The organism is Streptomyces sp. NPDC102274 (assembly GCF_044766385.1).
Classification (GTDB): domain Bacteria; phylum Actinomycetota; class Actinomycetes; order Streptomycetales; family Streptomycetaceae; genus Streptomyces.
Genome location: NZ_JBIWLW010000021.1, coordinates 1 through 56,768, shown reverse-complemented (window position 1 = coordinate 56,768; position 56,768 = coordinate 1). Strand labels below are relative to the sequence as shown.

Sequence of the window (56,768 nt, the reverse complement as noted above, 5' to 3'; positions counted from 1 at the left end):
CGCCCACGAGGAGTCGGGGTTCGACCGGGTCCTGGTCGCGCATTCGTCCGCGAGCCCCGACGGGTTCACCGTCGCCGACCAGATCCTGACCCACACCGACCGGCTCGGGGTGCTCCTCGCGCACCGCCCCGGCTTTGTCTCCCCGACCGTGGCCGCGCGGAAGTTCGCCACGCTGGACGCCTTCCACCCCGGCCGGATCGCCCTGCATGTCATCACCGGCGGCGATGACGCGGACCAGGCGCGCGACGGCGACTTCAGCGACAAGCCCACCCGCTACCGTCGTACCGACGAATTCCTCGACGTGGTCGGCAAGGAGTGGAACTCCACCGCGCCCTTCGACCACGAGGGCGAGTTCTACCGGGTCCGGGGCGGCTTCTCCGCCGTACGGCCGGCCGCCCCCATCCCCGTCTACTTCGGCGGCGCCTCCGAGGACGCCGTACGCGTCGGCGGCAGGCATGCCGACGTCTACGCCTTCTGGGGCGAGCCCCTCGCCGGCATCGCCGAACGCATCCGTGAGGTACGGGCGGCGGCAGCGCCGTACGGCCGCGCCCCCCGGTTCAGCGTCAGCCTGCGCCCGATCCCGGCCGCCACCGAGGCCGAGGCCTGGGAGCGAGCCAGGGAGATCCTGCGGCTGACCAAGGAGCGCGCGGGCGCGGTGCGCGCGTCCTTCAACCTGGACCACACCGAACAGCGCGGCTCCCAGCGGCTGTTGGAGTACGCGGCCCAGGGCGAGGTCCACGACAAGCGGCTGTGGACCGAGATCGCCAAGACCACCGGAGCAGCGGGCAACTCCACCGCTCTGGTGGGCAGTTACGAACAGGTCGCGGAGTCCCTGCTCGACTATGTCTCTCTCGGCGTGAGCACCCTCCTGATCCGCGGCTTCTCCCCGCTGGCCGATGCCCGTGACTACCGCGCCCTCATCGACCTGGTCCGCGCCGAGGCGAAGGGCGTCCCCCACGTGGCCGGGGAAACGGCGGCGGACGCCGTGGTCCCCGTATGAGCGCCCCGCCCGCACCCGGCCCCGGCGTCGCCCGAGCCCCGGGAGTCCCCGGTGCCCGCGCGCTGCCGCCTCCGGACCTCGGCCGGCTCCCCGCCCTCACCACCGCACTCGCCGCCCGCGCGGCCGAGCACGACCGCGACGCCACCTTCCCTGCCGAGGGGTTCGACCTCGCGCGGGAGGCCGGGCTGCTCACCGCCACTGTCGCGGCACGCCACGGCGGCCCCGGCGCCGGACTCGCCGACACCGTCCGGATCCTGCGCGCGCTCGGCGCCGGGGATCCGGCCGTCGCGCTGATCACCGCCATGACGCTGTTCACCCATGCGGCGGAGGCCCGTACCCCGGGCTGGCCGCCCGCCGCGTACGCCGCGCTTCTCGACGAGGCGGCCACCGGACCGGCCCTGGTCAATTCGCTGCGCGTGGAACCGGAGTTGGGCAGCCCGGTACGCGGCGGACTGCCCGCGACCACTGCCCGGCGCGATGGCGACCACTGGCTGCTGACCGGACGGAAGATCTACTCCACCGGCGCCGTCGGCCTCAGCCGGATGCTGGTCTTCGCGCGGACGGACGAGGATCCCGTACGCGTCGGTACCTTCATCGTCCGCGCCGGCAGCCCGGGGCTGACCGTCGAACCGACCTGGGACCATGTCGGGCTGCGCGCCAGCCGCAGCGACGATGTCGTCCTCGACTCCGTTCCCGTACCGGCCGACGACGTCATCGCGCTCGACGAGCCCGGCGACACCCCCGGCGCCCGGCCCGACGCGGTGACCGGCGCCTGGAACGCCCTCGGGCTGACCGCCCTCTATCTGGGCGTCGCGGGCGCGGCCCGGGACTGGCTCACCGGCTTTCTCCACGACCGCGTCCCGACCGCGCTCGGCGCGCCGCTGGCCACACTGCCCCGGTTCCAGAGCGCCGTCGGCGAGATCGAGGCCGCGCTTCTGGGCGCGAACACACTGGTCGACGCGGTGGCCGGACGGATTGACGGTGGCGACCCGCAGGCCGCGGAACAGGCGGGCGCCATCAAGGTGCTCGGCACTCGCGCCGCCATCACGGCTGTCGAACAGGCCGTCGCCCTCACCGGCAATCACGGCCTCACCCGCGCCAACCCGCTGCAGCGGCACTACCGCGACGTGCTGTGCGCGCGGGTGCACACGCCGCAGGACGACTCCGTACTCCTCACCACCGGCCGTGCGGCGCTCGCCCGCGCGCTCGACCGCCGGTCCGCACCGAAAGGCGACTGAACCCATGCCGAATCCGACCGTACCGTCCGGTCCTGAGAACTCCGCTGCTTCGACGGGCCCGACCGCCCCGACCGCCCCGACCGCCTCGGGTGTCGAGTTCATCGGCATGATCGGGACCCAGGACGCCTCCGAGACAAGGCCGCCCAGCGGGCCTGTCATCGACTCTGATTACACGTCCCGGTTCGCCCGCGCCCACGAGGACGCCGGCTTCGACCGGATCCTCATCGGCTACAGCTCCAGCAGGCCCGACGGCGCGCAGGTCGCCGCGTATGTCGCCGCCAGGACCGAACGGATCGGGCTGCTCGTCGCCCACCGCCCCGGATTCATCGCGCCGACGCTCGCGGCCCGTTCCTTCGCCACGCTCGACCGGTTCAGCGGCGGGCGCGTGGCCGTACACACCATCACCGGCGGCAACGACACCGAGCAGCGCAGGGACGGCGACTACCTGGACAAGGAAGAGCGTTACGACCGCACCGACGAGTATCTGTCCATCCTGCGCCGGGTCTGGTCGTCCGCCGAACCCTTCAGCCACCAGGGGCGCCACTACCGCTTCGAGGAGTACGGCTCCGAGGTCCTGCCCTTCCACCCCTCGGGCATCCCGCTCTACTTCGGCGGCTCCTCCGAGGCCGCCTATCGGGTGGGCGGCAGGCACGCCGACACCTTCGCGCTGTGGGGCGAGCCGCTCGCCGAGACCGGCGAGCAGATCGCGTCCGTACGCGCGGCGGCCGTCGCCGCCGGGCGCACCACACCACCCGGTATCAGTGTGTCCTTCCGTCCGATCCTCGGCGCCACCGAGGAACTGGCCTGGGAGCGGGCGCACCGCATCCTGGACACCATCAAGTCCGGTGCCGGACGGCCCTTCTTCGACCAGGCGCGCCACCACCGGGGGCAGGGCGGCGCGACGAACGCCGGCCCGGCCAACGTCGGTTCGCAGCGGCTGCTCGCCGCCGCGGCCAAGGGCGACCTCCACGACCGCGCGCTGTGGACCCCGACGGCCACCGCCACCGGAGCGGGCGGCAACACCACCGCCCTCGTCGGTACCCCGGAGACCGTCGCCCGTGCGCTGCTCGACTATGTCGACATCGGTGCGACCACGCTGCTCATCCGTGGTTACGACCCGCTGGACGACGCCGTCGAGTACGGGCGTGAGCTGATCCCGCTCGTCCATCAGGAACTCGCCCACCGCAGGACCACCGCGGCGGCCGCACCCGCCGTGTCGTCAGCTCCCGCCGTCTCGTCCGCACCGGCCGTCGCATCCGCCGTGTCCGCCCTCGACCCGCTCGGAAGCCACCGATGACCGATCTGTTCGGCCCCGCCGTCGCCGCCCGGTCCACCGCGGTCGGCTGGCAGCCACCCGCAGGTATCGCGCCGCGCGGTACTCTCCTCATCCTGCCGGGCCGTGGTGAACACCCGCTCGTCTACGAGCGATTCGGCCGTCGGCTGTCCGCCGACGGATATGTCGTCCACGCGCTCGGCACGACCCCGGAGGACGGCACGGACGAAGTACTGGCGCACGCGGCCGGGGTGGCGGGTCCCGGTCCCGTCGCGCCCGTGGTGCTGGTCGGCAGTGATACGGGGGCGCTCCAGGCCCTCCACGCGGCGGCGGCCACCGACCCGAGGCTTCCGGTCGGGGGGATCGTCGTCGCCGGGGCGGCCCCGACCGGGGACGTGGCCCGGCCGGCGACCGGGGACGTGGCTCGGCCACAGAGCGGTCGAGTGGCTGAGCCACCGGCCGGGGGAGCGGCTGAGCCACCGGCCGGAGCCGTGGCCGGGCCACCGGCCGGTACAGCCGGTACAGCCGGTACGGCCGGGGCGAGCGCCTGGGAGACCGAGCTGGCGGCACGTACCGCGTGCCCGACCCACCGCAAGCGCCTCAGCGAGGACCAGGGCTTCGTACGGGGGCAGCTCACCGCTCCGGTCCCCGCCCATCTGCTCGCCGAGGCGCGGCCGGACATCCCCGCCCTGATCCTGCACGGCGGGGCCGACCCGGTCACCCCACCGGAGCACGCCCGTGACCGGGCCGCCGGGCTGCCGCGCGCCATCCTCAGCGTGCTGCGCGAAGGGCTGCACGACGTCCTCAACGACGCCTCGCACCGGACCACCGCGGCGGCCGTCGTGCTGTGGCTCGAGCGGCTGCGCGCCGACCCGGGGCTGCGCCCGATCCTCACCGTCGAGACGGGTGACCTGTGACCATACGGATGAAGGGAAGCGGCATGACCGTGTCCGCAGAAGGCACCGCAGCCACCGGGCCCCTCGCCTCCGCCTCCTCGGCGAATTCAACTCCCGCCGCCGTCAACCCTGTTGGCGGTGACGAGATACTGCGCCGCACTCTGCGGCGGCACGCGGCGGGGGTCACCGTGATCACCGTGCCGGGACCGGCCGGCTTCACCGCCACCTCGTTCACCTCGGTCTCGCTGGAACCCGCGCTGGTCTCCTTCTGCCTCGGCGTCACGGCGTCGACGCTCGCCGCCGTGCAGAACGCCGAACGCTTCGCCGTCCATGTGCTGGGCACCGGGAACACCACGCTCGCCCGGCAGTTCGCGCGCAGTGGTATCGACCGGTTCGCCGGGGTCCCCTGGACGGGGGACCACGACGGACTGCCGCTCCTGGAGGCCGTACCGGCCTGGCTCAGCGCACGGGTGACGCTGCGTCAGCGCGTCGGGGACCATGTGCTCGTCGTCGGGGAGGTCGAGTCGGGCGGCGGCCATGGTGAGGGGCCCGCGCTGGTGCACCACAACGGCGCCTTCGCCACCCCCGTACCTCTTCCGCCCCACTCGGGGACCTGACGCCGTCCGGCCGCTCACGGCGCTGCTCCTTCCCAGGGCATTCCCGTGGGTGGCCGGGTAGCGGGGTGGCGGGGTAGCGGGGTGGCCGGGCGGGCGAGGCTCCGCCGGCCGCCGCGGGGCCGCGCACGCCGGCCGGCGGCCCCATGAGCGTGCTCTCCTCACCTGGCGCCCCGGTCCGCTTCGGACGACCCGCGCCCACTCGTGCCCTGATGGTCTGATTGATCCCGTTCTGACCCCGATGCTCTCGGGGTGTCATCCTGTTGACGTTCACTATTCAGCTCTCCGACACCCAGCCTGCCCGAGAACGACCGTATGCCCATGTGGCGTAGGTCGTGGTAACTCAGGACCGACGTCGGACAGAGACAGATGTGAACCCTTCGCCCCGCGCCCGCATACGAGTCGGAGACACAGCCGCATTCGGGCAGCTATTCGAGGAATATGCCGGAATCGTGTACCGCTATGCCGTACGCGTCACCGGTAATTGGGCCACCGCCGAAGACGTCGTGTCGCTGACCTTTCTGGAGGCGTGGCGGCTGCGCGACAAGGTGCACGCGGAGGGGGAAAGCCTCTGTCCCTGGCTGCTCGGAATCGCCACGAACGTCATGCGCAATACCGTGCGATCGGCCAGACGCCATGACCTCGCGCTCGCCCGGCTCCCGGAACCGGAAGCCGAACCGGACTTCGCGGACGGTGTGGCCGCCCGGCTGGCCGACACCGAGGAACTGGCCGCCGCCCAGGTGGCGTTGGGCGGGCTCCGGCGTGCGGAGCGGGAGGTTTTCACACTCTGTGTCTGGGAAGGGCTCGACCACGCTGCCGCCGCCGAGGCCCTCGGTGTGGCCGTCGGCACAGTACGTTCCCGGCTGTCCCGGGCCCGCGGGCGGCTCCGGAAGCTCACTGAAGCGGAATTGCGCAGCAGAGGAAAGAACGGCAGAGTCGGAAGCGGCGGCGGTGGCAGCGGCAACGACGTAGAGAGGAATTGCGCAGAGAGAAACGGCGCAGAGAGAAACGGCGCAGAGAGAAACGGCGCAGAGAGAAACGGCGCAGAGAGAAACGGCGCAGAGAGAAACGGCGCAGAGAGAAACGGCGTAGAGAGAGACGGCCGAGGCGAAAGCGGCAGAGAAAATACGCAACGCTCCTCCTCCCGCGGACAGCTCGTTGGTAGCCGCTCTTCCGCGGCCACGTCGGTACTGGAAGGAAACCGATGAGCTTCTTCTCGCGACGGCAGTCCCGCGCCGGCCATGAGGAATCGGATCCGGTACCCCCGGCGCCGCGATGCCAGGACCTCCCCTCCGCGCGGCAGAGTTTCCTCAAGGAGCGCTTTATGCAAAGGATCAGCCGGGAATCCGCGCCCGCGCCGGTACGGCTGCTGCGTCCCGGCTTGAAGCGGCGGACCGCTCTCGTCGCCGCTCCGGTACTGCTCGTGGCCGCGGTGGCCACGGCGACGAGCCTCACGGGCGCGTTCGGAGACTCCGCGCCCACCGAGGTGAACGCGGCCGACCACCACGAGGCGGTGCGGCTGCTGGACCGTATCGCCCTGGTGGCCGCAGAGCGCCCGGCCAGGACGGTACGTGACGAGCAGTACGTCTACACGAAGATCAAGGGCTCGTGGGCGGCGCCGAACGGGGGCACGGACGTCTTCGTCCGTGAGGACTGGATCGCGGTGGACGGCGAACGGAACGGCCTCTCCCGGCATGTGCTCGCAGAGGGAAGTCCTTCGCTGGACCTCCGGAGAGCGGACAGGGAGATGTTGGTCTACAGGGACCCCAACATGACCACGTACCGTGAGCTGGAGGCCCTTCCCACCGATCCCGATGCCCTGCTGAGGAAGATCGAGAAGGACACCGAGGGGCAGGGCCCGACCCATGACGAGGCGGTCTTCGAGGCCATCGCCGAGATGCTCCCGCAGTCGACCCTCCGGCCCGAGCTCAACGCGGCCCTGTACCGGGCGACCGCCAAGATCCCCGGGGTCGTCGTCAGGCAGGACGCCGTCGACGCCGCAGGACGGCCCGGCGTCGGCCTCGCCGTCCACACGGACGGCGACAACGTCGTCTGGGTCTTCGACAAGGACGGGCTGACCTACCTCGGTACGAACAAGACCGCGCTCCTCGATGTGGGCATCGCCGACGCGACGGACCAACGGCCCCTGTCCCGCTGAGGGGCGGGTCCACGCCGCCGTCGGCCCCTCCCCGGGGCCCGGCGGCTCGGCTCTCAGGACGCGGCGCCCTTACTGCGGCCGACGGCGCCGACGGCTGTGCCCAGCGTCTCCGGCCTGCTGGCGTACGGCAGTTCGTCCAGCGAGCGGTCGGTACAGAACCGCGCCATCAGATCGGCGAAGTCCGCGATGCGCTCCACCGGGGCCAGATGGTCGGTCTCGTCGATGGTCAGGAACCGTGCCTCGGGGAGGTGTGCGGCCACCTCACGTCCCATGGCGGGCGTGCACAGTGTGTCGTGCTCACCGGTCACCACCAGGGTCGGCACGGCGGGTACCGGTTCCGGCCGGTACCACTCGTGCCGCATCAGCCGGGTGTTGTGCTCGGCGGACTTCTTCAGCTGCTCGGGGTCCTGCCCGGCGATCTGCTGGTACACCAGCCGGGACACGGCGGCGTGCTTGCGCACCCGGCCCGTGCCGGGCGGCGACATGAAGCGGTCGGCCAGCTCACGGGCGATGGTCTCCGTCTCACCGCGGTCGATCATGACGGACCAGCGCTCCATCGCCGCCGCGTAGTCCGCCGGGATCCGGGTGGTCATACCGACCAGCAGCAGCCGGGCGAGCATCCCCGGGTAGTGCTGGGCGAAGCGCAGGCCGACCGCGCCGCCGTAGCACGCGGCGACCAGATTGACGCGCGGTACGTCGAGTTCGGTGAGCAGATGCCGGACGGTCGCGGCGAGGAAGTCGACGCCGTAGTGCGCGGGCAGGAAGTCGGCCGTACCGTACCCCGGCAGATCCACGGTGATCACCTGCCCCAGCGGGGCCAGCCACTTCTCGTGCCGCACCCAGGAGTTGCGGTCCTGGGAGGAGCCGCCCAGCACGAGAACGGGCTCGGTCAGCGCGGTGCCGTGGTCGACGATGCGGCAGGTGTAGCGGAAGCCGTCGAACGTCACATCGCGTTCCTCGACGGGGCCGTCCGGCCCGCGCTCCTCGGCGGGCTGCTCCGGGATCAGCGAAGGGCCCGTGGGCGAGTCAAGCTCCTGGGTGAGAACGGCGTCGATGGGCATGGGTGACTCCAGAGCTACGGAACGGACACGAACGTCCCTGCCTAGCAGTTGACCCGGCCCGACCGCGCATCGCTGACCCGATCGTGGGCGGTTCGCGCCCCGCGGCCCGCTGGTGGATTCGACTGTCGCTCAGCAGCACGACGGATCGGTGTCCCACGGCGTGCTCGTACGGTCCGACGCGGCCTCCCGGCATCGCCGACTTCCCGGACAAACCCGTCACCGGGGTGAACCTTACGAGGCCCGGCCGGCGCGCTTGACTTCGAGTGCGCTCCAATTCGTAGCCTTTCAGCCATGACAACCCCACAGCGCAGGATCGGATCCGGTTTCGGAGCCCACAGCACCGCACAGGATGTGCTGCGCGGCATCGACCTCAGCGGCGAACTCGCCGTCGTCACCGGGGGGTACTCGGGCCTCGGCCTGGAGACCACACGCGCCCTCACCGGCGCCGGCGCTCATGTCGTGGTGCCCGCCCGGCGGCGCGAGACCGCCGAGAAGGCGCTCGACGGCATCGACGGCGTCGAGGTCGACGAACTCGACCTCGCCGATCTCGACAGCGTCCGCCGGTTCGCCGAGCGTTTCCTCGCCTCGGACCGCACCATCGACATCGTGATCAACAACGCGGCGGTCATGGCCTGCCCGGAGACCCGGGTCGGCCCCGGCTGGGAGGCGCAGTTCGCGACCAACCACCTCGGCCACTTCGCGCTCGTGAACAGACTCTGGCCGGCGATCGTGCCTGGCGGCGCCCGGGTCATCTCGCTCTCCTCGTCCGCCCACCGCATCTCGCCCGTCCGCTGGGACGACATGTGGTTCGCGCACGACTACGACAAGTGGCAGGCCTACGGCCAGGCGAAGACCGCCAACGCGCTCTTCGCCCTGGAGCTCGACGCGCTCGGCCGCGACTCCGGCGTACGGGCGTTCTCGGTGCACCCGGGTGGCATCCTCACCCCGTTGCAGCGCCACCTCCCCAAGGAGGAAATGGTCGCCGCCGGCTGGATCGACGAGGCGGGAAACGCGGTGAACCCCGTGTTCAAGACGGTGGAGCAGGGCGCGGCCACCCAGGTGTGGGCGGCGACGTCGCCCCAGCTGGCGGGCGCGGGCGGGGTGTACTGCGAGGACTGCGACATCGCCGAGCCCGCCTTGGAGGACGCCTCGGTGCCCGGTGGCGTACGCGCCTACGCGACCGACCCCGAGCAGGCGAAGCGCCTGTGGCGGCTCTCGGCCGAGCTGACCGGGGTCAACGCGTTCGCGGCGACCGCGTGAGCGGACTCCTCCGTCGCAGGGACCCGCTCCGCCTCACCGGCCGGCCCCGCCGGCCGCTGCGCCCGGTCAGTCCGCCCGGACCCGGGACGGTTCCGCCGGACAGCGTGCCGGGCATGACCTACACGGATCTGGTCCAGGGCGCGGCCCGCGCGCCGTTCGAGGGCTGGGACTTCGGGGTGTTCGCCGGACGCTTCACAGAAGAGAACCCCTCCTGGGACTTCGCGGAGCTCGTGCGGTCGCGGCTGACCGACGGTGACGCACTGCTCGATCTGGGCACCGGCGGCGGTGAGTTCCTCTCCGGGCTCACCCCGCTCCCGCCGGGCACCACCGCGACGGAGTCCTACCCGCCCAATGTCCCCGTCGCCCGCCGCCGACTCGCACCGCTGGGGGTGCGGGTCATCGACACCGGCGACGAGGACGACGATCTGCTCCCGCTGCCCGACGCGGCGTTCGGACTGGTCACCAGCAGGCACGAGAGCTACGCGCCGGCCGAGGTGGCGCGGGTGCTGCGGGGCGGCGGGGTGTTCCTCACCCAACAGGTCGGCGGGCGTGATCTGGCCGAGCTGAACGAGGCGCTCGGCGCGCCCCGACACGGCTACGCCCACTGGGATCCGGCCGCCGCGCGCGCCGGGCTGACCGGCGCCGGCTTCGAGATCCTGGACGAGCGCGAGGAACTGGTGCCCGCGGCCTTCCACGACATCGGAGCCGTGCTGCTCTTCCTGCGCATCACGCCCTGGCAGATCCCCGGTTTCGATGCCGACCGCTATGACGCCCGGCTCCGCGCACTGCACGCGCGGCTGAGCTCCGGCGGCCCGCTGACCGTACGCTGCCACCGCTTCGTGATCACGGCCCGCAGGCCGCTCGCGCCGTGAGCCGGTGGCCGCTCATGCCGTGAGCCGGTGGACAAGGGTGGTCGGCAGCGTGAGCTGGCGGCGCGGCCGGGACGGGTCGTTGATCTCATCGAGGAGCAGCCGGGTAATGGCCCGTCCGATGTCCTCGCTCGGCTGATTGACACTGGTCAGGGGCGGGACGGTGTGGCGCGCGACGATCGAGTCGTCGAAGCCGATGACCGCGACGTCCGCCGGGACACGCCGTCCCCGCTCCCGCAGCTCCGTCAGCGCGCCCGCCGCCATGACATCGGACGCGGCGAAGACGGCGTCCAGGTCCGGGCGCCGTACGAGAAGTTCACGCATGGCGGCCCGGCCGCCCTCCTCGGTGAAGTCTCCGGACACGGCCAGTGATTCGTACGGCTGCCGCCCGCACGCTTCGATATGCGCGTCCCGCCATCCCTGAAGGCGGCTCTGGCCGACGTCCATGTCGAGCGGTCCGGTGATCGTGGCGACGGTCCGGCGCCCCTGGCCGAGCAGATGACGTACCGCCTGCGACGCCCCGCCGATGTTGTCGGAGTGGACATGGCTGAGCGGCTCGCCAGCTGAGCGCCGGCCCGCGAGGACCGTCGGTATCTGCATTTTCTCCAGGAACGCGGGCAGCGGATCGTCCCGGTGCACCGAGACCAGCAGTACCCCGTCCACCCGCTGCGCCTCCACGAACCGGGTGAGCCGGTCCAGCTCGCGCTGATTCCGTACCAGGATCAGCAGGAGCTGCATCTCGGTGTCGGCGAGTTCGGTGCTCACCCCGCGGATGACCGCCGAGAAGTACGGCTCCGCCGCCAGCCGGCTCTCCGACTCGGGGATCACCAGCGCGATGCTGTCGGTGCGGCTGGTGACCAGGCTGCGAGCGGCGGGGTTCGGTACGTATTTCAGCTCAGCGATGGCCGCCTCGACGGCGGCGCGCGCCTTCGCGCTCACGCCCGGGGAGCCGTTGACCACACGCGAGACCGTCCCGCGGCCCACGCCCGCCAACTGGGCGACGGCTTCAAGAGTTGGCCTCTGGCCTGGCCGTTTACGGCTGCTCATCACGTCTCCTCAACTGTGCTCCCGGTGCGGCGCCACGGCGCTCACCAGGAGATTGTGCGGGGCCGCCGGTCCGCCAAGGGCGCGGGGTCCGGAACGGGACACATTCCGGCAACGGAACCGACTTCGACTCTTGACAGAGCCGGGTCTCTACGGAGAGTCTTCCACAACCCGTTGGGAGCGCTCCCAGTTTTCTCCCGGGACGGGTTTTCGATCCCACTCGACCGTGAGCCGCAGCAGGCGCGCGCCTGGGCGCCGCTGCTAGGAGGAAGCACATGGGCACTGCCCGTAAGCGCTTCGGTTCCACCCTCGCCACCGTTACGGCGGCTGCCGTGTCCCTCGTTCTCGTCGCCGGCTGCGGAGGCGGCGGCGACTCGGGCGAGGCACGCACCAAGGACGGCAAGACTGTCATCAGCATGGGCCTGTTCGGGGTCATGGGGATCAAGGAGACCGATCTCCTGGACCGCTACATGAAGGAGAACCCGGACATTCTCATCGAGGCCGATGTGACCGGTGATGAGCAGACCTACTACACCGCCCTCCAGACGCACTTCGCCGCCGGCAGCGGACTGAAGGACATCCAGGGCATAGAGATCGGCCGGGCCAAGGAACTGGTCGACACCCAGGCGGACACGTTCGCCGATCTGTCCGGGACGGCCGGACTCGATCACTTCCTGCCGTGGAAGTCGAATCAGGTCACCACCAAGGACGGCAAACTGCTCGGCCTGGGTACGGACATCGGCCCGATGGCGGTGTGCTACCGCAAGGACCTGTTCGAGCAGGCCGGGCTGCCCACCGACCGCGCGGAGGTGGCGAAGCTGTGGGAGGGGGACTGGTCGAAGTACGTCCAGACCGGTCGCGACTTCAAGCAGCACTCCAAGGACCGCGACGTCTCCTTCATGGACAGCTCGAGCGGTCTGTTCAACGCGATGATCTACGGCGATGAGAAGCAGTTCTACGACAAGGACGGCACACTCATCTATCAGGACAACCCCGTTATCAAGAACGCCTGGACCGTCGCGTCGGACGCGGCGAAGTCCGGACTCACCGCCAAGCTGCGCCAGTTCCAGCCGGGCTGGGACCCGGGGCTGGCCAACAGCACCTTCGCCACCGCGGTCTGTCCCGCCTGGATGCTGGCCCACATCAGCGAGAAGGCCGGTCCCGCGAACAAGGGCAAGTGGGATGTCGCCAAGGCACCCAAGGGCGCCAACTGGGGCGGCTCGTTCCTCGGTGTGATGGACAAGAGCCCCGTCAAGGAGGAGGCCAAGAAGCTGGTCGCCTGGCTGACCGCGCCCGAACAGCAGGCGTACATCTTCGAGAAGCTCGGCAACTTCCCGTCCTCGAAGACGGCGATCGACCTGCCGCAGGTCGCGGGCGGCACGTCCGCGTACTTCAGCGACGCGCCGATCGGCCAGATCTTCGGAGACGCGGCGAAGGAGATCCCCGACGAGCAGATTCTCGGGCGCAAGGACGGCACGATCAAGGACACCTTCTCGGCGGGCCTCCAACTGATCGAGTCGCAGGGCAAGAGCCCGGACGAGGCGTGGAAGACCACGGACGAGCGCATTCAGAAGCTGGCGCGCTGACCGTCGTGGACCGACCGTGCGGCCGGCGGCCCGACGCCCCGGCCGCGCGGTCCCCCCGGCGCCGCCGCCCCCCGGTGTGCCGCCCCCGGCCCCGCCGCCCTACCGCCCCCTCGGTCCTGTGTCTCCTCCGCCCTGCGCCCCCGCCTCGCCGTCCCACCGAATCACTCCACGGAAGGAAGCCCGCGTGGCCACCTCCACCCCGGCTGCCCCCACGGGCGGGCAGCCGCACCCCGCGCCGGCCCGACCGCCCGGCAAGGGCGCCGGGTCGAAGCCGTCCGATCAGGCGCGACGCACTCTCCTGCACCGCCTGGACCTCGGTACGGTGCCGTACGCCTTCATCGCCCCGTTCTTCCTGATCTTCGCGGCCTTCGGTCTCTATCCGCTGCTCTACACCTTCTGGATCTCGCTGCACCGCGTCGAGCTGTCCTCGATGGACAGCCGCGAATGGCGGGGCCTCGCCAACTTCACGGAGCTCTTCGAGGACGACCGGTTCTGGAACGCGCTCACCAACACCTTCACCCTCGGCGTCATCTCCACCGTCCCGCAGCTTCTGATGGCCCTCGGCCTGGCCCATCTGCTCAACTACCGGCTCCGCGGCTCGACGTTCTTCCGGGTCGCCGTCCTGACCCCGTACGCGACCTCCATCGGCGCCGCCGCGCTCGTCTTCACCATGCTGTTCGAGCGCGACTTCGGCGTGATCAACTGGGGGCTGGGCCTCTTCGGTATCGACAACGTCGACTGGGAGAGCCAGAAGTGGCCCGCCCAGCTCGCCATCTCCACCATCGTGATCTGGCGCTGGACCGGCTACAACGCCCTGCTCTATCTGGCCGCCATGCAGGCGATACCCAGAGATCTCTACGAGGCCGCGGCCATCGACGGGGCTTCCCGCTGGCAGCAGTTCCGCACCGTGACCGTCCCGGGCATCAGCGCCACGATCATCTTCACGATCGTGCTCTCCACCATCGGCGCGACCCAGCTCTTCGGCGAACCGCTGATCTTCGGACAGGGCCCCAACGGCATCAGCGGCGGCGCCGACAACCAGTACCAGACGCTCGGTCTGCTGCTCTACGAAGAGGGCTGGAAGAACTACCAGATGGGGCGGGCCTCGGCGATCGCCTGGGCCATGTTCCTCATCCTCCTCCTCGTCTTCGTCCTCCAGCGCGTCCTCGCGCGCGTCACGTCCCGTACACCACGTACGCCCCGTACATCCCGTACTTCCTGACCAGGGAGCAGCAGGCCCATGACCACCGATATCGCACAGGTACGGGCGGACACCCGCGACCGGACGCCCCATCCGCCGCCCGTACGGAGCCGGTTCGGCCGCGTACTGCGTCCGGGCGCCGGCCGTCAGCATCACGCGGGCCCCCTCGCGTATCTCCTCCTCGGCTTCGCCGCGCTGGTCTCCCTCTTCCCCCTCTACTGGACGATGGTGGCCGCCTCCACCGACAACACCCGTGTCTCCCAGACCCCGCCGCCGTTCCTGCCCGGCCCGAACCTGTTCACGAACCTCGCCAAGGCGTGGCAGGACGCGGCGATGGGCCGGGCGATGGCCAACAGCCTGATCGTGGCGGGGGTGATCGCCCTCTCGACCGTCTTCTTCGCGACCCTCGCCGGCTTCGCCTTCGCCAAGCTGCGGTTCAGGGGCCGCAACCTCCTGCTGATGCTGGTCATCGGCACGATGCTGGTGCCGCCGCAGCTCGGAGTCGTCCCGCTGTTCATGATGATGGCCGACCTCGGATGGGGGCAGTCACTGCCCTCCGTCATCTTCCCGACGCTGGTCAGCGCGGTCGGGGTGTTCTTCATGCGGCAGTATCTGAAGGAAGCCCTGCCGGACGAACTCATCGAGGCGGGACGGCTGGACGGGGCGCACTCCCTGCGGATCTTCTGGAGCATCGTCCTGCCGATCGCCCGGCCCCCGATGGCCGTGCTGTTCATGATCACGTTCGTCCACGCCTGGAACGACTTCTTCTGGCCCTTCATCGCGCTGGACATGACGAACCCCACGGTCCCGGTCGCCCTCACCCAGCTCAGCGCCGGCTATGTCCGCGACCAGTCGGTGATCATGGCGGGCGCGCTGCTCGGCACGCTCCCGCTGCTGGCGATGTTCCTCGTCTTCGGCCGCCAGATCGTCGGCGGCATCATGCAGGGCGCCGTCAAGGGCTAGGCCGTGTCTGACACATCCCGCCTGGCTCGCGGCGTCCGGCACGCGCGCTCGCCGCGTTGTCGGGCTCGTCCACGTAGCTCCGCTACGAAAACGACCCTCCGCCTTGCGATCGCACGCACCAGACGCCGTGAGCCCCGCCTTCCGGGCGGACGGCGCTATTTATCAGACACGGCCTAGGGCCCCGTCCGCCACCGCTCACCGCTGTACGCACGCTCCACGCACACACGCTCCACGCACACCGTTCGATCTCTGTGGAAGGACCCTTCGTGGCCACCTCAGCACTTGACCCCGGGCGCGCCCTGGACCCCGCGGCCCCCCTGGCCTTCCCGCCCGGCTTCCTCTGGGGCACCGCGACCGCCGCGTACCAGATCGAGGGCGCCGTCGCGGAGGACGGCCGTACGCCGTCCATCTGGGACGTGTACTCCCACACCCCGGGCAGGGTACGCAACGGCGACACCGGCGATATCGCCACCGACCACTACCACCGCTGGCGCGAGGACATCGAGATCATGTCCGGCCTGGGCGTCGGCGCGTACCGCTTCTCGGTGTCCTGGCCGCGTGTCCGGCCGACCGGCGCCGGGCCCGCGTCGCAGAAGGGCCTCGACTTCTACCGGCGGCTGGCCGACGGCCTGCTGGAGAACGGGATCCAGCCGGTCGTCACGCTCTACCACTGGGATCTGCCGCAGGAACTGGAGGACGCCGGCGGCTGGCCCGAGCGCGACACCGCTTACCGCTTCGCCGAGTACGCGGGGATCGTCGCCGACGCCCTGGGCGACCGGGTGTTGACCTGGACCACCCTCAACGAGCCGTGGTGCAGCGCCTTCCTCGGGTACGGATCGGGCGTCCACGCCCCCGGCCGTACCGACCCCGCCGACTCCCTGCGGGCCGCGCACCATCTCAACCTCGGTCACGGCCTCGCCGTCCAGGCGCTGCGCGAGCGGCTGCCCGCCACCGCGCAGGTGTCCGTCACGCTCAATCTGCACCACGTACGGCCGTTGACGCAGAGCGCGGCCGACGCGGACGCCGTCCGCCGTATCGACGGCACCGCCAACCGGATCTTCACCGGCCCCATGCTGTCCGGGGCCTATCCGGCCGATGTCATGGAGGACACCGCCGGAATCACGGACTGGTCGTTCGTCCGGGACGGTGACACCGCACTCATCCACCAGCCGCTCGACTTCCTCGGCGTCAACTACTACTCACCGACCCTGGTCTCCCACCACTCCGGCCCGGCCGTCCACGGGGCGGACGGACACGGCGCGAGCGACCACAGTCCCTGGCCGGGCGCGGACCACGTCGCCTTCCACCGGACGCCGGGCGGCAGGACCGCCATGGGCTGGACGATCGACCCGGACGGCCTCTACGAACTGCTGATGCGGGTGCGCCGTGACCACCCGGACCTGCCGGTGATGATCACTGAGAACGGCGCGGCCTTCGACGACTACGCGCGCCCCGAGGGCGACGTATGCGACCCGGAACGCATCGCCTATCTGCGCGAGCATCTGGCGGCCGTGCACCGGGCCATCGAAGCGGGGGCGGACATCCGCGGCTACTTCCTGTGGTCGCTGCTCGACAACTTCGAGTGGGGGTACGGCTACAGCAAGCGCTTCGGCATGGTGTACGTGGACTACGCGACCCAGCGCCGCGTGCTCAAGTCCAGCGCGCGCTGGTACGCGGAGCTGACGCGCACCGGCACCCTCCCCCCGGGGGAGTAGCCCCACCCGCACACGGGCCGCGGCCGTCGCCATCGGCGGCCGGCCGCGTTCCGTCGGGCCCGGCCGCCGGTCCCGTTCTACGCTGGGCGGACCGGTACGCGCCGAGGAAAGCGAGAGATCCGTGACCAGTACCCCGGTCCACACGCTCAATGACGGCACCTTCCTGCCCGCCGTCGGTCTGGGCACCTATCCGCTCGACGACGACGAGTCCGAGAAGGCCGTCGCCGGCGCGCTGGCACTCGGCTACCGGCTGATCGACACCGCGCTCAACTACCGCAACGAGACCGGCACCGGACGGGGTGTCGCGTGCGCCGGGGTGCCGCGCGAGGACATCGTCGTCACCACCAAGCTGCCGGGCCGGCACCACGGTTACGAGGAGACCCTCGCGTCCTTCGAGGAGTCCCGCGCCAAGCTCGGCCTCGACTACGTGGATCTCTATCTCATCCACTGGCCGCTGCCACGCGTGGACAAGTACGTCGATTCCTGGAAGGCAATGATCAAGCTCCGGGAGGACGGGCTCGTCGGGTCCATCGGGGTATCCAACTTCACTCCCGCGCACATCTGGCGACTTGAGTCGGAGACCGGTGTCCTGCCCTCGGTCAATCAGATCGAGATGCATCCGGCCTTCCCGCAGGAGGAACTGCGCGCCGTGCACGCAGCCAAGGGGATCCGTACCGAGAGCTGGAGTCCGCTCGGCCGGGGCAGCCGGCTGCTGAAGGACCCGGAGACCGTGGCGATCGCCGAGGAGCATGGCGTCACCCCGGGGCAGGTGGTGCTGCGCTGGCACACTCAGCTCGGCGCCGTACCCATCCCCAAGTCGGCCGACCCCGGCCGTCAGCGGGAGAATCTGGACATCTTCTCCTTCGAGCTGACGGCCGGTGAACTGGCCAGGATCTCGGCCGGTCCGCACCGCAGGCTCGGCGGAGACCCGGAGCACCACGAGGAGTTCTGACCGGCGGCGCGTGTGCGGTGACCGGTTCCGCCGTGTCCGGGCCGTGGCGCGCGTCAGCAGATACGGGGCAGCTGCTCGCCCAGTGGCATGTCCACCACCCGGGTGCCGCCCAGACCGGTGTTCGCCACGACCATGCCGGGGTGGTCCGTCGTGCACGTGCCGATCGCCACCGCCCCACGGCCCCGCGGATGGGCCCGCATGGCCGCCAGCACCTCGTCGGCGTGGGCCGGCGGTACGAACGCCACGAGCTTGCCCTCATTGGCGACATACAGCGGATCGAGGCCCAGGAAGGCACACGCGTTGGCGACGGAGTCCGGTACCGGAAGCGCCTGTTCCCGCAGGGTGATCCCCACCCCGGCCGCCGACGCGATCTCGTTGAGCGAGGTCGCGAGCCCGCCGCGGGTGGGATCCCGCAGCACATGCAGATCGCGGCAGACGGTCAGCATGGCCTGGACGAGCGAGGCGAGCGGCGCCGTGTCGCTCACGATCTCCACCCCGAACTCCAGGCCCTCCCGGACGCTCATGATCGCCACGCCGTGCTCACCGATCGGACCGCTGACGATGACCACATCGCCGGGAGCGGCGCGCCGCGGACGGATGTCGATCCCGTCCGGGATCAGCCCGATGCCCGCCGTGTTGATGAAGATGCCGTCGCCGTGTCCGGCGTCCACGACCTTGGTGTCGCCCGTGGCGATGACCACCCCCGCGGCCCTGGCGGCGGCTCCGAGCGCCTCGGCCACCCGGCCGACCGTGGCGAGTTCGACGCCCTCCTCCAGGATGAACCCGCAGGACAGATAGGCGGGCGTGGCGCCCATCATGGCCAGGTCGTTGACCGTTCCGTTGACCGCGAGATCCCCGATGCTGCCGCCCGGGAAGAACAGCGGGCGTACGACATAGGAGTCGGTGGAGAAGGCGAGCCGCGCCCCGCCGAGGGTGACGGTCGCGGAATCGCCCAGCTCCGCGAGGACGTCGCCGCCGAACGCCGGCGCGAAGAGATGCTCGACCAGTTCGGCGGAGAGCTGTCCGCCGCCGCCATGTCCCATCACGACCTTCGCGTGGTCGCGGAGCGGGGCGGGACAGGTCCACCCGGAGAAGTCGGCGTTGGCGGGCGGCGCTTCGGGCAGGACGGTGTCCGCCTCGCTCACCCGGAGCCCGGTCGTCTCAGCCAAGGGAAGTCACCTCTTCGCGCGAACCGGCGGTGCCCGCCGCGTCCGGTCTCGCCAGCCTGCGGTACAGGTAGTACGCGGCGCAGGCGCCCTCGCTGGACACCATCGTGGCGCCGAGCGGATTGCGCGGGGTGCACGTCGTACCGAACGCCTCGCACTCATGCGGTTTGATCAGCCCCTGGAGCACTTCACCGCTGCGGCACTCCGTGGATTCCTCCGTGTGCATCCCCGTCACCGAGAAACGGTGTTCCGCGTCGTACTGCCGGTACGCGGGCGACAGCCGCCAGCCGCTGGCCGGGATCATGCCGATACCGCGCCAGGCCCGGTCGGTGACCTCGAAGACATCGGCCAGCATGGCCTGCGCGGCCGGGCTCCCCTGCGTCCGGACCGCGCGCGGGTAGGCGTTCTCGACGGTGTGCTCGCCGGCCTCCAACTGCCGTACGGCGCGCCGGATGCCCTCCAGGATGTCCAGCGGTTCGAAGCCGGTGACGACGATGGGGACGCGGTGCCGCTCGGCGATTTCGGGGTACTCACCGATCCCCATCACCGTGCAGACGTGCCCGGCGGCGAGAAACGCCTGCACGCGGCAGTCCGGCGAGTTCATGATGGCGTCGATCGCCGGGGGCACACGTACGTGCGAGACCAGCAGGCTGAAGTTCGCGATGCCGAGTTTCTTGGCCTGGTAGACCGTCATGGCGTTGGGCGGGGCCGTGGTCTCGAACCCGATTCCGAAGAAGACCACCTGACGGTCCGGATTCTGCTGGGCGATCCTGAGCGCGTCGAGCGGGGAGTACACGACCCGTACGTCCCCGCCCTCGCTCTTGACCTTGAACAGATCACGGCCACTGCCGGGCACCCGCAGCATGTCGCCGAAGGAACAGAAGATCACATCGGGGCGGGAGGCGATTTCCAGCGCCTTGTCGATGGTGTCCAGCGGGGTCACGCAGACCGGGCAGCCGGGGCCGTGGATGAGTTCGATGGCCTCGGGGAGCAACTGGTCGATGCCATGGCGGATGATCGAGTGGGTCTGGCCGCCGCAGACCTCCATCAGGGCCCAGGGCCGAGTGACGGTGGCGCGGATATCGTCGAAAAGGCGCCGGGCCAGCTCGGGATCGCTGAACTCGTCGAGATACTTCATCGAATGGTCTCCTCCTTCAGGACTCAGGACTCAGGACTCAGGACTCAGGACTCAGGACTTGGGGCTCAGGACACACTGGGGACTGGGGACTGGGGGCTCGGGGCTCGGGACTCAGCACTCAGGGCTGGGGACCGAGGGGGTCGGGGTTCGCGGGGCCGGTCCGCGCCGCCCCGGGGGACGGCGGCGTGCCGGCCGGACGCTCGGCGCCCGCCTCCCGCGCGGCCCGCCCCCAGGCGTCGCCGAACTCCTCCTCCAGGACGCCCAGATTCGCGAAGAGCCGCAGTGTCTGCTTCGCGGACTCCTCGTCGAGCCGCTGGAGCGCGAAGCCGACATGGACGATCGCGTAGTCACCGACCTTCATCTCCGGCACGTACTCCAGGCAGACGTCCTTGACGACGCCGCCGAAGTCGACCTGGGCCATCCGGGTCCCGTCGCGCTCCTCGATCTCCAGCACTCTGCCGGGCACGGCAAGGCACATCGCTCCTCCTTCACGTCAAGCGGTGGTCAACGGGTAGTCCGGCCGGAACCCCGGCCGGCGGCTCAGCTCGTTCTCGTCCTGGCGGCGACCATCAACTGGCCAAGCGCCAGTCCGCCGTCGTTCGGAGGCACCGTGCGGTGCCGCAGTACGGTGAATCCGTCGCGCTCCAGCCGCTGCGCGCAGCCGCTGGTCAGCAGGGCGTTGCAGAACACCCCGCCGGTCAGCGCGACGGTGACCAGGCCGGTACGGTCACGGGCCGCCCGGCACACCTCGTGCACCAGCGAGACGACCGCGCCATGGAAGCGGGCGGCCACCGTGCTCGCGTCCGCGCCCGCCCGCAGGTCCTCGACGGCGGCGGCCAGTACCGGCGCCGGGTCGGCCATCAGCGGTGCCTCCCCGGACCTCGGGGCGGCGGGCAGCCCGAACCGGTAGCCGAAGGACCGTATGTCCCCGGCCGCCGTCAGTGCCGCGTGCTCCAGCTCCATCGCCGCCTGGGCCTCGTACTCCACGCGATGGCACACCCCGGCGAGCGACGCGACGGCGTCGAAGAGCCGTCCCATGCTGGAGGTGGGCACGCAGTTGACACCCCGGTCGAGCTGACGCTCCAGCAGCCGCCGTTCGACGGGCGGGCACGCGGCGACACACGGCAGCTCCTCGGACCAGGGCAGACCCGCCGCCCGCAGATGGGAGAGCGCCATACGGTACGGGTTGCGTACGGCCGCGTCGCCGCCCGGCAGCGGCACATACGCGAGATGTGCGAACCGCCGGAAGCCGTCGTAGTCCGCGAGCAGCACCTCACCGCCCCACACCGCGCCGTCGTCGCCGTAGCCGGTGCCGTCGAAGGCCACACCGATCACCGGAGCCGAGCCGTCCAGGCCGTGTTCGGCCATCGCGGACGCCACATGCGCATGATGGTGCTGGACGCGGCGCACCGGGCGGCCCTCCGCGTGGCCGTCCGCCCACTGGCCCGAGCGGTAGCCGGGATGCCGGTCCGCGACGAGCACCCGGGGGGTGACCGAGGCCAGCTCGGAGAGCTGGTCCACCGCGCTCTCGAAGGCGGTCAGCGTCGCCAGGTCGTCCATGTCGCCGACATGGGCCGACAGCCACGCGTACCGGCCCTCCGCGACACAGAAGGTGTTCTTCAGATCCCCGCCGACGGCGAGCGCCGGCTCCACCGCTACGGGCAGGGCGACCGGCAGCGGGGCATAGCCGCGGGAACGCCGTACGGGCAGCTCCTGCCGTGCGCACACTCGTACCACCGAGTCGTCGCACGGCACCCGCACCGGCCGGTCGTGCGTCAGCCAGGCGTCCGCGAGACCGTCCAGCCGGACCAGCGCCTCCTCGTCATCGGTGACGATGGGTTCGCCGGAGCGGTTTCCGCTGGTCATCACGAGCACGGGCGGGCCGGCCGGATCGCCGGGCAGGCCCAGCAGCAGATGGTGCACGGGCGTGTACGGCATCAGCACGCCGAGATCGGGACTGCCGGGCGCGACACCGTCCGTGACGAGCGACCGCGCCTCGGATCCGGCCCTGCCCCGGGACCCGGACCCGGCCCTGTCACGGCGCCGCAGCAGGACGACGGGTCTGCGCCGGCCGAGCAGCAGATCACGCTCCAGCGGACTGGTGAAGACGAGACGCTCCACCGTCTCCAGCGAGCCGGCCATCACGGCGAACGGCTTCGCGCCACGGTTCTTGCGCGTACGCAGCGTCTGTACGGCGCTGGGGTCGGAGGCGTCGCAGGCGAGGTGATAGCCGCCGAGCCCCTTCACCGCGACGACCGCTCCCGCGGCCAGCAGCCGACGCGCCCCGGCCAGTGCGTCCTCACCGGTCGGACGCGGGCCGGCGGACCCCCGGGTGACCAGGGTGAGCCGGGGACCGCAGGCGTGGCAGGCGACCGGCTGGGCATGGAAGCGCCGGTCGGCGGGGTCCGCGTATTCGCGCGCGCAGTCGGCGCAGAGCGGGAAGCCGGCCATGGTGGTCAGCGCCCGGTCGTACGGCAGTCCGGTCACCACGGTGAACCGGGGGCCGCAGTGGGTGCAGCTGATGAACGGATGGCGGTAGCGGCGATCGCCCGGGTCGGCCAGTTCCGACAGGCAGTCGTCGCAGGTCGCCATGTCGGGGGAGACGAGGGTACGGCCGCTGCCGCCCGCCGAGGGGCGGATGGTGAACCCGCTGCCGCCCGCGGTCGGTACGGTCCGGAGCTGGACGGATTCGACGACGGCCAGCGGAGGAGCGTCGGAGGAGAGCCGTCGGCAGAACGCCGCCACGTCGGGGCGCGCCCCCTCCACCTCCGTCTCGACACCGTCCGCGTTGTTCGTGACCCAGCCCGTCAGGCCCAGTTCACCGGCGAGCGCGTACACGAACGGCCGGAAGCCGACGCCCTGGACGACTCCGCGTACGACGACACGCCGGCGTTCGAGGGAGGCGCGCCGCGCCCCCGGGGGAGGGGCGGCGCTGTCGGTGTCGGCGCCCGCGTCGGTATCGGTGACGGGTCGGCTCATGACGCGTCTGCCGCTCCGGGAACCGGGACGGGGGCGGGGCCGGCGGCCGGGTGTTCATGGGAACGGCCGTCCTCGTGACTCTCGTGCGTATGGCCGTCCTCGTCACCGTGATGGTGGTGCAGATACCGCTCGTGCTGACGCGCGAGCACCGGCCGGTGTACGGGAGCCCCGTCGGCGACCCCGAGGATCAGAGCCAGCAGTTCGTCCACCCCCGCGCCGGTGCGCGCCGAGGTCTCCAGCACCGGCACTCCCGGATTCACCTGACGCACATTGCGGTGGAACGCCGCCGCGTCGAACTCGACGGCCTCGGCGATGTCCGTCTTGGTGATGACCACGAGATGGGCGAGGCCGAACGCCGTCGGGTACTTGAGCGGCTTGTCCTCGCCCTCGGTCACCGAGCCCAGCACGATCCGCAGACTCTCCCCGAGGTCGTAGGAGGCCGGACAGACCAGATTGCCGACGTTCTCCACGAAGAGCACCCGGGTGTCCCGCGGCAGCCAGCCGTCCAGACGCGCCCGGAGCATCCCTGCCTCCAGATGGCACAGACCGTCCGTCAGCACCTGCTTGACCGGCGCACCGGAGCGGGCGAGCCGCCGCGCGTCGTTCTCGGTGGCCAGATCAGCGGTCACCGCGGCGACGGTGGTGCCCCCGGCGACGGCCCGGGCGAGCAGCACTTCCAGCAGGGCGGTCTTGCCGCTGCCGGGACTGGACAGCAGATTCACCTCCGTCGTTCCACGGGCGGCGAGATACTCGCGCAACTCCACGGCACTGGCGTCGTTCTTGGCCAGCACGGCTTGACGCAGATCAACCACTCGGCACATGGGTTGCCTCCTCGGGCGTATCCCGATCGTCACCGCTGACCGGGCTCGGCGCATCCGAGGGATCCGTGAGGACGACCTCGGCGATCTCCAGCTCCCGTCCCGACAGCAGTTCGCCGAGCGGGCGCGCGCAGTCCGCGCACCACAGCATCGGCGGCACGCCGGTGTCACTCTCCCGGCCGCAGCCTCCGCAGCGGGCGCGGCCGGGTACGGTCTCCACCTCCAGCCGGGCCCCGGCGAGAACCGTCCCCTCGCTCGCCAGCCCGAAGGAGAACCGGAGCGCCTCCGGCACCACACCCGCCAGCTCCCCGATCCTCAGCCGCAGCGAGGTGACGCGACCGCCGCCGTTGGTACGGACGGCTTCCTCCACCTGGGCGACCACGGCGGTGGCGATGGACAGTTCATGCACGGCTCTCACCTCGTCAAGGAGTCCTGTCAGGTCCGGCGGGCCCCGGCCGCGCCGACGGGTGACGGCTGGCCCGGCCGGACCTGGCTGGTTAGCGTGGGAGAGGGCCACTGACCGCACCGTCGCACGGCCACCCGCAGGAGATCGCCGCCATGACGACGCACGACACCGAACGCCGGGCGCTGATGACCCCCGTCATCCTGCTGCTGCTCTCCGAACGGCCCGGACACGGATACGAACTGACGCAGCGGCTGGGCGCGTTCGGCTGGGCCGAGGCCGAGTCCGCGCATGTCTACCGGCTGCTGCGCGGTATGGAGAAGTGCGGCCAGATCTCCTCCCAGTGGCGGGCGTCCGCCTCCGGACCGGCCCGCCGGGAGTACGAGATCACCGCGGCCGGGTCGATGAGTCTGGCGCTGTGGTTCGTCCGGCTGGGGGAGCTGCACAGCACGCTGCACCTGTTCCTGGAGCGCTATGTCCAGTTGAACGGCCCGGACCTGGCGGGGGGAGACGCCGACACACAGCCGCTGTTCGGGCATCCGCCCGTCACCTGATCCAACCGGCAGTCGACCGACCGGCAGCTGACCAGCCCGGTACCTGGTCCGACCGGTACCTGATCCGCCCGGCATCGGCGACCTCCCATCTCTCCCTCACCGCTCACATGCGCCGCATGCGCAGATAGCGGCGCAGGTCGGGCACGGATTTCGCCGTTTCGTACGCCACTCCGGCCATGACCACCCCGGCGCAGACCCACAACCAGGTCAGATCGGTGTCCCTGGCGTGGTCCATCCCCTTCATCGGACGTGTCGTGTGCATGGAACTCATCTCCTTCGGTGCGCCGTGCCGGCGACCGCGCCCGGCGGGCGCCGCACGAGGTCGAGTACGAGGTCCGCCGCCGGTCCGACGGCGGCGGCCACCGGCTCGCTCAGCCCGATGCCCTCCTCTGCGGAGAGCGGCTGGCAGCCGACCACCTGGACGTGTTCGGGGAGGGTGCCGCCCGCCCCGGCGTGCAGATCCCCGACCAGCCGGAGCACCGCCGCCGGGTCCATGCCGTGCCCGTCCAGCCGGGCGGGCGGTGACCCTTCCGGAGCGGTGCCCGCCGGGTCCACCTCGATGACATAGACCGTTCCCGGGGGAGCGCCGCGGTCGACGGTGTCGACCAGGACGAGCCTGCGGTAGCCGTCCAGCAGGCGGTAGGCGAGATGGACCCCTCGGATGCCAGCGTCCATCAGATCGACACCGGGCGGCAGCGGCCGGCCGCTGAGCCTGCGGACGGCCTCGACGCCGAAGCCGTCGTCGCCGAGGAAGATATTGCCGATGCCCGCGATCAGGGTCCTGCCGTGCGAACTGTCCGGCAGCGGTACGGAGACGGAGTCCGTGGCGGCCATGTCAGACCCCTCCTTCGACGTCCCGCGCGGGGGCCCGCACGGACTCCGGCACGGGATCCACCTCGTCGGGGCGGAAGTAGAGGAACCGGCCCTGCTCGCGCCGTACATCGGTGCCGGGGTCCCCGTCCACGGTGACCCCGATATGGGTCTCGCCGTCGAAGTCCTCCAGCACCGCCTCGACCGTCGCCGTGCGGCCCGCGAGAAAGATGTCCTGGGCGTCGGACCTGCGCAGCCCCGGCTGGAGCAGCACCCTGCTTCCGGCGCGGAGCACATGCCCGTCGATGGTGACCGTGCCCCGGCCCGGCGCCGATGCCGAGTCCTGGGCGGGATCCCACCAGGGCAGTCCTGGACCGGTGGGCAGCCGGAGCCCGGCGGAGGGGGGAGCCATGGACGGTGGCACGACGGTCAGGTCGATACCGGCGTCGTCCGAGGACGGCCGCGCACCGTCCGAGGACCACGCGGCGCCGGGTACGTCACCGGCCGTCGTACGGCCCGCCCACCCGCCCGTCACCTCGCCCGTCACCTCACCCGTCACCTCGCGCAGTCCGCGGATCGCGCCGTGCAGCCGCTCCATCACCTCGGCCGGCATGCCGTCCACCAGATCGATCACTTCGGCGGCACGGGCGTCCGTCCCGCGCGCCTCGCGCTTCTCCCGCTCGGTGAGCGCGGCCGTACGCAGCGAGAGGATCTCGTCGATCTCGGTGGAGTCGTACAGCGGTCCCGGGCTCTCCGCCGCGACCTCGGGATGGTCGTCGAGGATGATCGGCGAGGACAGCATGACCTCGTCCCGGCCCTCCCCGCAGGCCAGCACCGGCCAGGTGTGTTCATTACGGCAGGTACGCGCCGCCGGCCCGGCCCACTCCGGCGGGTCCGCCATCGACAGGAACCGCCCGCCGGGCAGCCCCAGCAGCAGATGCGCCCCGATCAGGCTGTGCGGCAGGGCGGATTCGCGGTTGCCGGCCTCCTTCGGACCGGGTGTCCAGGCCGACACATTGTGTACGGTCGCGGTCAGCCGCAGCGCCCCGTACGGACCGGGCAGCGGCTCGGTGACGAGCCGGATCTCGCCCGCCAGCGGCCGGCTGTGGCGTACCAGTCGTCCGACGACCCCGGCCGCACCGTCGTGCACCGGCTCGTGCTCCACCCCGCCGGGCAGCTCGAACCGCAGCGTGTGACCCTCCCCGGCGAGCCGTCCGAGCGGCACGTCGAGTTCGACGCGCTCCTCCTCGCCCTCGTCCCAGGGCACCAGCACCCGGTCGGGCAGGTCGAGTTCGGCCACCTCGGTCCAGCTCTCGCCGTCCGGCGACAGACGCTCGACCGAACGACGGCGCACCTGGAGGAACCGCAGCTCCACGAGGAGCCGGTCGGCGCGGCGGGGCTCCAGGAGGCATTCCGTACGCTGCGACGTGTGCTCGCCGCCCGCGTCCTGCCAGGCCGGCGGCACCAGCACGCCGAACTGCCAGCGCAGTTGGTTCTTCCGCGCGGAGGCACGGTACGGATACAGCACATATCCCTCGAACAGCAGCGCGTCCGCGACCCGGCGGGCCTCGGTGAAGCCCGCCGTCACCCGGTCCACGCTGTTCCCGGTCATGGCCGCCCTCCTTCGGCGGTGCGCAGCAGCTCCTCGAAGACCCGCTCCCAGGAGGGCAGGGCCCGCTCCGAGCGGTAGCGGCGCAGGGATTCCAGACAGTCGTCGCGTACCCGCAGCCAGCCCGAGCCGGGGAAGTACTGCTCGATCATGTTCTGCCAGACCTTGACGGGCATCCGGAAGCCGGTCTCCTTGTGCCAGGGCACCGGCTCCGCCATGAAGCCGCGCTCACCGGTGAAGACCGTGCCGGAGAACAGCAGCAGGAGCGGGACCTCACCGTCCGCGAGCGCGCGGAAGTACTTGGCGGACGCCACCTCCATGTCGTACGTACAGGCCACCGGCAGCTCGATCTCGGTGGCGCCCGTGAAGCCGGGCACGGTCACCGAGGCATGGGCGAACTGGAGCGGCTTGAGCGTGCTGCTCCACCGGTCGGGCTCACCGAAGAGATCGCCGAGCATCTCCATCTCGGCCGGGGCGTAACGACGTTGGACGGGCTCGATCCGGAGCTGGCAGCGCAGCGCCACGGCGTGCACCCGCGCACCGCCGGCCGCCTTGATCCGCAGCCGGAACAGCAGGGTCGGGCCGGTACCGTACGGCTCCGGCCGTACGTCGAGACAGGAGAACTCCAGCTCGGTCATGGGCCGTCCTCCTCTGCTGGGCGGCGTGCCGCGGCCCGGACCCGGGCGAAGAAGTCCGCCAGATCCACGCGCGCCTCGGCGCCGCCGTCGAACCCCTGCCAGTGCAGCCGCATCCGGCCCACCAGCTCGTAACAGACATCGACCGGCACGAGATAGCACTCACCCGCGCCCCATCCCTCCGATTCGCGCTCACGCCGGATCAGCAGCGCCTCGGTGTCGGGCCGCAGCAGCGCCGCCAGCCTGCTGTGGCCGAGGACGTCGCGCCAGGTGTCCGGGTCCAGCTCGCTCTCCGTGGCGCCCGCGGGGCTGGGGTAGAACGCGGCCAGCCGGTCCAGCTCCGAGTTGCGGAAGAAGAAGGCGAGGCCGACGGGGATCTGGAGCCGGTTCCAGCTCTCCTCGTCCAGGGTGAAGTCCGGGTCCGCCAGATACCGGTCGGGCACCGCGCGGAAGTGGCCCGCGCCCGCGCCCGGCCGGGTGAACAGCAGATAGCAGCCGGTGCAGGCGCACATCAGCGACCGCTTACGGGTGTCGACCAGATGCCGGTGCTCACCGGACAGCGGCTCGGCGCACAGCTCGCACCGTTCCCGCGCGGGCGGCTTACGGCGGGTGAAGCCGCGCAGCCCGGACGGGCCCGATACGGCGGCCGGTCCGCCCGGGGAGTGCTCCGCCGCGACGGGGGCGCCCCCTGCCGGGGCGCCCCCTGCCGGGGCGGGGCGGGCCGTCATGGCCCCGTCCCCAGCAGGACGCCCGGCAGCGCCACCCGTACGGAGCCGCTCTCCTCCAGCAGGGGAACGGGCTCCAGATGGCCGTGCTCGCCCTGTCCGGCCCGGCGGATGTCGTACTCCGCCGCGCAGGACGGACAGCGCAGCCGTTCGCCGTCCACCGCCGCCTCGCCCAGCCGGCCCGCGCAGCCCGGACAGTGGTCGCGGTACGCGTACAGATTGCCGGGCAGCCGGATCAGTAGGAGCGGGGTGCCCGCGCTCTCGTACACGGTGGACTCGCCGTCGGCGAGCGCCGGCAGCCCCGTCAGCGGCTGCCACTCGGCCGGAGCGCCCGCCGTCCGGGCGCCGTCGGCCGCACCAGCACGGCCGGGGACGTCACCGGCCGGCGCGCCCGGGGGCCGGGACCCGATCTGGAGAAGCTTCGGCTGCGGCTCCTCCTCCGTCACGCCCTCGACCTCCACCTTCGAGATCTCGGGGACGCGCCGGGCCACGGCCTCCTCGATCGTCCAGCGCACGGTCTGCGCGGAGGAAGGACAGCCGTCGCAGCTGCCCCGCAGCCGCAGCCGGAGTGTGAGTCCGTCCGCTCCCTCGTCGCCCTCAGGGTCGATCCCGGCGATGTCCACATCGCCCGCGTGCGAGCCCAGATACGGGCGGACCTCGTCCAGCGCCCGCCCGACCCGGGTCAGGGTGTCCTCGGGGTGGAGGTCGTGCAGCACCAGCAGCCCGCCGACCGTCTCGTCGCCGCCGAGCAGGGCCAGCGGGTCGGTACCGTCCGGCGCGTCGCGCAGCAGCTCGACCACACGGGCCAGACCGCTCCCGTAGAACTCGACGATGCTGCGCACGAGTTCGTCCGCGAGCTCGCGCCCCGCGGGCCCCATTGATCTCCCGAGATCATCGAGCAGCGCGGAGATGTGCTCACCCGCCTGCCGCTCCTTGGCCGTTGCTGCCATGTCACGGTGCCTTTCCTCCGGTGGGGACGGCTCCGGGCGGACCTCGCGCGGATCAGCCGGCGAACCCGCTGAGCCCGGTGGGCATATGGGTCTCCTGGATGGTCCTGCCACCGCCGACGTACATATGGACGCCGCACGGCAGACACGGGTCGAAGCTGCGCACCGTCCGCATGATGTCGATGCCCTTGAAGGAGTCCGGGGGGTTCTCCTCGAAGATCGGTGTGTTCTGCACCGCGTCCTCGTACGGGCCCGGTGTGCCGTAGGAGTCACGCACACTGGCGTTCCACGGAGTGGGCGGGTACGGATGGTAGTTGGCGATCTTCCCGTCCCTGATCACCATGTGGTGGGAGAGCACACCGCGTACCGCCTCGGTGAAGCCGACGCCGATCGACTCGTCCGGCACCTCGAAGCTCTCCCAGGTCTGGGTGTGGCCGGAGCGGACCTCCTCCATCGCCCGCTCCGCGAAGTGCAGCGCGCAGGCGGCGGCGTACGCCTGGAAGTAGGTGCGCGCGCGGTTGCGCTCCAGCGCGTTGCTCCACTGCGGGATCCGCCACTCGAAGGTGGTCTCCGGCTTGGTCATGGTGCGCGGCAGATTGATCTCGACGCTGTGCCCGGTCGACCGCACGTAGCCGAAGTCGACCAGCCCCGACAGCGCGGTGGACCAGAGCCGGGCGAGGGGCCCGCCGCCGGTGTCCAGCGCGAGATGCTGCGTACCGTCGAACCAGCGCGGGGACATCACCCAGCTGTACTTGTCCGCGAAGTCCCGCTTCTGCGGGGCGGGGATGGTGTGCTGGTTCCACGGATGACGCTCGTCCACCGGGTTGCCCAGCGGGTCGCGCTCGACGAACTTCTCCTGGCCCGCCCAGTCGTCGTAGTACGAGCTGCCGAGCAGGATCCGGATGCCGAGGTTGATGTCGACGAGGTCGTTGGTGATGAGCTTGCCGTCGACGATGATGCCCGGCGTGACGAACATGCGCCGTCCCCAGTCGGACATGTTCCGGTATGTGAAGTCGCAGTGCTCCGGGTCGTTGAAGGCGCCCCAGCAGCCCAGCAGCACCCGGCGCCGGCCGACCTCCTCGTACCCGGGCAGCGCCGCGTAGAAGAAGTCGAACAGATCGTCGTGGAGCGGGACGACGCGCTTCATGAACTCCACGTAGCGCGTCAGCCGGGTCAGATAGTCCGTGAACAGCTGGATGGTGGCCACGGTTCCGACGCCGCCGGGGTAGAGCGTGGAGGGATGGACATGCCGCCCCTCCATGAGACAGAACATCTCCCGGGTCTCCCGGCTGACCTGGAGCGCCTCACGGTAGAACTCGCCCTCCAGCGGGTTGAGCGAGCGCATGATGTCCGCGATGGTGCGGTAGCCGTGGTCGCCCGCGTGGGGGGCCTCGGTGCGCTCGGCCAGTTCCAGGACGCCGGGATTGGTCTCGCGGACCATCTTCTCGCAGTAGTCCACCCCGACCAGGTTCTCCTGGAAGATGTTGTGGTCGAACATGTACTCTGCGGCCTCGCCGAGGTTGATGATCCACTCGCCGAGGTGCGGGGGCTTCACGCCGTACGCCATGTTCTGCGTGTACACCGAACAGGTCGCGTGGTTGTCACCGCAGATGCCGCAGATACGGCTGGTGATGAAGTGTGCGTCCCGGGGGTCCTTGCCCCGCATGAAGACGCTGTAGCCACGGAAGACGGACGAGGTGCTGTAGCACTCGGCCACCCGCTTCTGCTTGAAGTCGATCTTCGTGTGGATGCCGAGGCTGCCCACGATCCGGGTGATCGGATCCCAGGACATCTCCATCAGGCCGTTGCTGTCCTTGGCTCGCTTCGTCGTCGGCGCCATGGGGTGCGCACCTTTCCTCAACGGTGGGGGGACTGGATCACCACGGGGTGGGACCACGGGGGTGGGATCACGAGGTGGGACACGGGTCGGATCACCGCGCGAGGCGGTTCACCATGGGGGGGCGGTTCACCACGGGGGGTGATAGCCGGTCAGGACCTTGTCACCCTTGCGCCGCCACTTCGGTTCCTTGTCGACGGTCCTGGCCGTGACACCGCGCAGTGTGCGGATGACCTTGCCGTAGGCCCCGCTGGCCGCCGCCGACACATGGCCGCCCGGTGGCTCGTCCATGAAGGGCATGAACTTGTCGGGGAAGCCGGGCATCGTGCAGGCGATACAGATGCCGCCGACATTGGGGCAGCCGCCGACCCCGTTGATCCAGCCGCGCTTGGGGACGTTGCACTTGACGACCGGCCCCCAGCAGCCCAGTTTCACCAGACACTGCGGCGAGCCGTACTCGGTCGCGAACTGGCCCTGCTCGTAGTAGCCGGCCCGGTCGCATCCCTCATGGACGGTCGCGCCGAACAGCCACGTCGGGCGCAGCTGTTCGTCGAGCGGGATCATCGGCGCGGAGCCGGCGGCCTGGTAGAGCAGATACAGCAGCGTCTCCGACGCGTTGTCCGGGTGGACGGGGCAGCCGGGGATGCAGACGATCGGGATGCCCGCCCCGGATTTCCAGTCCCAGCCCAGATAGTCGGGGACCCCCATCGCGCCGGTGGGGTTGCCCTCCATGGCGTGGATCCCGCCGTATGTCGCGCAGGTGCCGATGGCCACGACGGCCAGCGCCTTGGGGGCGAGCCGGTCGATCCACTCGCTGGTGGTGATCGGCTGCCCGGTCTCGGGATCGTCGCCGAATCCGCACCAATAGCCTTCGCTCTTGATCGACTCATTCGGAATGGATCCCTCGATGACCAGCACGAAGGGTTCGATCTCCCCGCGATCGGCTTTGAAGAACCATTCGACGAAATTGTCGGCGCCCTGCACGGGGCCGCATTCGAAGTCGATGAGGGGCCAGTGCACGGCCACTTTGGGCAGTCCGGGAAGGGCGCCGAGGGCTATTTCCTCGATGCTCGGCTGGGTGGCCGCGGTGAGTGATACGGAGTCTCCGTCGCAGCTCAGACCCGCGTTGATCCAGAGAATATGGACCGTCGGGTCTTCTTTCTCATTCTCTCCGCCGGGCGTCGCGCTGCCCTCGGAGACCGGTGTGGCGGTATCCATCATCCCCTCCTCGCGGGAATCGGGGCGAGGCTTCCGGGGAGGGGTACGCGCATGAGTGGCGAGCCTCTCCCACGAGCTTCCCTACCTGGATAGCCGAAACGGGCCGCATTCGGTAAGTGCGGGATGGTCCTATGAGTTGGACCAGGGCCGGGCCCATGAGGCGGCCGGGTCCCGCCGCGCCCGGCTGAACCTTTGGCGAACAGCAGCGCACGGAGCGGCGAAGTGGGCGGCCTCTCGCCCGTGGCGACCGTACGGTGACTGGACGATTTTACTATCGGTCGCTTGTTCGAGTCCGGTTTTCAAGGGGGGCGCACGGCCATGGAATGGCTCAGCGCGGAAAACATCATCGCCGTCGGTACCGCGGTTCTCGGTATCGTCGCTTCACTGGGGGTGCTCTGGTACGAGCGGCGCGTACCGCGGCGCACCCGCATCGGCTACCGGGTCCAGCTGGACACCCCGGTGAGCAGCGCGGAGCGCACCGGCCGGGCGGGGGTCAGGCTCGGCCTCTTCCAGGACAACCCGCATCTCTCCGATGCCACGCTCGTACTGCTGCGCATCGAGAACGACGGCTCCCAGAGCATCGCCGACGCCGACTACACGGGACGCGAACTCCACGGTCTGACAGCGGAGTTCAGCTCCCGCACGATCCGGGGCATCGCCGTCACGGCGCCGATCGGCGCCGACCATCTGCTCGACCACTTCACCCCCTCCGCCGGGCTGCGCTACGCCGACGACAGCGTCTATCTGCCCCGGGTGCCGCTCAACCAGGGCCAGCACTTCAAACTGCTCGTCCTGCTCACCGGGGGCCAGGTCGGCGACGCGGTACGGGTCACCGGCGGCATCAGGGACGGCGGGGTCTACCCGAACCGTGGTACGACACCCGACGACACCCCGCCCCTGTTCAGCAGGGCGTCCCGGCTGATCATCGTCCTGCTGACCGTCTGTGTGGTCACGCTCGCCTCGATCATCGTCGTACGCGACGACGTCCGGCCGCCGATGGGGTGCGCGACGGGCGAGCTGACCATCACCGGCTCCACCGCCTTCAACCTGGTCGCCCAGGAACTCGCGGACAAGTACGAGAAGGACTGCGCCGGCTCCACCGTGCACGTCGAGTCGCATGGCAGCCGCGAGGGGATCCAGGAGCTGAACGAGCGCGGCATCGCCGCGAAGGGCGGCTCACCCGCGATGATCGCGCTCTCCGACGGCCCCAAGACCGACGGCTTCCCCCAGCTGCGGGAGAACCCGGTCGCCGTCTCCGCCTACACCCTGGTCGTCAATGACTCCGTCGAGCTGCCCGGCCTGACGACGGATCAGGTCCGCCGTATCTACCGCGGTGACCTCACGCGGTGGAACGCGCCCGAGCTCGGCGGCCCCGATCTGCCCATCATCCTCGCCAGCCGGAAATCCGGCTCGGGTACCCGCGACATCTTCCAGCGCAGCGTGCTCGGCGGCGAGTTCGAGCAGGCGGACTCCTCGGCCGACTGCCGCACCAAGGACGACACGCGTGCCCGGGTCTTCCGCTGCGAACTCGACAGGACGGACCGGGTCCTGGCCACCGTCGCCGACACCCCGGGGGCCATCGGATACACCGAGCTGCGCTCCGGCAGCATACCGAAGGGACTGCATACGGTGAGTCTGGACGGCCTGTCCGCGTCCGTGGACACCATCGCGGACAGCGCCTATCCGTTCCGGGAGATCGAGTACGCCTACACCTACGGGAATCCGCCCGCCGACTCCCTCGTGTCCAGCTTCATCAACTATCTGCTGCGCGGCAGCGGCCAGGACGTGGTCCGTACGCATGGCCATCTGCCGTGCTCCTCGCCGAAGGGGCAGCGCATCTGCGCCGACGGGACCGTTGGCGCGAGCCCGGGAGGTGCCGCAGGCGGGGCGGCTCAGTGAAACTGGGGGACGATCAGATACAGGCCGTACAGGACCGCCACCGCGCAGGCGAGGAAACAGAGCGCGGCGACGGCCTTCGCCCCCGCGGTCGGCGGACGTACCCGGGCTCCGTCCCTGCGCCGGACGCCGTTCACGTCGCGCGGTACCAGGGCGCGTACGCCCAGCGAGAAGACGATCACGACCCCCACGGTGGCGCCGAGGCTGACGAGGGCCACCTCGCCGAGGTCGCTCCAGTTCAGAGCCATGCGGTCTGCTCCCTTCAGGCGTTCGCCTTGGCGGTTCCCGAGCGGACGGTGACGGTGCGCTCGTCATTGACGTTGCCCGGTGTGACGGGATGCCGCCGGGAGACGATCACGATGAAGGTGGCCACGGCGAGGGCGGTCAGGGCGATGACGATCGTGCCGATGGTTCCGCCGTAGACGACCATCACGGCGGCGAGCGCGCCGACGGCCGCCGCGGCGGGCAGGGTGACGCACCAGGCGATGAGCATCCGCCCGGCGATTCCCCAGCGGACCTCCGCCAGCTTGCGGCCCAGCCCCGCGCCGAGGATGGCGCCGGAGCAGACCTGGGTGGTGGAGAGGGCGAAGCCCAGATGGGCGGAGGTGAGGATCACGGTCGTGGCGGACGACTCGGCGGCGAACCCCTGGGGAGCGCGGATATCGGTGAGGCCCCGGCCCATGGTTCTGATGATCCGCCAGCCGCCGATATAGGTACCGAGGGCGATGCACAGCCCGGCCGAGCCGATGACCCAGACCGGCGGTCCCGAGTGCGGCGCCAGCGCGCCCGCCGAGATCAGGGTGAGGGTGATGACGCCCATGGTCTTCTGGGCGTCATTGGTGCCGTGCGCCAGGGAGACCAGCGAGGCGGAGACGACCTGCCCCAGCCGGAATCCCCGGTCGACCGAGGCGCCCCGGCCCCGGACGGTCAGCCGGTAGGCGAGATAGGTGGCAGTCAGCGCGGTGAGCCCGGCCACCAGCGGTGAGGCGATCGCCGGAAGAATGATCTTCTCGATCACCTGGTCGAAATGTACGCCGTGCTGCCCCGCGCCCACCCACACGGCGCCGATCAGGCCCCCGAACAGCGCGTGCGAGGAACTGGAGGGCAGTCCGAGCAGCCAGGTCGTCAGATTCCACAGGATGGCACCGATCAGCCCGGCGAAGACCATGCCCGGCGTGACCAGGGCGTCGTTCACGATGCCGCCGGAGATCGTTCTGGCGACCTCGGTGGAGAGGAACGCGCCCGCGAGATTCAGTACACCGCTGATCAGCACGGCGACCTTGGGACGTAGCGCTCCCGTGGCGATCGATGTCGCCATCGCGTTCGCGGTGTCATGGAATCCGTTGGTGAAGTCGAACGCCAGGGCGGTCAAGATCACCACTGTCACAAGAAACGTGATGTGGTCCATTCATCTCATACAAGCCCAGGCGGCGATGTCCGGAGGCCAGGCGGAGCGGGGACACCAGGTGCTTCCTCCCAAAGGATGAGTGGATCAGCCACTTCGCGCCGTGCCCCGACGAGGGCGCCCCGGGGGCGTGCCCGAACGGGCACCGAGGGGTGCGACCGGAATTTTGACACGGCCTTGACAAATTATGGCGCCGTTGCCAGAGTGCAAAACTCTCGCGAGTTTTCGCAATACGTTGATGCCGCATCGGAACGCTCCGCCAACACGGTTCCACTGCACCTCGGGTGACGGGACATCACTCGTGGTCGCAGCCTTCGTCCCGCAGTGAGACGGCAGCGTGGTTTCGCGTGCCCGCAAGCCGCCTCACGCCCCCCACCAGGTCAGGAAGGAAGCTCCATGTCTGGACCGTCAGGACTGTCAGGGCCGCCGAAACGGAGGCGGACATTGTCGAGATGGCTCACCGTTCTCGCGCTGGTCGTCGCGGGCGGTGTCGTCACCGGCCCCGCGACCGGCGCCCCCGCACCCGACTCCGCCGCCGTGGCGCCCGCCGCGCCGGCCGCCCCCGCGGCCATTCCGCCGGGCGACTACCAGCAGGTACAACTGGCACTCGGGTCGGCCGAGTTGGGCGAGGCGATGTCGCTCGCGGTGCTGCCGGACCGCGCGGTCGTGCATACCGCCCGCGACGGCACAGTGCGTTTCACCGACGCCGCCGGCAACACCAAGACGGCCGGGAAGCTCGACGTCTACACCCATGACGAGGAAGGGCTCCAGGGCATAGCCGCCGACCCCGGCTTCGCCTCCAACCGATATCTCTACCTGTACTACTCACCCAAGCTGAACACCCCGGGCGGCGACGCCCCGGTCACCGGCTCCGCGGCCTCCTTCGAACCGTGGAAGGGCCATCTCAATCTCTCCCGGTTCACCCTGAAGACCGACGGCACCCTCGACATGGCCAGTGAGAAGGTCGTCCTCGAAGTACCCAACGACCGCGGCCAGTGCTGCCATGTCGGCGGGGACATCGACTTCGACGCCGCCGGGAACCTCTATCTGACCACCGGTGACGACACCAACCCGTTCGAGTCGAGCGGCTACGCGCCGATCGACGAACGGACGGACCGCAACCCGCAGTTCGACGCCCAGCGCTCCTCCGGCAACACCAACGACCTGCGCGGCAAGGTCCTCAGGATCAAGCCGACGGCCGCCGGCGGCTACACCGTCCCGGCCGGGAACCTCTTCGCCCCCGGTACGGCGCAGACCCGCCCCGAGATCTACGCGATGGGCTTCCGCAACCCGTTCCGGATGTCGGTCGACAAGGCCACCGGCATCGTCTACCTCGGCGACTACGGACCCGACGCCGGGGGCACCGACGGCGGCGGGCGCGGACCGAGCGGTCAGGTCGAGTTCAACCGCATCACCGCCCCCGGCAACTACGGCTGGCCGTACTGCACCGGCACGAACACCGCCGCCGAGACCTACGGTGAGTACACCTTCCCGAGCGGTCCCACCGGAGCGAAGTACAACTGCACCGGCGGCCCGGCCAACAACTCCTTCCGCAACACCGGTCAGGCCACGCTGCCCGCGGCCAAGCCGAGCTGGATCAGGTACGGCGGCGACGCCGGCTCCCCGCCCGAGTTCGGCGGCGGCTCCGAATCGCCCATGGGCGGACCGGTCTACCGCTACGACGCGAACCTGAACTCGAATGTGAAGTTCCCGCAGTCCCTCGACGGCCGCTTCTTCGCCGGTGAGTACGGCCGGAAGTGGATCAAGGCCATCGAGGTGAAGGCCGACGGCGCCCCCGGTGTCATCGAGGCCTTCCCCTGGACCGGCACCCAGGTCATGGACCAGGCATTCGGCCCGGACGGCGCGCTCTACGTGCTCGACTACGGCACCGGCGCCAACAACCAGGCCCTGTACCGGGTCGAGTACGTCGGCGGCAGCAACCGCAACCCGGTCGCCGCCGCGGCGGCTGACAAGACCTCGGGACCGACCCCGCTCACTGTCGCGTTCTCCTCGGCGGGCAGCTCCGACCCCGAGGGCCAGGCTCTGACCTACTCCTGGAACTTCGGTGACGGCACCACGTCCACCGCGGCCAACCCCTCGCACACCTACACCACCGCGGGCACCTTCCGGCCGACCCTGACGGTCAGGGACCCGCAGGGGCTCACCGGCACCGCGAGCCTGGTGGTGACGGCGGGCAACTCGGCGCCGACCGTCAACCTCACCGCCCCCAAGGACGGTGAGCTGTTCTCCTTCGGCGACACCGTGCCCTTCTCGGTCACCGTCAGCGACCCCGAGGACGGGGCCATCGACTGTGCCAAGGTGAAGGTCACCTATCTCCTGGGCCATGACGAGCACCGTCACGCGATCACCTCGAAGAACGGCTGCACCGGTACGATCGCCGTGCCGACCGACGGTGAGCACGACAGCGCCGCCAATCTCTACGGTGTCTTCGACGCCGAGTACACCGACGGCGCCGGACTGACCACGCACAGCATCCGCATCCTCCAGCCCCGCCACCGGCAGGCCGAGCACTTCACGGCCCAGTCCGGCATCGAGGTGGCCGCTCACGGCCCCGCCGAGGGCGGCAGCACGGTCGGCTTCACCGACAACGGCGACTGGATCTCCTTCAAGCCCTACGCGGTGGGCAACGCCAACAGGATCACGGCCCGGGTCTCCTCCGGCGGCACCGGCGGTACGATCGAGGTACGCGCCGGATCGGCCACCGGCACCCTGCTCGGCACGGTGACCGTACCGGTGACCGGCGGCTGGGAGACCTTCACCGACGTCTCCGCCAATCTGGCCAACGCACCCGCCGGGACAACGGAGTTGTTCCTCGTCTTCAAGGGGCCCACGGGACAGGGCAACCTCTTCGACGTGGACGCCTTCACCTTCGCCACCGGCAGCGGTGCCACCAGCCAGACGGTGGAGGGGGAGTCGTACAGCACATCCCAGGGCGTCCAGATCGCCGACCACGCCCCGGCCAGCGGCGGCAAGACGCTCGGCCATATCGAGAACGGTGACTGGGCGGGGTACGCGTCCGTACCCACGGCCGGGGCCAAGACCTTCAGCGCGAAGGTCTCCTCGGCCGGCGCGGGCGGCACCATCCAGATCCGCTCGGGATCGGCGACCGGCGCCCTGCTCGGCTCCGTCGCCGTTCAGCCCACCGGCGGCTGGGAGACCTTCACCACCGTCTCCACCGCCGTGACGGGCACCGCCGCCTCCGGACCGCTGTTCCTCTCCTTCACCGGCGGCGCGGGTTCCCTGTTCGACATCGACACCCTCACCCTCACCAAGTGAAGCGCGGGAAAGGGATCGTGATGACGCATCAGCCCCCACACCGACCCGCCGCACGACGGCGCCGGATACCGACGGCGCTCGCCTCGGCCCTCGTGACCGCCCTCGCCCTCATCGGGGCGTTCCTGACACCGGCCATGACCGCGCAGGCCGCCGACCCCGCGTACAAGGTTCTCGTCTTCTCCAAGACGGCGGGCTTCCGCCACGACTCCATCGGGCCCGGTACCCAGGCCATCCGTGACATCGGCGCGGCCAACAACTTCACGGTCACGGCCACCGAGGACAGCGCGGCCTTCACCCCGGCCAATCTGGCCGGCTTCAAGGCGGTGGTGTTCCTCTCCACCACCGGCGACGTACTCAACGCCACCCAGCAGTCCGCCCTCCAGGCGTATGTCGACGGAGGCGGCGGCTACTTCGGTATCCACGCGGCGGCCGACACCGAGTACGACTGGCCCCAGTACGAACAGCTCGTCGGCGCCTGGTTCAAGAGCCACCCGGCGATCCAGCAGGCCACGCTGAAGACCGAGGACCGCGCCCACGCGGCCACCGCCCACCTCGGCCAGACCTGGTCCAGGACCGACGAGTGGTACAACTACCGGACCAATCCGCGTTCCAACGTGCGCGTGCTGCAGAGTCTCGACGAAAGCAGCTACAGCGGCGGGGAGATGAGCGGCGATCACCCCATCACGTGGTGCCACCCCCAGGGCAGCGGCCGGTCGTTCTACACCGGCCTCGGCCACACCGCCGAGTCGTACGCGGACCCCGCCTTCCGCTCCCTGCTCCTCGGCGGAATCCGGTACGCGGCGGGCTTCGCCAAGGCCGACTGCCGGCCGGAGAGCGGCTACACCCCGGTCTACAACGGCTCGACCACCGGCTGGTCGCAGGCCGGACCCGGCAGCTTCACCAACACCGACGCCACCCTCACGTCGCAGGGCGGGATGGGGCTGTTCTGGTACCGCGCGAAGGAGTACAACGGGTACTCCCTCAAGCTCGACTGGAAGATGCAGGGAGACGACAACTCCGGTGTCTTCGTGGGCTTCCCCGCCTCCGACGACCCCAACTCGGCGGTGAACCAGGGGTACGAGATCCAGATCGACGCCACCGACAGCGCCGACCGGACCACCGGCGCGGTCTACGGCTTCAAATCGGCCGACATCGCCGCCCGGGACGGCGCGCTCAACCCGCCGGGGGAGTGGAACGGATACGAGATCCGGGTGGAGGGGGAGCGGCTCCAGGTCTTCCTCAACGGTGTGAAGATCAATGACTTCACCAACACCGACCCCGCCCGGTCGCTGGCGCAGGGCCATATCGGCATCCAGAACCACGGCACCGGCGACGACGTGTCCTTCCGCAACATCCGGATCAAGGAGCTCGGCGGGACCGGCGCGCCTCCGTCGGCCTTCGAGGGCGAGTCGTACACCTCGTCCTCCGGGGTGCAGCCCGCCGACCACGCCGCCGCCAGCGGCGGCAGGACCCTCGGCTATATCGAGAACGGCGACTGGGCCGGCTACTCCCAGACCTCGCTCGCCGGGACCAGGACCTTCACCGCCAAGGTCTCCTCGGGCGGTTCCGGCGGCACCATCCAGGTCCGCTCCGGATCAGCCACCGGACCAGTGCTCGGTTCACTGGCCGTACCGAACACCGGCGGCTGGGAGAACTTCCGTACCGTCTCCACCGCGCTGACCGGCACCCCGACCGGACCGCTCTTCCTCACCTTCACCGGCGGGGCCGGCTCCCTCTTCGACATCGACACCTTCACCCTGGAGAAGCAGGCGGTGACCGCCGCCCTGTCGTCGAATGTGCATCTCTTCTACTACCCGTGGTACGGCAGCCCGGTGAAGAACGGCAGCTACCGCCACTGGCAGCAGGGCGGCCGCACCCCACCGCAGGACGTCGGCGCCGACCTCTACCCGAAGCTGGGGGCGTACGACTCCGGTGACTTCGCCGGAGCCGTCGCCCAGCACATGCGGTGGGTCAAGCAGTCGGGCGCCGGTGTCATCGTCTACAGCTGGTGGGGGAGGGGCGGTTACGAGGACACCCTGGCCAAGGGCGTGCTGGACGCGGCCCAGCAGCAGGGCGTCAAGGTGGCCTGGCACATCGAGCCGTACGCGGGACGCACCGCGGCCTCCGTCGTCTCCGACATCCAGTACCTCAACTCCACCTACGGCAGCCACCCCGCCTACTATCGCGACGCCGAACACAACAACCGCCCGGCGTTCTACATCTTCGAGAGCCTGAAGATCACGGACTGGGCCGCCCTGGACCAGGTCACCCAGAACAACACGGTCCTGGCGCAGACCACCGACACCTCCAAGATCGCGCACTTCTCGGGGCTCTACACCTACGACGGCATCGCGGGCGCCACGGCCCCCGGCTGGAAGCAGGCCGGTGACTACGCCAAGGCCAACGGTCTGATCTGGGCGCCCTCGGTGGCACCCGGATATATCGACGACCGCGCGGTGCCGGGCAACACGACCCCCACGCTCGGCCGGGACAACGGCGCCACCTATGACAAGGAGTGGAACAACGCGCTCGACCCGGCCATCGGCGGATCGCCCACCTGGGTCTCCGTCACCTCCTTCAACGAGTGGCACGAGGGCAGTTCGATCGAGCCCGCCGCCGCCAACCCGCCCGCCGGTTTCGGCTATCAGACCTTCTCCGGTGCGTACGGGAAGACCGGGACCGAGGCGGAGACCGTCTATCTCGACCGTACGAAGTACTGGGTGGGCCAGTTCGACGCACGGCGCGTGCGCTGACGCCGTGAGCTGCTGATCTGCCACCCGAGGACCGCCACGCGGCGGCCACCGGACGGGCCCCGGCACTCCGCCGGGGCCCGTTCCGGCTTAAGACGGCGGCTATACGCCTGCCACGTAACCGTAGTGATCACGTCGTCTCCCGGCCACCCCCTCCTGCGAGCCTCCACAGATGCTCGCCCTGAACGCTGATGTGGACCCGAACCGATGCCGGACGCTGGGGCTCGCGGGATCCGTCGCGCTCACCGTCGGCGGGCTGACCGCGGGCGCGCTGCCGGTACGCGACGCGCTGCTGCCCTCCTCGGGCCGGGCCGCCCTGGGCGTGCTCTGCGCGTACTTCGGGCTCGTCCTGCTGATCGCCGCCTGGTGGTGGCTCGGCCGCGCGGTCCGCCGCCCCCGCCCTCCCGCACCCCGGGAACTGCTGGTGACGCTCGCGATCTGGGCGGCGCCCCTGCTGATCGGACCGCCCCTGTTCAGCCGGGACGTGTACAGCTATCTCGCGCAGGGAGCCATGGTCGACGCGCGGATCGATGTGTACACCCACGGGCCCGCGCAGCTGGGCGGCCCGCTCGCCACCGAGGTCGCGCCCGTATGGCAGCACACCCCCGCCCCGTACGGCCCGGTCTTTCTCGCCCTCGCCGCCAGGGCGTCGGATCTCGCCCATGTCGACATGTCCGCCGGGGTGTTCGGTATGCGGCTGGTCGCGCTGCTCGGTGTCGCGCTGATGATCGTCTTTCTGCCGCTGCTCGCCGACCGCTGCGGCGTCGAGCGTTCCGCCGCCCTCTGGCTCGGCGCGCTCAACCCCCTCGTACTGCTGCATCTCGTCTCGGGGGCCCACAACGACGCCCTCATGCTGGGCCTGCTCGGCGCCGGACTCGTGGCGGCCCTCGCTGGCCGGCCGGTCGGAGCCGCGGTCATCGTCGCGCTCGCGGCGCTGGTGAAGGCACCCGCGGCGCTGGGGCTGCTCGCGGTGGCGGCGTTGTGGGCGGGCCGGCTCACCGGCCGGGCACGTACGGTCAGAGCCGCCGCGCTGACCTGCGCCGTCGCCCTGGCCACCACCGCCCTGGTCACGGCCGCGACCGGCACCGGCTATGGCTGGCTCGGCACGCTCTCCACCCCCGTATCGCCCGACAACTGGTCGCTGACCAGCGCACTGGGCCGGCTCAGCGGCACACTGCTGGACGCCGTGGGCAGCGGACTCGCCGACCGGGCCGTACCGGCATGGCGGCTGTTCGGCCTGTTGGCGACCGCGGCCGCCGTGGTGGTGCTCTGGCTGCGCCGGGTGCCGCTGGGACCGGTCTACGCGCTGGCGCTGAGTCTGCTCGCGGTCTTCGCGCTCGGTCCGGCCTTCCGGCCGTGGTACGCGCTGTGGGGGCTGTTCCTGATCGCGGCCGCCGCGCCCCACGGGCGGGTACGGCGCTGGGCCGCGGCCGGCAGCGGCGTACTCGCGCTGGGCCTGCTGCCCAGCGGATCCCCGCCGGACGCCATGCAGTTGACCCTCGCCGTGGGCGGCGGCGCGTTCGCCCTGATCGCGCTGTACTGGATGTTCGAGATGTCCGACCCCGGCACGGTCCACTCCCGGACGCGGGTGGCGTCATGAGACGGGTACGCGACGCGCTGACGACCACCGGACGACGGCCGGCCATCGCGGCGGCCCTCGTCGTGGCCACCGCGGTCTTCCTGGCGACCGTTCCCCTGCACCGGGGCTTCTTCGACGTCGGCGTCTACTACGGCACGGTCAACGACTGGGTCCACCACGACGGCCGGATCTACGACTACCTCCGCCCCGGCACGCAGTACGGCTTCACCTACCCGCCCTTCGCCGCCGTGGTGATGCTGCCGATGGCGCTGGTCTCCTGGCACGTGGCCATCGCCATCAGCGCCGTGCTGAGCGCCGTGGCCTCGGCGCTGCTGCTGCGCTGGCTGGCCGGTCCGGCCGTGCGACGCCTGGTCGCACGACGCGCGGACACGGGCCCCGGCGCGGCGCGGCACGACGACGGGCGGCCGTGGTTCGTGTTCGTCGTGGCCGGGTGTCTGTTCGCCCTGTTCGAACCGGTCCGTGACACCTTCAGCTTCGGCCAGGTCAATCTGCTGCTCGTCGCGCTCGTCTTCGCCGACGCGCGGCTCCTCGCCACCGGGCGCGGCCGGTACGCGGGCATCGGTATCGGGCTGGCCACCGCGATCAAGCTCACGCCCGCGCTGTTCATCGGCTATCTGCTGATCACCGGCCGCCGCCGGCAGGCCGGGGTGGCGACGGGTACGGCCGGCGCGGCCACCCTGCTCGCCGCCCTGATCGATCCCGGCGCCTCCCGGGCCTTCTGGACCTCCGCCCTGTGGGACACCGACCGGGTCGGCGCGCTCGGCTATGTCTCCAACCAGTCGCTGCAAGGTGTCCTGGCCCGGCTCCAGCCCGATCATCCGAGCCGGCTGGTGTGGCTGGTGTGCGTCGTGGCCGTCCTCGCCGTCTGGGCGTACCGCGCACGCGCGGCCGTCCGCGACGGCGACGACCGGACCGGGTTCGCCCTGACCGGCCTCGCCGCCTGCCTGGTCAGCCCTGTCACCTGGGTGCATCACCTGGTCTGGCTGATACCGGCCCTGCTCATCCTGACGGACTCCGCGCTGAGCCGGAGCCCCGGCGCGCGCCGGTGGCCGCTGGCGGCGTGCGGCGCGCTGTATGTCGTCCTGTGCAGCAGCGTCGTCTGGCTCTGGCGCTGGGACTCGTCGGGCCCGGCCGCCTTCCTCGGCGCGAACGCCTACGTCTGGATCACCCTCGGTCTGCTGCTCGTACCCCCGGGTCCCGTGGGGAGAACGCGCCCCGGACCGCGCGCCCGGCGGCTGCCCGGGGCGACCACCGCCGTCGTCACGGACGGGGTGCCCGCCACTCGATCAGCAGGAGCGTGGCGTCGTCGCGCAGTTGATCCTTCTGGTGGTCGAGGATCGAGTGGATGATCCGGCGCAGCGCCTCGGGGCCAGCTCACCGGCCGCCGCGCCCCGGATGATGGAGTCGGTGAAGCGGCGGAGCCCGAGCTGGTCACCGCCCTCGATCCGCGCCTCCGTCACGCCGTCCGTGTACAGCAGCACCCGGTCACCGGGTTCGAGCAGCACCCCGTGGGCCGTGCGGGGGGCCGTGGAGAACTGTGCGGGCAGCCCCATCGGAGGCTGCGCGGGACGCTCCAGCGCGGAGTCGAGCACCCGCTGACCTCGGATGAGCAGAGGCGGTGGATGGCCGCAGTTGCACCAGCGGAAGACCCCCGCCGCCAGATCCAGCTGGGTGATGATGCCGGTGCAGTACTGGTCCGGCAGCCACTGGCCGAGCGCCTGGTCGATGGTGTCGACGAGCTCGGGCAGGTCGGCGCCCGCGCGGCGGGCGTTGCGGCAGCCCGCCATGGCCACGGTGGTGGTCAGTCCCGAGGCCAGATTGTGGCCCATGGCGTCGAAGATCGCGGCGTACAGGGGGATCCGGTCGCCATCGGCGATCACCTCCTCCTCTGAAGTCTCACACCGTCACCCCGGTTCCGCCCTGCCGGACCGGGCGCGGATCCGGTGCCCGGCCGCCGGGTACGAGCGCTCCTCGCTTTTCCGGGTATACGTACGACGGGTATACGTACGACGCGATGGGCAGGTGGGCAGAGTGTCCGATCACTTCCAGACCTTCAGGACGTCATCCCAGGAACAGGGCCAGGAGCCGGGCCAGGGCCGGGGCCGGGTCCCGGGCCCGGTCGCGGACCGGACAGCGGGCAGGTCGCGCCAGGCACGGGCCGGGCGGGCGTGGCGGAGGGTGGCCCTGGCGGCGTCCGTGACGCTGCTGGCCGTCGCGACCGCGGCGTGCGCGGGCGGTGGCGGTTCGGGCGGCTCCGCGGCGTCCGCCCCCGACGGTTCGGGCGGATCCGCCTCCCTGACCCCGTCCGCTTCCTCCTCCGCGGAGAGCGGCGGGGACGGGGCCTCCGGCGCGTCAGGCGCGCCGCCCTCGGCCACGGCTCCGGTCCGGTCGGAGCCCCCGGCGCGGACCAGCGGTGCCGGTCAGGCGGCCGCCACGTCGTCGCGGTGTACGGCGGACCAACTGGGGCTGAGTCTGAGCGCCCCGGACGCGGGAGCGGGCAATATCCGCTACGACCTGCGGCTCGTCAACAAGGGGGCGGGCGCGTGCGTGCTGCGTGGCTTCCCCGGTGTCTCCCTGCTCGCGGGCGACGGCGCCACCATAGGCAGGCCGGCCACCCGCGAGGGCGAGCAGTTGCCCGCCGTGACCCTCGCTCCCGGCGGCACCGCGGACGTCACTCTGCACACCTTGAACAAGGGCATCAAGGGTTCCTCCTGCTGGGCCGCGCCCAGCCTCCTCAAGATCTATCCGCCCGGCTCCAAGGACGCCATGACGCTGCGTACTTCGACGCCGGTCGTCTGCGGTGACACCTTCACCGTGACCGCGGTGCGATCCGGCTGACCGGCCCAGGATCCTGGCGGGCAGAGCTGTCCGGTCATCTGGCGTCACGTCTGGCCGAAGAGCTGCGTCCAGTACGTCCCGGCCGGTCCGCCGCCTGCGAAACCGACTCCCAGGTGGGTGAAGCCGGGCTTGAGGGGTGACGGCCGTCGCGGGTGCGGTCGGCGCCGCGGCCCCGACGGGTGACGGCGGTACGGGGCCGGGCGCCTCCTCCGCGACCTCGACGCCGAAGTCTCGGGCGATTCCGGCCAGTCCGTCCACGTACCCCTGGCCGAGCGCGCGGAGCTTCCACACGGCGCCGCGCCGGTAGATCTCCGCCAGCAGCAGCACCGTCTCATGCGTCGGGCGCGCGGGGGTGAACCGGGCCAGGACGCGGGCGCCGGCCCCGGTGACCGTCAGCGCCGGGACGGGCAGCCGGCCGAGGGGGGTGCCGGGGTCGGCCGGGCTGACCACGACGGTGACCCGGCTCGCGCCCGCCCGCAGCCGCCGGGGGTCCAGGCCGATACCGTCGGCGAGCAGCCGGGCACCGGGGGCCGCCGGCTGGTTGTAGAAGACGAAGTCGCCGTCACCGGCGACCTTCCCGCTGTCGCCGGTGATCAGCACGGAGAGATCGAAGGGGCCCGGGACCCGGAACCACAGCTCCGTGTCCGGCAGGGGCATGTTTCCGCCGGGAACCAACTCGCTCATCGGTACCGTCCCTCCGGCTCGGGGTCGGGTCACGTCAGCCTGGTGATGACGCTGTCCGGGGAACGTCGCGGGAGGGCGCGACGGTTCCGCGCGGGCGCGACGGTTGCGTACGGTGGAGAATGGGAGCGGAAGACGGGGCTCCGCTGATGGTGGGCCATGGGAACAATCCCGTCGGCTCCTCGCGTTGACCCCAGTGTAACTAAACGTGTAGTTCACTCAGGAGCTGATCATGACCGTCACCCAGCAGCCTGCTCGCGCGTCCGGCACGTTTCTCCTCGGCGGCGATCTGTCCGTCACCCGGCTCGGCTACGGCACCATGCAGCTGACCGGTCCCGGCGTCTGGGGAGACCCGGAGGATCCGGCGGAGGCCGTGCGGGTCCTGCGCCGCGCCGTCGAGCTGGGCATCAACTTCATCGACACGGCCGACGCGTACGGCCCCTTCACGGCGGATCTGCTGCTCAGGAAGGCGCTGCACCCGTACCCCGACGATCTGGTGATCGCCACGAAGGCGGGATTCACCCGCACCGGCCCCAACGAGTGGGTACCGGTGGGGCGTCCGGAATATCTTCGCCAGCAGGTCGAACTGAGCCTGCGTCATCTCGGCGTGGAGCGTATCGATCTGCTCCAACTGCACCGCATCGACCCGAAGGTGCCGCTCGCGGAGCAGCTCGGCGCGCTGGTGGCATTGCAGAGCGAGGGCAAGATCCGCCACCTCGGCCTGAGCGAGGTCTCCATCGCGGAGCTGGAGGAAGCCGGGAAGACCGCACGGATCGTGTCCGTGCAGAACCGCTTCAATCTCGCCGACCGCGCGGCCGAGGACGTACTGGAGTACGCGCAGGACCGGGGGCTGGCGTTCATCCCCTGGTTCCCGCTGGCCACCGGCGCCCTCGCGGGTCCGGACAGCCCCCTGACGAAGATCGCCGCCGACCGCGGTGCGGCTCCGTCGCAGCTGGCCCTGGCCTGGCTGCTGCGGCGCTCGCCGGTCATCCTCCCGATCCCGGGCACTTCCTCGGTGTCGCATCTGGAGGAGAACACCATCGGCGCCACCATCGAACTGACCGACGACGAGTTCGAGACGCTCTCCCGCGCGGCCGGCTGACGCCGGACGGCCCGACGCGGAGCCGCTGCCGACCGGCTCAGTCGTGATTGTGGGTGGAGGACGTATCGGCGGGAGGGATGTTGCGACCGCCGTCCCTCCCGCTGAGGACGATGGCCAGGATCGCGACGACGACACCCGCCACGGCGAGGCGTCCGACGAGACGCAGGGACCAGCCGGACCAGATCCGCCAGGCCGCGCCACCGGTTCCGCTTCCCGCGCCGGGGCGTGACAACTGCTCGGAGCGGCGGGCCGGGCGCAGCAGCCGGACGAGCAGCAGGGCCGCGATGGGCAGTTGCAGCAGCCAGACCGAGGCGCGGAACCACCCGTCGTACCAGACGTTCGTTCCGTACAGCAGGGTGTGCCAGACACTCAGGACGTAGACGACGATCACGAAGCGGTGCAGTACGCGCCAGGTCTTGGGGCCGATGCGGTGTCTGACGTAGAAGAGCAGCCCCAGCGGGATCGCCAGATAGAGCGCGGCCTGGCCGACCGGCATCGCGATCTGCCCCGTGCCCGAGTCGTAGCCGCCCGGCACGAACGCCTCGATGAAGGCCGTCCACAGCCGGGAGTTCCACCGTGTTGTGTCGTGCCGTACCAACTCGGCGGCGAACAGCAGGGCGTGAGCCGCGATCAGCGCGATCGTGTTGAGGCTCGTCGTACGGTGCAGCCGTTCCAGCCGGGGGCCCGACAGTGGCAGCCGCTTCGGGCGGGGCCCGGAGAGCAGCAGACCGAGAATCACGGTGCCCCATGCCCACAGCAGCGCCGACCAGCCGAACGCCTGGCTGAGGAAGTACATCCAGAAGCCCCCCGCGTCCGCCATGAAGGGCATGACGGACACGGTCGAGGACGTCTTCGCCCGGATCCGGGCGTAGAGCAGCGCGAAGACGGCGGCGGTCACCACCAGCGCGATCAGACCGTCGGGCACCGAGGCCCTGAGGTCGGACCGGAGTGTGGGCCGGGGAGGCCGTCGGCCCGGGGCGGTGACGGGCTCTTCGGCCGGTTCTGCAGGCTCGCTCGGCTCGGACGCGGCGGACGCGGGGGACGACTTCATACCGGAGCAGTCGGCCGTCGGGCCGGGAAAGTTCCCGGTGGCTCCATGTGACATGGATCACCTCTCTCGGTGTCGTTCTATAACGGGCGAACCGTCGACGTATCCGGATCAGCAGCTCTTTTCCGAAGCTCGGCCCCGGGTGACACGATGTCGGCCATGGGAGCCGGGCCCGCATTCCGCCTCACACGCGCCGCGATCTTCGCGGTCGTGTGCGTAGCGGTGTCCGGTCTCGGACATGCCCTGCGCTCCGAAGCCCCGCTGCCCCGGCCCGCGTTGGCCCTCGCCCTGCTCGTGGCGGGCGGCGCGGGATGGTGGCTGGCCGGGCGGGAGCGCGGGGTTCTGGCCATTACCGGGGCGAGCGCCGCCGGGCAGGTGGCCCTGCACGCGCTGTTCAGCTGGACCCATAGGCTTCCGCCGCCCGCCGGGACGGCGCCCGCCATCGGCGCGCCGGGGGAGGGCCGTTCCGGTATGACGATGGCGCACGCCCACTCCGGGATGAGTGAGGCGTCGCCGGATGTCCTGGCACTCGTCCTTTCCTACGACGGCCATTCCCTGACCTCGGGCATGGCGGCGGCGCACTTCGTCGCGGGGCTGCTGTGCGGCTGGTGGCTGTGGCGCGGCGAGTCGGCGGTCCTCCAACTGGGCCGCACACTCACGCTGTTCGTCGCCGCACCGCTGCTGCTCGCGTGGCGGGTGCTGACCGGCACCGGGTTCACCGCGCCGCGTGCGCGGATCCGCACCCCGGGCAGGCCGCGGCGCGGGCCGCGCCCGCTCGTCCTCCTGCGGGGCATCACCCGCCGGGGTCCACCGGTCCTTCCGTCCCTCCGCTGACCCTCCGTCCGTCCGCGCTGTGCCGCGCGCGGCCGAGGGCCCTTCCAGGCACGTACGCGTGCCTGTTCACAGGCATGCCGGTCGCCGGCGGCGGCGCCGCGGGGACCGGCCACCGATGGAGCCGCGCGGACACCGCGTCCGGCGTGGCTCCGCGAGGACACGAAGGACCACCTGCGATGCCTGCTCCGCCGATGAATCCCCCTGCCCGCGGCACGAGACCCGCCGCCCCCGCCACTCCTCCCCACACTCCCACCACCATGGCCCGCGCCCCGGAGGCCGGCTCACCGGGCGTCCGATCCGCCCACCGCGATCTCCAGATCACCGCCTGGGCGGTGGCCGCGGGCACCGGCGACCGCGAGGCCGCCGAGCGGTTCGTCCACGCGACGTACGACGACGTACGCCGGTTCGTCGCGCATCTCAGCGCCGACGTGCCCGGCGCCGACGATCTGGCCCAGGAGACCTATCTGCGGGCCCTGACCAGCCTGGCGAAGTTCGCGGGCCGCTCCTGCGCGCGCACCTGGCTGTTGTCGATAGCGCGGTGTGTGGTCATCGACCGCTACCGCGGCGCCGCCGCCCGGCCCCGGCTCGCCGACACCACCGACTGGCAGAGCGCCGCCGAGCGTGCCCAGCCGCGCCAGCTGCCCGGCTTCGACGAGGCCGTCGCGGTGTTCGACGCACTGGGCGCGCTGGACCCGGCGCGGCGGCAGGCGTTCGTACTGACCCAGGTACTGGGGCTCTCGTACGCGGAGGCCGCCGACGCCGCGGGCTGCCCCGTCGGTACGGTGCGCTCACGGGTCGCGCGGGCGCGGCGCGACCTCACCGCCGTATGGCTGGCGGACCGTGACCCGGGGCTGCCGCCCGTCCGCGCGGCGTCCCGGTAACGGACGGTCCGGTCCGCGCCGTCCTCAGGTTCAGGTACGGCGCGGACCGCCGTCGGCCGTCGCGTGCTTCTTCGGCCGGGAGCCGGCATACCGGCGGCGCACCGCACCGGCCAGCGGGATCAGCAGCACGGGCAGGACCAGAGCCTGGAGCGAGACCGCGAACCAGAAGCCGCGCGCCGTTCCCACCTCTTCGGCCGCGCCGTACAACTGACCGCCCGCCACCCCGCTGGCGAACGCGCCGATCCCCGCCGCCAGCCGCTGCCGGCCGAAGACCACGGCGGGCACGGCGGACGAGCGGGCCAGCGCCTCCAGATCGTTCTTGAGGAAGAGCACGATCTCGCCCAGACAGATCAGCGCGGCCCCCACGCCGATCCCCGTCCGGCCACCGGCACCGATGACCGCTGTCCCGGCGGCCATCGCGCCGAAGCCCACCCCCATCGCACGCCGGTAGGAGAGCCCGGCGATCCACTCCGACAACAGGGGCTGCGCGACCACCAGCAGACACGCGTACCCCATCAGCACGCCGCCGTAGAACGACGCCGAGGTACGGGGGACGGCGTAGAGCGCCAGATAGTGCTGGAAGAACATGAAGACATACACGCTCAGTACGGTCACCACGAACGGCAGTCCGTCCCCGCCCGGACTCCCCGCTCGCACGGCGTGATCCTCGTCCGCACGCCGATCGCTCGCGCCGGGCGCGAAGGACGCGGCCGGCAGCAGTGCGTGCCCGAGCCCGACCACCGCGAACAGCACGGTGACACCGGCGAACAGGGCGCCCGGCGAGGTCAGCACGAACGGCGCCGCGGCCGGCGGGCCCAGTGCGATGCCCGCGTTGAACGCCGATCCGCTCGCGGACAGCAGCCGGGGCCGCTCCGACTCCGCCGCGCCATCCACCAGATACGCCTTGTTCGCGGGGAGATACAGCGCCGCCCCGCACGACACCAGGAACAGTGCGCCGATCGCGGCCGACGGACTGCCGAGCCCCGGCACGAACGCGGCGAAGCCCGCCGTACGCACGGCCAGCGCCACCAGCATGGTGGCGCGCAGCCCGATCCGCCGGGCCAGGGCGCCCCCCGCCACCCCGCCGGAGAACTGCACCAGTGAGGCGACGGCGAGTACGAACCCGACCGTGCCGACTCCGAGCCCCAGCCGCTGGTGCAGCAGCACCGACATATACGGCAGTACGGCGAAGCTGCCCAGCGTGATCAGGAACGAGCAGACCAGCAGGAACGACCGCGGACCGCTGGACCGCCGTCTCCCGGCAGCTCGTTCGTGCGTGGTGCCGGCCCCGCTGTCGCCCTTCGGGCCGGCACCCCGGCGCGTCGGCCCGCGCTCACGGCCCGCCATCGGCCACCAGGACGGGGCGCACCCGCGCCGCGGCGCTCGCGGCCCGGTGCAGCGCCAGCTCGGCGGTGGCCGCCTCGGCCAGCACCATCCCGGTGCAGCCGCGCTGGTCGGCCACGGTGTGAATCTCGTCCCCCGGCGCCCTGACCGGATACCAGCGCACCTCACCCGGATAGGCACCCAGCTCATCGAGTCCCTGCCAGCCCGCGAGGGTCCCCGGCCGGTCCGGATAGACGAGCACGAAACCGCACGCGGCGCCGGAGTGGTCGAGTGGCTCATCCATGAGCCGGGGACGACGCCCGAGCGCGGCCTCGATCATCGCCTCGTACACATTCGTCCCCAGGGACCGGCACAGCGCTTCCCCGACCAGGGCGCCGCCGATCCTCCGGTTGATCTCGACCAGTTCGGGCCCCTGGCCGGTGAGGATGAACTCCACATGGGCGAAGCCGCCGTCATGCCCCGCCGTCCGCAGCACACGGCCCACCCATGCCTCGATCTCACCCCGCTCGGCCGGGGGCAGCGCGACGGGAAAGGCCGCGGCCTCCTCCCGTACGGCGATGTCCCGCGAGGTCTGCCGGCTGAGCACCCCCAGCAGCCGGGTCTCCCCGGCCCAGCTCAGTGTCTCCGCGCTGTAGAGCGGCCCGGCGAGGAACGACTCCGCGAACAGCCCCCCGGCGAGCGCCTGTTGGGACGCCTCACGGAGCGCGGCGCGCAGCTCCTCCTCGTCCCTGATCACCCAGACGTTACGCGAGGAGGTGCCCGCCGAGTCCTTGAGGACGAGCGGCGGCGCGAGCGTACGGAGCACCTCGCCCGCGCTGTCCGGATCCGGCGCCACCGGCACGGCGGGGCTCCTGCTCAGCCCGTGGCGGTGCAGCAGTGCGCGCACCCGTGACTTGTCGCGCAGCAGCCGTACCGCCTCGGGGTCGGGCCCCGGCAGGCCGAACTCGGCCGCGAGACCGGCGGCGGGCACACTCCACGTGTCCGTGGTGTTGAGGAGACCGGCCAGTCCGGGCAGGGCGGCAAGCACCCGCCGGATCTCGGCCGGGTCGAAGGTGTCGACATCGACGACGGAGAGCGGCGCGTCGGCCGGCAGTGTGTCCAGCTCGTGCCGGTACACCGACCGGTCGCGGGTGAGCAGGGTCAGCCGGTGCCCGGCCCCGGCGGCCGCGGCGGCCATCCGGGCCAGTCCGAACGACAGCGACTCCAGCGCGGCGATGGTCACAACGCCTCCCCTTCCGAACCGACTTCCGCCACCACGGGCTCCTTGTGCGGGCGACGCGCCCACTCCATCACGGACCACGGCGGACCGAGGTCGTCCAGCGCGTGGATCCTGCGCGGTCGCAGCGTGCGCAGATCCAGGGCCTCGGCGTGCCGGGCGAACACCCGCTCCGCATACCGGTGTCCGGTGTCCGCGCCGATGACGAGATGCTGCCGTCCGGGATCGGCCTCCGCCTCCCACGACGCGACCAGATGCGCGGCGCCCGTCGACAGCCCGGCGAAGACGGCGTGTTCGCGCAGCAGACCCACCGCGCCGGCCATGGCGTGCCGGAAGTCCACCCAGTGCACCGTGTCGTACAGCTCGTGCCGGACATTGCCGAACGGGATCGAGCTGCCGATCCCCGCGATGATCGCCTCCGGATCGCTGAAGCGCTCGCTGCCGAACGTCACACTCCCGAACGGCTGGATGCCCACCAGCCGCACCGCCCGGCCGGGGCCGTGCCCCGGCTCCCGCAGCGCCCGGACCAGACCGCCGGTGGAGGCGCCGGTGCCGACGGCGCCGACGACGGTCAGCGAACGGTCCGGCAGCGCCGCCGTGACCAGCTCGGCGAACTCCCGGTAGCCCGCGTAGTGCACCGCGTCGTGGTACTGCCGCATCCAGTGGAAGTCCGGCCTGCGGGCCAGCAGTTCCCGTACGTGCCGCACCCGCCGTTCCTGATCGAGCCGCAGACTCTCCGACGGGGGCATCTGGTCGACCGTCGCGCCCAGCACCTCCAGCTGCGCCCGCATCACCGCGTCGACCGTGGTGGACGCCACGATGTGACACCGCAGCCCGTACCGGTGGCAGGCCATCGCGAGCGCCAGCGCGTAGATACCGCTCGAACTGTCGATGAGCGTCTGTCCGGGCACGATACGGCCGCGCCGCAGCAGCGTACGGACCGCACCGAGCGCCGCGTAGACCTTCATCGTCTCGAAGCGCGCGAGCACCACATTGGGGCTCAGCCGGATCAGGTCCGGGGCCTTCATCGCGTCGGTGACATGCTCGTGTACGCGTACGTCCGTCACTTCCGTACCCCCCTGACGATCAGCCGGCGGGAATGCTGGTCGTAGACGCCGCCGTCGAAGCCCCCGAAGCACTCGACATCCGTGAACCCGGCCGCCACGAAGAGGTCGTGCAGTTCGGCGGCGCTGTAGAGAAAGGAGGTGAGGGATGCCGTACGCGCCGAAGTACCCCGTACCAGCGTCCAGTCGGTGCGCAGCCGGCGCCAGCTGTCGAGCACCACATCACGCTGCACCACATAGGAGCCGTCGGGCAGATCCACGGCCTGGGGCCGCCCGATCCAGCCGGCCAGCACCTCCTTGCCCATCACATCCACCACGAGCCGGCCGCCGGGGGCGAGGGACGCGTGGGCGTTGCGCAGGACCCGCAGATTGTCGTCGGGATCGTCGAAGTAGCCGAAGGAGGTGAAGACGTTCAGCACGACATCGAAGGAGCCCGGTTCCACCTGGTCGAGCATGTCGGCCCGCACCAGCCGGACATCCGCGCCGGCCTCCGCACAGGCGGCCCGCGCACCTTCCAGCATGGACGGACTGAGATCGACACCCGTGACGGTGTAGCCGCGCCGCGCCAGTGGTACCAGGAACAGCCCGGGACCACAGCACAGGTCGAGCACCCGGGAGCCGGGCGGGAAGTCGAGGAGCGGGGAACTCGCCACGATTTCGGCGGCCTGCTCGGCGCGGCCGGGAGAGAACATCGTGGGCGCGAAGTCGGACCAGAGGGAGTCGTCCTCGTACCACTGCAAACCGGCTGTCCTCCTCCGGAGCCTCAACGGCCCCTGACATGAGCGCTGGTACTCGCTTTCGTGTCAGTAGTCGGCCGTCGCACCCGGCTGGTTCCCGGAGAGTTCGTGTACCCGCACACTGGAGCGATGGAGACAGTGGTGTTCATGACGCTCCCCGGCCTGGTCATCGTGCTGACCGTGGTGGCCTTCGCCGATCAGCTGCTGCTGCGCGCGGGGCGGGCGGGCATGCTGCCGTGGCGCAACAGCGCGCGGCAGGGGCAGATCTCTGCCACCGGGTTCGAGCAGCTGCACGCGAGTTTCTCGCCGGGCAAGCAGAACGAACTGAAGGAGCGGCAGTTGGCGCTGCTGCTCAGGGACGACGAGGAGGACGGCGCCCCGCCGCACCGGACCACGGTGGATCTGGACGGCGGGACGGCGGTCATACGGCTGCCGGACGCGCGGCCGTAGCGAACCCCGGCCGGCTCGCCGGGGTCAGCCCCGGGTGGCGGCGGCCAGCGCCGTGCGCAGCGTCGCGGCGTCCGCGCTCTTGCCCGGGTCGTCGGCGGTGATGCCGAGACCTTGCGGGTTCTGCGCGTACGGAAGGACATACGCCGGTGTGTCGCGCTGGAAGCGCCAGCTGTCGGCGAGGGTCCCCACGTCGAGGGCGTCGAATCCGAGGAGGTCGAGCAGCCGGGTCGCGGATGCCTTCGCCTCGGGGTCGTCACCGGCGATCGGGAGGGCCGTGCGATCGGCCGCGCCCGTGGGCCGGGCGAGTGCGGCCAGATGCTTGAAGAAGATGTTGTTGAACGCCTTGACGACGTGGGCGTCCGGCAGATGCCGTTGGAGAAGTTCGCTGGTGGTGGACTCCTCCGCGTCCAGCTCGGCGATCCGCCCGTCGCGCTCGGGGTAGTAGTTGTTCGTGTCGAGAACGACCTTCCCCGCCAGCGGCGCCACCGGCACCTGGCGGTAGTTCTTCAGCGGGACGGTCACCACGACCCAGTCCCCGGCCACCGCCGCCTCGGCGGGCGTCGCGGCCCGCGCCCGCGGTCCCAGCTCCGCCACCAGTTCGGCCAGGGTCTCCGGCCCGCGTGAGTTGCTGAGGACCACATCCAGCCCGGCGGCGACGCCGAGCCTCGCGAGGGTGCTGCCGATGTGTCCACTGCCGATCAGTCCAAGAGTGCTCATGCTGATCCCAGCCGGATACCCGGACGCGGTATTCCCGCCCGCCCGTGACCGGCCGCTTCTGGCCTAAGGTCCGGGCCGGGGCGGTGCCGGGACGGGACGGGACGGACCGTCGTCCCGCGGCGCGCTCCGCGGGACCTGCCCTTTGCTTGACTCTGTCGGGGATCTTGGATGGTTGAGGTCAGGTGCCGAGGGTGCGCCAGGACTTTGACCGGGGGATCCCGTGCTGGTCCAGGAAGGTC

Annotated in this window: 49 protein-coding genes and 2 pseudogenes (1 of these 51 running past the window's edge); 25 read left to right on the top strand and 26 right to left on the bottom strand. The window is 71.0% G+C overall.

Features of this window, described 5'->3' with window-relative positions:
• From ACIRQP_RS25925 to ACIRQP_RS25895, 7 genes are all read left to right on the top strand, one after another.
• On the top strand, nt 1–1,000 hold the 3' portion of the coding sequence (locus ACIRQP_RS25925) for an LLM class flavin-dependent oxidoreductase (RefSeq protein WP_403893535.1). 158 nt of this gene lie to the left of the window's left edge; only the last 1,000 of its 1,158 coding nucleotides appear in the window; its start codon lies off the left edge, out of view; its stop codon occupies nt 998–1,000.
• On the top strand, nt 997–2,238 hold the full coding sequence (locus ACIRQP_RS25920) for an acyl-CoA dehydrogenase family protein (RefSeq protein WP_403893534.1): 1,242 nt from the start codon (nt 997–999) through the stop codon (nt 2,236–2,238). Before ACIRQP_RS25925 ends, ACIRQP_RS25920 begins: the two co-directional genes overlap by 4 nt.
• Before the next feature lie 106 nt (nt 2,239–2,344).
• Nucleotides 2,345–3,535 (top strand): LLM class flavin-dependent oxidoreductase, encoded by a 1,191-nt coding sequence (locus ACIRQP_RS25915; RefSeq protein ID WP_403893621.1) that lies wholly within the window; start codon nt 2,345–2,347, stop codon nt 3,533–3,535.
• Nucleotides 3,532–4,428, top strand: a complete 897-nt coding sequence (locus tag ACIRQP_RS25910; RefSeq protein WP_403893533.1) for a lysophospholipase — start codon at nt 3,532–3,534, stop codon at nt 4,426–4,428. Before ACIRQP_RS25915 ends, ACIRQP_RS25910 begins: the two co-directional genes overlap by 4 nt.
• 23 nt (nt 4,429–4,451) lie before the next feature.
• Nucleotides 4,452–5,024, top strand: coding sequence for a flavin reductase family protein (locus ACIRQP_RS25905; RefSeq protein ID WP_403893532.1), 573 nt, complete (start codon nt 4,452–4,454; stop codon nt 5,022–5,024).
• Between the two features lie 449 nt (nt 5,025–5,473).
• Complete coding sequence (locus ACIRQP_RS25900) at nt 5,474–6,229, top strand: sigma-70 family RNA polymerase sigma factor (RefSeq protein ID WP_403893531.1); 756 nt, start codon at nt 5,474–5,476, stop codon at nt 6,227–6,229.
• Nucleotides 6,226–7,179, top strand: coding sequence for a CU044_5270 family protein (locus tag ACIRQP_RS25895; protein WP_403893530.1), 954 nt, complete (start codon nt 6,226–6,228; stop codon nt 7,177–7,179). The genes ACIRQP_RS25900 and ACIRQP_RS25895 overlap by 4 nt, the downstream gene beginning before the upstream one ends.
• 53 nt (nt 7,180–7,232) lie before the next feature.
• On the opposite strand, the gene ACIRQP_RS25890 is transcribed toward ACIRQP_RS25895, so the two are convergent.
• The gene (locus tag ACIRQP_RS25890; protein WP_403893529.1) at nt 7,233–8,240 is read right to left on the bottom strand and encodes an alpha/beta fold hydrolase; all 1,008 of its coding nucleotides are present in this window, start codon (nt 8,238–8,240) and stop codon (nt 7,233–7,235) included.
• 291 nt (nt 8,241–8,531) lie between these two features.
• Here ACIRQP_RS25890 and ACIRQP_RS25885 point away from each other — a divergent pair, with 291 nt between their 5' ends.
• Together ACIRQP_RS25885 and ACIRQP_RS25880 are read left to right on the top strand one after the other, a co-directional pair.
• Entirely contained in the window at nt 8,532–9,500 is a 969-nt protein-coding gene (locus ACIRQP_RS25885; protein ID WP_403893528.1) for an SDR family NAD(P)-dependent oxidoreductase, read from the top strand.
• Between the two features lie 113 nt (nt 9,501–9,613).
• Complete coding sequence (locus tag ACIRQP_RS25880; RefSeq protein ID WP_403893527.1) at nt 9,614–10,372, top strand: class I SAM-dependent methyltransferase; 759 nt, start codon at nt 9,614–9,616, stop codon at nt 10,370–10,372.
• 12 nt (nt 10,373–10,384) lie between these two features.
• Here ACIRQP_RS25880 and ACIRQP_RS25875 read toward each other — a convergent pair whose 3' ends face one another.
• On the bottom strand, nt 10,385–11,416 hold the full coding sequence (locus tag ACIRQP_RS25875; RefSeq protein WP_403893526.1) for a LacI family DNA-binding transcriptional regulator: 1,032 nt from the start codon (nt 11,414–11,416) through the stop codon (nt 10,385–10,387).
• A 272-nt stretch (nt 11,417–11,688) separates the two neighbouring features.
• Here ACIRQP_RS25875 and ACIRQP_RS25870 point away from each other — a divergent pair, with 272 nt between their 5' ends.
• From ACIRQP_RS25870 to ACIRQP_RS25850, 5 genes are all read left to right on the top strand, one after another.
• Entirely contained in the window at nt 11,689–12,999 is a 1,311-nt protein-coding gene (locus tag ACIRQP_RS25870) for an extracellular solute-binding protein (RefSeq protein ID WP_403893525.1), read from the top strand.
• Nucleotides 13,000–13,183: 184 nt separating this feature from the next.
• Nucleotides 13,184–14,221: a carbohydrate ABC transporter permease gene (locus ACIRQP_RS25865; protein WP_403893524.1), complete on the top strand. Its 1,038-nt coding sequence runs from the start codon at nt 13,184–13,186 to the stop codon at nt 14,219–14,221.
• Between the two features lie 18 nt (nt 14,222–14,239).
• Nucleotides 14,240–15,163 carry a carbohydrate ABC transporter permease gene (locus ACIRQP_RS25860; protein ID WP_403893523.1) on the top strand — a complete coding sequence of 308 codons (924 nt, stop codon included), beginning with the start codon at nt 14,240–14,242 and terminating at the stop codon, nt 15,161–15,163.
• A 266-nt stretch (nt 15,164–15,429) separates the two neighbouring features.
• Complete coding sequence (locus ACIRQP_RS25855; protein WP_403893522.1) at nt 15,430–16,878, top strand: GH1 family beta-glucosidase; 1,449 nt, start codon at nt 15,430–15,432, stop codon at nt 16,876–16,878.
• Between the two features lie 121 nt (nt 16,879–16,999).
• Nucleotides 17,000–17,830, top strand: coding sequence for an aldo/keto reductase (locus ACIRQP_RS25850; RefSeq protein ID WP_403893521.1), 831 nt, complete (start codon nt 17,000–17,002; stop codon nt 17,828–17,830).
• Nucleotides 17,831–17,883: 53 nt separating this feature from the next.
• Here the strand turns inward: ACIRQP_RS25850 and hypE are convergent, their stop codons facing one another.
• The 6 genes from hypE to ACIRQP_RS25820 all read right to left on the bottom strand — a co-directional run bounded on the left by hypE (nt 17,884) and on the right by ACIRQP_RS25820 (nt 24,340).
• Nucleotides 17,884–18,873 (bottom strand): hydrogenase expression/formation protein HypE, encoded by a 990-nt coding sequence (gene hypE, locus ACIRQP_RS25845; RefSeq protein ID WP_403893620.1) that lies wholly within the window; start codon nt 18,871–18,873, stop codon nt 17,884–17,886.
• Nucleotides 18,874–18,991: 118 nt separating this feature from the next.
• Nucleotides 18,992–20,134 carry a hydrogenase formation protein HypD gene (hypD, locus tag ACIRQP_RS25840; RefSeq protein ID WP_403893520.1) on the bottom strand — a complete coding sequence of 381 codons (1,143 nt, stop codon included), beginning with the start codon at nt 20,132–20,134 and terminating at the stop codon, nt 18,992–18,994.
• 118 nt (nt 20,135–20,252) lie between these two features.
• Entirely contained in the window at nt 20,253–20,612 is a 360-nt protein-coding gene (locus ACIRQP_RS25835) for a HypC/HybG/HupF family hydrogenase formation chaperone (protein WP_403893519.1), read from the bottom strand.
• A 62-nt stretch (nt 20,613–20,674) separates the two neighbouring features.
• Nucleotides 20,675–23,113 carry a carbamoyltransferase HypF gene (gene hypF, locus ACIRQP_RS25830; RefSeq protein ID WP_403893518.1) on the bottom strand — a complete coding sequence of 813 codons (2,439 nt, stop codon included), beginning with the start codon at nt 23,111–23,113 and terminating at the stop codon, nt 20,675–20,677.
• Nucleotides 23,110–23,934, bottom strand: a complete 825-nt coding sequence (hypB, locus tag ACIRQP_RS25825; protein ID WP_403893517.1) for a hydrogenase nickel incorporation protein HypB — start codon at nt 23,932–23,934, stop codon at nt 23,110–23,112. Before hypB ends, hypF begins: the two co-directional genes overlap by 4 nt.
• Nucleotides 23,918–24,340 (bottom strand): hydrogenase maturation nickel metallochaperone HypA, encoded by a 423-nt coding sequence (locus ACIRQP_RS25820; protein WP_403893516.1) that lies wholly within the window; start codon nt 24,338–24,340, stop codon nt 23,918–23,920. Before ACIRQP_RS25820 ends, hypB begins: the two co-directional genes overlap by 17 nt.
• A gap of 149 nt (nt 24,341–24,489) precedes the next feature.
• Between ACIRQP_RS25820 and ACIRQP_RS25815 the strand changes: the two genes are divergently transcribed.
• Nucleotides 24,490–24,888 carry a helix-turn-helix transcriptional regulator gene (locus ACIRQP_RS25815; RefSeq protein WP_403893515.1) on the top strand — a complete coding sequence of 133 codons (399 nt, stop codon included), beginning with the start codon at nt 24,490–24,492 and terminating at the stop codon, nt 24,886–24,888.
• A gap of 103 nt (nt 24,889–24,991) precedes the next feature.
• Here ACIRQP_RS25815 and ACIRQP_RS25810 read toward each other — a convergent pair whose 3' ends face one another.
• From ACIRQP_RS25810 to ACIRQP_RS25775, 8 genes are all read right to left on the bottom strand, one after another.
• Complete coding sequence (locus ACIRQP_RS25810) at nt 24,992–25,150, bottom strand: DUF6893 family small protein (RefSeq protein ID WP_165371973.1); 159 nt, start codon at nt 25,148–25,150, stop codon at nt 24,992–24,994.
• Between the two features lie 5 nt (nt 25,151–25,155).
• Entirely contained in the window at nt 25,156–25,722 is a 567-nt protein-coding gene (locus ACIRQP_RS25805) for a hydrogenase maturation protease (protein ID WP_403893514.1), read from the bottom strand.
• Nucleotide 25,723: 1 nt separating this feature from the next.
• Nucleotides 25,724–27,310: a hypothetical protein gene (locus ACIRQP_RS25800; RefSeq protein WP_403893513.1), complete on the bottom strand. Its 1,587-nt coding sequence runs from the start codon at nt 27,308–27,310 to the stop codon at nt 25,724–25,726.
• Nucleotides 27,307–27,945: a DUF6084 family protein gene (locus tag ACIRQP_RS25795; RefSeq protein ID WP_403893512.1), complete on the bottom strand. Its 639-nt coding sequence runs from the start codon at nt 27,943–27,945 to the stop codon at nt 27,307–27,309. The genes ACIRQP_RS25800 and ACIRQP_RS25795 overlap by 4 nt, the downstream gene beginning before the upstream one ends.
• On the bottom strand, nt 27,942–28,670 hold the full coding sequence (locus tag ACIRQP_RS25790) for a DUF5947 family protein (RefSeq protein WP_403893511.1): 729 nt from the start codon (nt 28,668–28,670) through the stop codon (nt 27,942–27,944). Before ACIRQP_RS25790 ends, ACIRQP_RS25795 begins: the two co-directional genes overlap by 4 nt.
• Nucleotides 28,667–29,617, bottom strand: a complete 951-nt coding sequence (locus tag ACIRQP_RS25785) for a NifU family protein (protein ID WP_403893510.1) — start codon at nt 29,615–29,617, stop codon at nt 28,667–28,669. Before ACIRQP_RS25785 ends, ACIRQP_RS25790 begins: the two co-directional genes overlap by 4 nt.
• Nucleotides 29,618–29,669: 52 nt before the next feature.
• Nucleotides 29,670–31,454, bottom strand: coding sequence for a nickel-dependent hydrogenase large subunit (locus tag ACIRQP_RS25780; RefSeq protein ID WP_403893509.1), 1,785 nt, complete (start codon nt 31,452–31,454; stop codon nt 29,670–29,672).
• A 126-nt stretch (nt 31,455–31,580) separates the two neighbouring features.
• Complete coding sequence (locus ACIRQP_RS25775) at nt 31,581–32,669, bottom strand: hydrogenase expression protein HypE (RefSeq protein WP_403893619.1); 1,089 nt, start codon at nt 32,667–32,669, stop codon at nt 31,581–31,583.
• 318 nt (nt 32,670–32,987) lie between these two features.
• Here ACIRQP_RS25775 and ACIRQP_RS25770 point away from each other — a divergent pair, with 318 nt between their 5' ends.
• Nucleotides 32,988–34,568, top strand: a complete 1,581-nt coding sequence (locus tag ACIRQP_RS25770) for a substrate-binding domain-containing protein (RefSeq protein WP_403893508.1) — start codon at nt 32,988–32,990, stop codon at nt 34,566–34,568.
• On the opposite strand, the gene ACIRQP_RS25765 is transcribed toward ACIRQP_RS25770, so the two are convergent.
• Nucleotides 34,562–34,813 carry a hypothetical protein gene (locus ACIRQP_RS25765; protein WP_403893507.1) on the bottom strand — a complete coding sequence of 84 codons (252 nt, stop codon included), beginning with the start codon at nt 34,811–34,813 and terminating at the stop codon, nt 34,562–34,564. The two genes, ACIRQP_RS25770 and ACIRQP_RS25765, sit on opposite strands and share 7 nt — an antisense overlap.
• 14 nt (nt 34,814–34,827) lie before the next feature.
• Nucleotides 34,828–35,973: an anion permease gene (locus ACIRQP_RS25760; protein WP_403893506.1), complete on the bottom strand. Its 1,146-nt coding sequence runs from the start codon at nt 35,971–35,973 to the stop codon at nt 34,828–34,830.
• Nucleotides 35,974–36,366: 393 nt separating this feature from the next.
• On the opposite strand from ACIRQP_RS25760, the gene ACIRQP_RS25755 reads away from it, so the two are divergent.
• From ACIRQP_RS25755 to ACIRQP_RS25740, 4 genes are all read left to right on the top strand, one after another.
• Nucleotides 36,367–39,267, top strand: a complete 2,901-nt coding sequence (locus ACIRQP_RS25755; protein WP_403893505.1) for a carbohydrate-binding protein — start codon at nt 36,367–36,369, stop codon at nt 39,265–39,267.
• A gap of 20 nt (nt 39,268–39,287) precedes the next feature.
• On the top strand, nt 39,288–42,020 hold the full coding sequence (locus tag ACIRQP_RS25750; RefSeq protein ID WP_403893504.1) for a ThuA domain-containing protein: 2,733 nt from the start codon (nt 39,288–39,290) through the stop codon (nt 42,018–42,020).
• Nucleotides 42,021–42,189: 169 nt separating this feature from the next.
• Complete coding sequence (gene mptB, locus ACIRQP_RS25745; RefSeq protein WP_403893503.1) at nt 42,190–43,617, top strand: polyprenol phosphomannose-dependent alpha 1,6 mannosyltransferase MptB; 1,428 nt, start codon at nt 42,190–42,192, stop codon at nt 43,615–43,617.
• The gene (locus ACIRQP_RS25740) at nt 43,614–44,966 is read left to right on the top strand and encodes a glycosyltransferase 87 family protein (RefSeq protein ID WP_403893502.1); all 1,353 of its coding nucleotides are present in this window, start codon (nt 43,614–43,616) and stop codon (nt 44,964–44,966) included. Before mptB ends, ACIRQP_RS25740 begins: the two co-directional genes overlap by 4 nt.
• Here ACIRQP_RS25740 and ACIRQP_RS25735 read toward each other — a convergent pair.
• Nucleotides 44,878–45,470, bottom strand: a pseudogene (locus tag ACIRQP_RS25735) (PP2C family protein-serine/threonine phosphatase); the annotation flags it as partial. The gene ACIRQP_RS25740 and the pseudogene ACIRQP_RS25735 sit on opposite strands and share 89 nt — an antisense overlap.
• 178 nt (nt 45,471–45,648) lie before the next feature.
• On the opposite strand from ACIRQP_RS25735, the gene ACIRQP_RS25730 reads away from it, so the two are divergent.
• Entirely contained in the window at nt 45,649–46,455 is an 807-nt protein-coding gene (locus ACIRQP_RS25730; RefSeq protein WP_403893501.1) for a DUF4232 domain-containing protein, read from the top strand.
• A gap of 150 nt (nt 46,456–46,605) precedes the next feature.
• On the opposite strand, the pseudogene ACIRQP_RS25725 reads toward ACIRQP_RS25730, so the two are convergent.
• Nucleotides 46,606–47,139, bottom strand: a pseudogene (locus tag ACIRQP_RS25725) (TerD family protein); the annotation flags it as partial.
• Between the two features lie 229 nt (nt 47,140–47,368).
• Between ACIRQP_RS25725 and ACIRQP_RS25720 the strand changes: the two are divergent.
• Entirely contained in the window at nt 47,369–48,238 is an 870-nt protein-coding gene (locus tag ACIRQP_RS25720) for an aldo/keto reductase (protein WP_403893500.1), read from the top strand.
• Nucleotides 48,239–48,275: 37 nt separating this feature from the next.
• Here the strand turns inward: ACIRQP_RS25720 and ACIRQP_RS25715 are convergent, their stop codons facing one another.
• Nucleotides 48,276–49,289, bottom strand: a complete 1,014-nt coding sequence (locus tag ACIRQP_RS25715) for a ferric reductase-like transmembrane domain-containing protein (protein ID WP_403893618.1) — start codon at nt 49,287–49,289, stop codon at nt 48,276–48,278.
• Nucleotides 49,290–49,445: 156 nt separating this feature from the next.
• Here ACIRQP_RS25715 and ACIRQP_RS25710 point away from each other — a divergent pair, with 156 nt between their 5' ends.
• Together ACIRQP_RS25710 and ACIRQP_RS25705 are read left to right on the top strand one after the other, a co-directional pair.
• Nucleotides 49,446–50,120: a hypothetical protein gene (locus ACIRQP_RS25710; RefSeq protein WP_403893499.1), complete on the top strand. Its 675-nt coding sequence runs from the start codon at nt 49,446–49,448 to the stop codon at nt 50,118–50,120.
• Between the two features lie 257 nt (nt 50,121–50,377).
• A complete protein-coding gene (locus tag ACIRQP_RS25705; protein ID WP_403893498.1) occupies nt 50,378–51,001 on the top strand; it encodes a sigma-70 family RNA polymerase sigma factor in 624 nt (207 codons plus the stop codon).
• A 30-nt stretch (nt 51,002–51,031) separates the two neighbouring features.
• Here the strand turns inward: ACIRQP_RS25705 and ACIRQP_RS25700 are convergent, their stop codons facing one another.
• From ACIRQP_RS25700 to ACIRQP_RS25685, 4 genes are read right to left on the bottom strand one after another with little or no spacing between them, the layout of a single operon-like run.
• Nucleotides 51,032–52,348 (bottom strand): MFS transporter, encoded by a 1,317-nt coding sequence (locus ACIRQP_RS25700; protein WP_403893497.1) that lies wholly within the window; start codon nt 52,346–52,348, stop codon nt 51,032–51,034.
• Complete coding sequence (locus ACIRQP_RS25695) at nt 52,335–53,567, bottom strand: ATP-grasp domain-containing protein (RefSeq protein WP_403893496.1); 1,233 nt, start codon at nt 53,565–53,567, stop codon at nt 52,335–52,337. The genes ACIRQP_RS25700 and ACIRQP_RS25695 overlap by 14 nt, the downstream gene beginning before the upstream one ends.
• Nucleotides 53,564–54,589, bottom strand: coding sequence for a pyridoxal-phosphate dependent enzyme (locus tag ACIRQP_RS25690; RefSeq protein WP_403893617.1), 1,026 nt, complete (start codon nt 54,587–54,589; stop codon nt 53,564–53,566). Before ACIRQP_RS25690 ends, ACIRQP_RS25695 begins: the two co-directional genes overlap by 4 nt.
• Nucleotides 54,590–54,624: 35 nt before the next feature.
• Complete coding sequence (locus ACIRQP_RS25685) at nt 54,625–55,365, bottom strand: class I SAM-dependent methyltransferase (RefSeq protein WP_403893495.1); 741 nt, start codon at nt 55,363–55,365, stop codon at nt 54,625–54,627.
• 126 nt (nt 55,366–55,491) lie between these two features.
• Here ACIRQP_RS25685 and ACIRQP_RS25680 point away from each other — a divergent pair, with 126 nt between their 5' ends.
• Nucleotides 55,492–55,812, top strand: coding sequence for a DUF6191 domain-containing protein (locus ACIRQP_RS25680; RefSeq protein WP_403893494.1), 321 nt, complete (start codon nt 55,492–55,494; stop codon nt 55,810–55,812).
• Nucleotides 55,813–55,836: 24 nt separating this feature from the next.
• Here ACIRQP_RS25680 and ACIRQP_RS25675 read toward each other — a convergent pair whose 3' ends face one another.
• On the bottom strand, nt 55,837–56,529 hold the full coding sequence (locus ACIRQP_RS25675) for an NADPH-dependent F420 reductase (protein ID WP_403893493.1): 693 nt from the start codon (nt 56,527–56,529) through the stop codon (nt 55,837–55,839).
• Between the last annotated feature and the right edge of the window lie 239 nt (nt 56,530–56,768).

Bases quoted from the DNA above. Each gene is read 5' to 3' on its own strand.
- ACIRQP_RS25920 (WP_403893534.1), top strand. From the start codon at position 997: ATGAGCGCCCCGCCCGCACCCGGCCCCGGCGTCGCCCGAGCCCCGGGA.
- ACIRQP_RS25915 (WP_403893621.1), top strand. From the start codon at position 2,345: ATGATCGGGACCCAGGACGCCTCCGAGACAAGGCCGCCCAGCGGGCCT.
- ACIRQP_RS25910 (WP_403893533.1), top strand. From the start codon at position 3,532: ATGACCGATCTGTTCGGCCCCGCCGTCGCCGCCCGGTCCACCGCGGTC.
- ACIRQP_RS25905 (WP_403893532.1), top strand. From the start codon at position 4,452: ATGACCGTGTCCGCAGAAGGCACCGCAGCCACCGGGCCCCTCGCCTCC.
- ACIRQP_RS25895 (WP_403893530.1), top strand. From the start codon at position 6,226: ATGAGCTTCTTCTCGCGACGGCAGTCCCGCGCCGGCCATGAGGAATCG.
- ACIRQP_RS25890 (WP_403893529.1), bottom strand. From the start codon at position 8,240: ATGCCCATCGACGCCGTTCTCACCCAGGAGCTTGACTCGCCCACGGGC.
- ACIRQP_RS25885 (WP_403893528.1), top strand. From the start codon at position 8,532: ATGACAACCCCACAGCGCAGGATCGGATCCGGTTTCGGAGCCCACAGC.
- ACIRQP_RS25880 (WP_403893527.1), top strand. From the start codon at position 9,614: ATGACCTACACGGATCTGGTCCAGGGCGCGGCCCGCGCGCCGTTCGAG.
- ACIRQP_RS25875 (WP_403893526.1), bottom strand. From the start codon at position 11,416: ATGAGCAGCCGTAAACGGCCAGGCCAGAGGCCAACTCTTGAAGCCGTC.
- ACIRQP_RS25870 (WP_403893525.1), top strand. From the start codon at position 11,689: ATGGGCACTGCCCGTAAGCGCTTCGGTTCCACCCTCGCCACCGTTACG.
- ACIRQP_RS25860 (WP_403893523.1), top strand. From the start codon at position 14,240: ATGACCACCGATATCGCACAGGTACGGGCGGACACCCGCGACCGGACG.
- hypE (WP_403893620.1), bottom strand. From the start codon at position 18,873: ATGGGACATGGCGGCGGCGGACAGCTCTCCGCCGAACTGGTCGAGCAT.
- hypD (WP_403893520.1), bottom strand. From the start codon at position 20,134: ATGAAGTATCTCGACGAGTTCAGCGATCCCGAGCTGGCCCGGCGCCTT.
- ACIRQP_RS25835 (WP_403893519.1), bottom strand. From the start codon at position 20,612: ATGTGCCTTGCCGTGCCCGGCAGAGTGCTGGAGATCGAGGAGCGCGAC.
- hypF (WP_403893518.1), bottom strand. From the start codon at position 23,113: ATGAGCCGACCCGTCACCGATACCGACGCGGGCGCCGACACCGACAGC.
- hypB (WP_403893517.1), bottom strand. From the start codon at position 23,934: ATGTGCCGAGTGGTTGATCTGCGTCAAGCCGTGCTGGCCAAGAACGAC.
- ACIRQP_RS25815 (WP_403893515.1), top strand. From the start codon at position 24,490: ATGACGACGCACGACACCGAACGCCGGGCGCTGATGACCCCCGTCATC.
- ACIRQP_RS25810 (WP_165371973.1), bottom strand. From the start codon at position 25,150: ATGCACACGACACGTCCGATGAAGGGGATGGACCACGCCAGGGACACC.
- ACIRQP_RS25805 (WP_403893514.1), bottom strand. From the start codon at position 25,722: ATGGCCGCCACGGACTCCGTCTCCGTACCGCTGCCGGACAGTTCGCAC.
- ACIRQP_RS25800 (WP_403893513.1), bottom strand. From the start codon at position 27,310: ATGACCGGGAACAGCGTGGACCGGGTGACGGCGGGCTTCACCGAGGCC.
- ACIRQP_RS25795 (WP_403893512.1), bottom strand. From the start codon at position 27,945: ATGACCGAGCTGGAGTTCTCCTGTCTCGACGTACGGCCGGAGCCGTAC.
- ACIRQP_RS25790 (WP_403893511.1), bottom strand. From the start codon at position 28,670: ATGACGGCCCGCCCCGCCCCGGCAGGGGGCGCCCCGGCAGGGGGCGCC.
- ACIRQP_RS25785 (WP_403893510.1), bottom strand. From the start codon at position 29,617: ATGGCAGCAACGGCCAAGGAGCGGCAGGCGGGTGAGCACATCTCCGCG.
- ACIRQP_RS25780 (WP_403893509.1), bottom strand. From the start codon at position 31,454: ATGGCGCCGACGACGAAGCGAGCCAAGGACAGCAACGGCCTGATGGAG.
- ACIRQP_RS25775 (WP_403893619.1), bottom strand. From the start codon at position 32,669: ATGGATACCGCCACACCGGTCTCCGAGGGCAGCGCGACGCCCGGCGGA.
- ACIRQP_RS25770 (WP_403893508.1), top strand. From the start codon at position 32,988: ATGGAATGGCTCAGCGCGGAAAACATCATCGCCGTCGGTACCGCGGTT.
- ACIRQP_RS25765 (WP_403893507.1), bottom strand. From the start codon at position 34,813: ATGGCTCTGAACTGGAGCGACCTCGGCGAGGTGGCCCTCGTCAGCCTC.
- ACIRQP_RS25760 (WP_403893506.1), bottom strand. From the start codon at position 35,973: ATGGACCACATCACGTTTCTTGTGACAGTGGTGATCTTGACCGCCCTG.
- ACIRQP_RS25755 (WP_403893505.1), top strand. From the start codon at position 36,367: ATGTCTGGACCGTCAGGACTGTCAGGGCCGCCGAAACGGAGGCGGACA.
- ACIRQP_RS25750 (WP_403893504.1), top strand. From the start codon at position 39,288: ATGACGCATCAGCCCCCACACCGACCCGCCGCACGACGGCGCCGGATA.
- mptB (WP_403893503.1), top strand. From the start codon at position 42,190: ATGCTCGCCCTGAACGCTGATGTGGACCCGAACCGATGCCGGACGCTG.
- ACIRQP_RS25740 (WP_403893502.1), top strand. From the start codon at position 43,614: ATGAGACGGGTACGCGACGCGCTGACGACCACCGGACGACGGCCGGCC.
- ACIRQP_RS25720 (WP_403893500.1), top strand. From the start codon at position 47,369: ATGACCGTCACCCAGCAGCCTGCTCGCGCGTCCGGCACGTTTCTCCTC.
- ACIRQP_RS25715 (WP_403893618.1), bottom strand. From the start codon at position 49,289: ATGAAGTCGTCCCCCGCGTCCGCCGCGTCCGAGCCGAGCGAGCCTGCA.
- ACIRQP_RS25710 (WP_403893499.1), top strand. From the start codon at position 49,446: ATGGGAGCCGGGCCCGCATTCCGCCTCACACGCGCCGCGATCTTCGCG.
- ACIRQP_RS25705 (WP_403893498.1), top strand. From the start codon at position 50,378: ATGGCCCGCGCCCCGGAGGCCGGCTCACCGGGCGTCCGATCCGCCCAC.
- ACIRQP_RS25700 (WP_403893497.1), bottom strand. From the start codon at position 52,348: ATGGCGGGCCGTGAGCGCGGGCCGACGCGCCGGGGTGCCGGCCCGAAG.
- ACIRQP_RS25690 (WP_403893617.1), bottom strand. From the start codon at position 54,589: ATGAAGGCCCCGGACCTGATCCGGCTGAGCCCCAATGTGGTGCTCGCG.
- ACIRQP_RS25680 (WP_403893494.1), top strand. From the start codon at position 55,492: ATGGAGACAGTGGTGTTCATGACGCTCCCCGGCCTGGTCATCGTGCTG.
- ACIRQP_RS25675 (WP_403893493.1), bottom strand. From the start codon at position 56,529: ATGAGCACTCTTGGACTGATCGGCAGTGGACACATCGGCAGCACCCTC.